Annotated in this window: 59 protein-coding genes and 1 pseudogene (2 of these 60 running past the window's edge); 14 read left to right on the top strand and 46 right to left on the bottom strand. The window is 45.9% G+C overall.

Translation table 11 applies throughout. The features are described from left to right. A protein-coding gene (locus P364_RS0127155) for an Lrp/AsnC family transcriptional regulator (RefSeq protein WP_024633178.1) crosses the window boundary here: on the top strand, positions 1-230 show its 3' portion. The gene continues 211 nt to the left of window position 1, outside the view; only the last 230 of its 441 coding nucleotides appear in the window; the start codon falls outside the window, past its left edge; its stop codon occupies positions 228-230. A gap of 136 nt (positions 231-366) precedes the next feature. On the opposite strand, the gene P364_RS0127150 is transcribed toward P364_RS0127155, so the two are convergent. The 12 genes from P364_RS0127150 to P364_RS0127090 form a co-directional block, all read right to left on the bottom strand. Continuing rightward, positions 367-1,527 (bottom strand): MFS transporter, encoded by a 1,161-nt coding sequence (locus P364_RS0127150; protein WP_052016803.1) that lies wholly within the window; start codon positions 1,525-1,527, stop codon positions 367-369. A 315-nt stretch (positions 1,528-1,842) separates the two neighbouring features. Next, a complete protein-coding gene (locus P364_RS0127145; protein ID WP_024633176.1) occupies positions 1,843-2,391 on the bottom strand; it encodes a hypothetical protein in 549 nt (182 codons plus the stop codon). 670 nt (positions 2,392-3,061) lie between these two features. Next, a complete protein-coding gene (locus P364_RS0127135) occupies positions 3,062-3,409 on the bottom strand; it encodes a hypothetical protein (RefSeq protein WP_029881333.1) in 348 nt (115 codons plus the stop codon). A gap of 56 nt (positions 3,410-3,465) precedes the next feature. Further along, complete coding sequence (locus P364_RS0127130) at positions 3,466-4,332, bottom strand: aminoglycoside phosphotransferase family protein (RefSeq protein WP_024633174.1); 867 nt, start codon at positions 4,330-4,332, stop codon at positions 3,466-3,468. A gap of 123 nt (positions 4,333-4,455) precedes the next feature. After that, the gene (locus P364_RS0127125; protein WP_024633173.1) at positions 4,456-4,938 is read right to left on the bottom strand and encodes a DinB family protein; all 483 of its coding nucleotides are present in this window, start codon (positions 4,936-4,938) and stop codon (positions 4,456-4,458) included. A 17-nt stretch (positions 4,939-4,955) separates the two neighbouring features. Beyond that, positions 4,956-5,504 carry a GNAT family N-acetyltransferase gene (locus P364_RS0127120; protein ID WP_024633172.1) on the bottom strand — a complete coding sequence of 183 codons (549 nt, stop codon included), beginning with the start codon at positions 5,502-5,504 and terminating at the stop codon, positions 4,956-4,958. An 81-nt stretch (positions 5,505-5,585) separates the two neighbouring features. Further along, entirely contained in the window at positions 5,586-5,870 is a 285-nt protein-coding gene (locus P364_RS0127115) for a hypothetical protein (protein ID WP_024633171.1), read from the bottom strand. Between the two features lie 6 nt (positions 5,871-5,876). Continuing rightward, on the bottom strand, positions 5,877-6,404 hold the full coding sequence (locus tag P364_RS0127110; RefSeq protein WP_024633170.1) for a cysteine hydrolase family protein: 528 nt from the start codon (positions 6,402-6,404) through the stop codon (positions 5,877-5,879). Between the two features lie 46 nt (positions 6,405-6,450). After that, the gene (locus P364_RS0127105) at positions 6,451-6,873 is read right to left on the bottom strand and encodes a hypothetical protein (RefSeq protein WP_024633169.1); all 423 of its coding nucleotides are present in this window, start codon (positions 6,871-6,873) and stop codon (positions 6,451-6,453) included. 41 nt (positions 6,874-6,914) lie between these two features. Continuing rightward, positions 6,915-7,460, bottom strand: coding sequence for a GrpB family protein (locus P364_RS0127100; RefSeq protein ID WP_024633168.1), 546 nt, complete (start codon positions 7,458-7,460; stop codon positions 6,915-6,917). A gap of 21 nt (positions 7,461-7,481) precedes the next feature. After that, entirely contained in the window at positions 7,482-8,372 is an 891-nt protein-coding gene (locus P364_RS0127095) for a GNAT family N-acetyltransferase (RefSeq protein ID WP_024633167.1), read from the bottom strand. 182 nt (positions 8,373-8,554) lie between these two features. Next, a complete protein-coding gene (locus P364_RS0127090; RefSeq protein ID WP_024633166.1) occupies positions 8,555-10,048 on the bottom strand; it encodes a glycoside hydrolase family 43 protein in 1,494 nt (497 codons plus the stop codon). A 177-nt stretch (positions 10,049-10,225) separates the two neighbouring features. Between P364_RS0127090 and P364_RS0127085 the strand changes: the two genes are divergently transcribed. Further along, complete coding sequence (locus P364_RS0127085; protein WP_024633165.1) at positions 10,226-11,128, top strand: ArsR/SmtB family transcription factor; 903 nt, start codon at positions 10,226-10,228, stop codon at positions 11,126-11,128. 86 nt (positions 11,129-11,214) lie between these two features. On the opposite strand, the gene P364_RS0127080 is transcribed toward P364_RS0127085, so the two are convergent. The 8 genes and pseudogenes from P364_RS0127080 to P364_RS0127045 all read right to left on the bottom strand — a co-directional run bounded on the left by P364_RS0127080 (position 11,215) and on the right by P364_RS0127045 (position 17,303). Beyond that, positions 11,215-11,676, bottom strand: coding sequence for a DUF6896 domain-containing protein (locus P364_RS0127080; RefSeq protein WP_024633164.1), 462 nt, complete (start codon positions 11,674-11,676; stop codon positions 11,215-11,217). 62 nt (positions 11,677-11,738) lie between these two features. Then, positions 11,739-12,230 (bottom strand): GNAT family N-acetyltransferase, encoded by a 492-nt coding sequence (locus P364_RS0127075; protein WP_024633163.1) that lies wholly within the window; start codon positions 12,228-12,230, stop codon positions 11,739-11,741. 65 nt (positions 12,231-12,295) lie between these two features. After that, a pseudogene (locus tag P364_RS35660) lies at positions 12,296-12,686 on the bottom strand (DUF6157 family protein). Between the two features lie 74 nt (positions 12,687-12,760). Further along, a complete protein-coding gene (locus tag P364_RS0127065) occupies positions 12,761-13,192 on the bottom strand; it encodes a GNAT family N-acetyltransferase (protein ID WP_052016795.1) in 432 nt (143 codons plus the stop codon). A 206-nt stretch (positions 13,193-13,398) separates the two neighbouring features. Next, positions 13,399-14,622 (bottom strand): amidohydrolase, encoded by a 1,224-nt coding sequence (locus P364_RS0127060; protein WP_024633161.1) that lies wholly within the window; start codon positions 14,620-14,622, stop codon positions 13,399-13,401. A 99-nt stretch (positions 14,623-14,721) separates the two neighbouring features. Beyond that, positions 14,722-15,423, bottom strand: coding sequence for a DUF1361 domain-containing protein (locus P364_RS0127055; RefSeq protein WP_024633160.1), 702 nt, complete (start codon positions 15,421-15,423; stop codon positions 14,722-14,724). Positions 15,424-15,982: 559 nt separating this feature from the next. Beyond that, a complete protein-coding gene (locus P364_RS0127050; RefSeq protein WP_024633159.1) occupies positions 15,983-16,537 on the bottom strand; it encodes a methylated-DNA--[protein]-cysteine S-methyltransferase in 555 nt (184 codons plus the stop codon). A 61-nt stretch (positions 16,538-16,598) separates the two neighbouring features. Beyond that, on the bottom strand, positions 16,599-17,303 hold the full coding sequence (locus P364_RS0127045) for a DNA alkylation repair protein (RefSeq protein WP_024633158.1): 705 nt from the start codon (positions 17,301-17,303) through the stop codon (positions 16,599-16,601). Between the two features lie 176 nt (positions 17,304-17,479). Here P364_RS0127045 and mgtE point away from each other — a divergent pair, with 176 nt between their 5' ends. Continuing rightward, entirely contained in the window at positions 17,480-18,850 is a 1,371-nt protein-coding gene (gene mgtE, locus P364_RS0127040) for a magnesium transporter (RefSeq protein WP_024633157.1), read from the top strand. Between the two features lie 159 nt (positions 18,851-19,009). On the opposite strand, the gene mmsB is transcribed toward mgtE, so the two are convergent. The 6 genes from mmsB to P364_RS0127005 all read right to left on the bottom strand — a co-directional run bounded on the left by mmsB (position 19,010) and on the right by P364_RS0127005 (position 27,378). Then, positions 19,010-20,173, bottom strand: a complete 1,164-nt coding sequence (gene mmsB, locus P364_RS0127035) for a multiple monosaccharide ABC transporter permease (protein ID WP_024633156.1) — start codon at positions 20,171-20,173, stop codon at positions 19,010-19,012. Further along, the gene (gene mmsA, locus P364_RS0127030; protein WP_024633155.1) at positions 20,157-21,707 is read right to left on the bottom strand and encodes a multiple monosaccharide ABC transporter ATP-binding protein; all 1,551 of its coding nucleotides are present in this window, start codon (positions 21,705-21,707) and stop codon (positions 20,157-20,159) included. The genes mmsB and mmsA overlap by 17 nt, the downstream gene beginning before the upstream one ends. A 22-nt stretch (positions 21,708-21,729) precedes the next feature. After that, positions 21,730-22,815, bottom strand: coding sequence for a multiple monosaccharide ABC transporter substrate-binding protein (chvE, locus tag P364_RS0127025; RefSeq protein WP_024633154.1), 1,086 nt, complete (start codon positions 22,813-22,815; stop codon positions 21,730-21,732). Between the two features lie 297 nt (positions 22,816-23,112). Then, positions 23,113-24,429: a response regulator gene (locus P364_RS0127015; protein WP_024633153.1), complete on the bottom strand. Its 1,317-nt coding sequence runs from the start codon at positions 24,427-24,429 to the stop codon at positions 23,113-23,115. Continuing rightward, the gene (locus P364_RS0127010) at positions 24,426-26,285 is read right to left on the bottom strand and encodes a cache domain-containing sensor histidine kinase (RefSeq protein ID WP_152532757.1); all 1,860 of its coding nucleotides are present in this window, start codon (positions 26,283-26,285) and stop codon (positions 24,426-24,428) included. The genes P364_RS0127015 and P364_RS0127010 overlap by 4 nt, the downstream gene beginning before the upstream one ends. 85 nt (positions 26,286-26,370) lie before the next feature. Next, entirely contained in the window at positions 26,371-27,378 is a 1,008-nt protein-coding gene (locus P364_RS0127005) for a substrate-binding domain-containing protein (protein ID WP_024633151.1), read from the bottom strand. A 206-nt stretch (positions 27,379-27,584) separates the two neighbouring features. Here P364_RS0127005 and P364_RS0127000 point away from each other — a divergent pair, with 206 nt between their 5' ends. Continuing rightward, the gene (locus P364_RS0127000) at positions 27,585-28,166 is read left to right on the top strand and encodes a LysE family translocator (protein WP_024633150.1); all 582 of its coding nucleotides are present in this window, start codon (positions 27,585-27,587) and stop codon (positions 28,164-28,166) included. Between the two features lie 21 nt (positions 28,167-28,187). Next, a complete protein-coding gene (locus P364_RS0126995) occupies positions 28,188-28,973 on the top strand; it encodes an AraC family transcriptional regulator (RefSeq protein ID WP_024633149.1) in 786 nt (261 codons plus the stop codon). A gap of 178 nt (positions 28,974-29,151) precedes the next feature. On the opposite strand, the gene P364_RS0126990 is transcribed toward P364_RS0126995, so the two are convergent. Continuing rightward, positions 29,152-30,027 carry a MotE family protein gene (locus tag P364_RS0126990; protein ID WP_024633148.1) on the bottom strand — a complete coding sequence of 292 codons (876 nt, stop codon included), beginning with the start codon at positions 30,025-30,027 and terminating at the stop codon, positions 29,152-29,154. Between the two features lie 181 nt (positions 30,028-30,208). Between P364_RS0126990 and P364_RS0126985 the strand changes: the two genes are divergently transcribed. Both P364_RS0126985 and P364_RS0126980 read left to right on the top strand, forming a co-directional pair. After that, positions 30,209-30,880: a response regulator transcription factor gene (locus tag P364_RS0126985; protein WP_024633147.1), complete on the top strand. Its 672-nt coding sequence runs from the start codon at positions 30,209-30,211 to the stop codon at positions 30,878-30,880. Further along, positions 30,877-32,292 (top strand): HAMP domain-containing sensor histidine kinase, encoded by a 1,416-nt coding sequence (locus P364_RS0126980; RefSeq protein WP_236642128.1) that lies wholly within the window; start codon positions 30,877-30,879, stop codon positions 32,290-32,292. Before P364_RS0126985 ends, P364_RS0126980 begins: the two co-directional genes overlap by 4 nt. Here the strand turns inward: P364_RS0126980 and P364_RS0126975 are convergent. Next, entirely contained in the window at positions 32,258-32,821 is a 564-nt protein-coding gene (locus tag P364_RS0126975; RefSeq protein WP_024633145.1) for an undecaprenyl-diphosphatase, read from the bottom strand. The two genes, P364_RS0126980 and P364_RS0126975, sit on opposite strands and share 35 nt — an antisense overlap. Positions 32,822-32,945: 124 nt before the next feature. Here P364_RS0126975 and P364_RS0126970 point away from each other — a divergent pair, with 124 nt between their 5' ends. Next, positions 32,946-33,611 (top strand): phosphatase PAP2 family protein, encoded by a 666-nt coding sequence (locus P364_RS0126970; RefSeq protein ID WP_024633144.1) that lies wholly within the window; start codon positions 32,946-32,948, stop codon positions 33,609-33,611. Positions 33,612-33,739: 128 nt separating this feature from the next. Here P364_RS0126970 and P364_RS0126965 read toward each other — a convergent pair whose 3' ends face one another. Beyond that, entirely contained in the window at positions 33,740-35,173 is a 1,434-nt protein-coding gene (locus P364_RS0126965) for a glycoside hydrolase family 1 protein (RefSeq protein ID WP_024633143.1), read from the bottom strand. Positions 35,174-35,261: 88 nt separating this feature from the next. On the opposite strand from P364_RS0126965, the gene P364_RS0126960 reads away from it, so the two are divergent. Both P364_RS0126960 and P364_RS0126955 read left to right on the top strand, forming a co-directional pair. Beyond that, a complete protein-coding gene (locus P364_RS0126960) occupies positions 35,262-36,203 on the top strand; it encodes a helix-turn-helix transcriptional regulator (RefSeq protein WP_024633142.1) in 942 nt (313 codons plus the stop codon). Positions 36,204-36,275: 72 nt separating this feature from the next. Beyond that, complete coding sequence (locus P364_RS0126955; RefSeq protein ID WP_029881329.1) at positions 36,276-37,091, top strand: class I SAM-dependent methyltransferase; 816 nt, start codon at positions 36,276-36,278, stop codon at positions 37,089-37,091. Positions 37,092-37,197: 106 nt separating this feature from the next. Here the strand turns inward: P364_RS0126955 and P364_RS0126950 are convergent, their stop codons facing one another. From P364_RS0126950 to P364_RS0126940, 3 genes are all read right to left on the bottom strand, one after another. Continuing rightward, positions 37,198-37,992: a hypothetical protein gene (locus P364_RS0126950; RefSeq protein ID WP_024633140.1), complete on the bottom strand. Its 795-nt coding sequence runs from the start codon at positions 37,990-37,992 to the stop codon at positions 37,198-37,200. Between the two features lie 84 nt (positions 37,993-38,076). Beyond that, the gene (locus P364_RS0126945) at positions 38,077-38,496 is read right to left on the bottom strand and encodes a hypothetical protein (RefSeq protein WP_024633139.1); all 420 of its coding nucleotides are present in this window, start codon (positions 38,494-38,496) and stop codon (positions 38,077-38,079) included. Between the two features lie 273 nt (positions 38,497-38,769). Then, positions 38,770-40,050, bottom strand: a complete 1,281-nt coding sequence (locus tag P364_RS0126940; protein WP_024633138.1) for a hypothetical protein — start codon at positions 40,048-40,050, stop codon at positions 38,770-38,772. 253 nt (positions 40,051-40,303) lie between these two features. Between P364_RS0126940 and fabV the strand changes: the two genes are divergently transcribed. Then, positions 40,304-41,497 (top strand): enoyl-ACP reductase FabV, encoded by a 1,194-nt coding sequence (fabV, locus tag P364_RS0126935; protein ID WP_024633137.1) that lies wholly within the window; start codon positions 40,304-40,306, stop codon positions 41,495-41,497. A gap of 97 nt (positions 41,498-41,594) precedes the next feature. Here fabV and P364_RS0126930 read toward each other — a convergent pair whose 3' ends face one another. The 3 genes from P364_RS0126930 to P364_RS0126920 all read right to left on the bottom strand — a co-directional run bounded on the left by P364_RS0126930 (position 41,595) and on the right by P364_RS0126920 (position 43,899). Beyond that, a complete protein-coding gene (locus tag P364_RS0126930) occupies positions 41,595-42,845 on the bottom strand; it encodes a DNA glycosylase AlkZ-like family protein (RefSeq protein ID WP_024633136.1) in 1,251 nt (416 codons plus the stop codon). Positions 42,846-42,980: 135 nt separating this feature from the next. Further along, entirely contained in the window at positions 42,981-43,205 is a 225-nt protein-coding gene (locus tag P364_RS0126925) for a hypothetical protein (protein WP_024633135.1), read from the bottom strand. 97 nt (positions 43,206-43,302) lie between these two features. Next, the gene (locus P364_RS0126920) at positions 43,303-43,899 is read right to left on the bottom strand and encodes a restriction endonuclease (protein WP_024633134.1); all 597 of its coding nucleotides are present in this window, start codon (positions 43,897-43,899) and stop codon (positions 43,303-43,305) included. Positions 43,900-44,155: 256 nt separating this feature from the next. On the opposite strand from P364_RS0126920, the gene P364_RS0126915 reads away from it, so the two are divergent. Both P364_RS0126915 and P364_RS0126910 read left to right on the top strand, forming a co-directional pair. Further along, on the top strand, positions 44,156-45,427 hold the full coding sequence (locus P364_RS0126915; RefSeq protein ID WP_024633133.1) for a hypothetical protein: 1,272 nt from the start codon (positions 44,156-44,158) through the stop codon (positions 45,425-45,427). A 297-nt stretch (positions 45,428-45,724) separates the two neighbouring features. Beyond that, positions 45,725-46,591: a putative RNA methyltransferase gene (locus tag P364_RS0126910; RefSeq protein WP_052016793.1), complete on the top strand. Its 867-nt coding sequence runs from the start codon at positions 45,725-45,727 to the stop codon at positions 46,589-46,591. A gap of 134 nt (positions 46,592-46,725) precedes the next feature. Here the strand turns inward: P364_RS0126910 and msrA are convergent, their stop codons facing one another. The 6 genes from msrA to P364_RS0126880 all read right to left on the bottom strand — a co-directional run bounded on the left by msrA (position 46,726) and on the right by P364_RS0126880 (position 52,713). Continuing rightward, positions 46,726-47,241, bottom strand: coding sequence for a peptide-methionine (S)-S-oxide reductase MsrA (gene msrA, locus P364_RS0126905; protein WP_024633131.1), 516 nt, complete (start codon positions 47,239-47,241; stop codon positions 46,726-46,728). 167 nt (positions 47,242-47,408) lie between these two features. After that, complete coding sequence (locus P364_RS0126900; RefSeq protein WP_017686880.1) at positions 47,409-47,666, bottom strand: GlsB/YeaQ/YmgE family stress response membrane protein; 258 nt, start codon at positions 47,664-47,666, stop codon at positions 47,409-47,411. 285 nt (positions 47,667-47,951) lie between these two features. Continuing rightward, positions 47,952-49,253, bottom strand: a complete 1,302-nt coding sequence (locus tag P364_RS0126895) for an ATP-binding protein (protein ID WP_442952274.1) — start codon at positions 49,251-49,253, stop codon at positions 47,952-47,954. Next, entirely contained in the window at positions 49,253-50,716 is a 1,464-nt protein-coding gene (locus P364_RS0126890; protein WP_024633129.1) for an RtcB family protein, read from the bottom strand. Before P364_RS0126890 ends, P364_RS0126895 begins: the two co-directional genes overlap by 1 nt. Before the next feature lie 584 nt (positions 50,717-51,300). After that, entirely contained in the window at positions 51,301-52,119 is an 819-nt protein-coding gene (locus P364_RS0126885; protein WP_024633128.1) for a TerC family protein, read from the bottom strand. A 279-nt stretch (positions 52,120-52,398) separates the two neighbouring features. After that, the gene (locus tag P364_RS0126880) at positions 52,399-52,713 is read right to left on the bottom strand and encodes a DUF3817 domain-containing protein (RefSeq protein ID WP_024633127.1); all 315 of its coding nucleotides are present in this window, start codon (positions 52,711-52,713) and stop codon (positions 52,399-52,401) included. Positions 52,714-52,883: 170 nt separating this feature from the next. On the opposite strand from P364_RS0126880, the gene P364_RS0126875 reads away from it, so the two are divergent. Continuing rightward, positions 52,884-53,984: a glycosyltransferase family 4 protein gene (locus P364_RS0126875; protein WP_024633126.1), complete on the top strand. Its 1,101-nt coding sequence runs from the start codon at positions 52,884-52,886 to the stop codon at positions 53,982-53,984. A gap of 24 nt (positions 53,985-54,008) precedes the next feature. On the opposite strand, the gene P364_RS0126870 is transcribed toward P364_RS0126875, so the two are convergent. The 5 genes from P364_RS0126870 to pulA all read right to left on the bottom strand — a co-directional run. After that, positions 54,009-54,371 carry an HIRAN domain-containing protein gene (locus tag P364_RS0126870; protein WP_024633125.1) on the bottom strand — a complete coding sequence of 121 codons (363 nt, stop codon included), beginning with the start codon at positions 54,369-54,371 and terminating at the stop codon, positions 54,009-54,011. Between the two features lie 48 nt (positions 54,372-54,419). Beyond that, on the bottom strand, positions 54,420-55,385 hold the full coding sequence (locus P364_RS0126865; protein ID WP_024633124.1) for a helix-turn-helix transcriptional regulator: 966 nt from the start codon (positions 55,383-55,385) through the stop codon (positions 54,420-54,422). 272 nt (positions 55,386-55,657) lie between these two features. Then, the gene (locus P364_RS0126860; protein WP_024633123.1) at positions 55,658-56,176 is read right to left on the bottom strand and encodes a hypothetical protein; all 519 of its coding nucleotides are present in this window, start codon (positions 56,174-56,176) and stop codon (positions 55,658-55,660) included. A 284-nt stretch (positions 56,177-56,460) separates the two neighbouring features. Beyond that, entirely contained in the window at positions 56,461-57,093 is a 633-nt protein-coding gene (locus tag P364_RS0126855; protein WP_024633122.1) for a 50S ribosomal protein L25, read from the bottom strand. A gap of 283 nt (positions 57,094-57,376) precedes the next feature. Then, positions 57,377-57,671, bottom strand: the 3' end of a protein-coding gene (gene pulA, locus P364_RS0126850; protein WP_024633121.1) for a type I pullulanase. 2,582 nt of this gene lie beyond the right edge of the window; only the last 295 of its 2,877 coding nucleotides appear in the window; the start codon falls outside the window, past its right edge; its stop codon occupies positions 57,377-57,379.

Genomic DNA, 57,671 nt, shown 5'->3' with positions numbered 1-57,671 from the left:
CAAGGGAATGTCATGCCTTTCTTGATTTTTGCCGCTCGTCACCCGAAGTGGTCGAATGCCACCGCGTGAGCGGAGAGCATAATTACCTGTTGAAAATTATGACGGATTCGATTGCTGGTCTTGAAGCATTTGGAGACCGATGCGATCAATACGGTACCTACACCACCCTCATCGCGATGTCCTCACCTATTGCACATAAGAATTGGATCGAGGGAACGAATATGCTGTAAACGGGTGTACTGTAGACGAACGAGCAGCTGATCCTCCAAGCTAATAAAAAAGGCTGTGCCTTACGAAGAATTATTTCTTCATGGCACAGCCTCTTTCATAATCTCCTTATTGGCGCTCACCATGTAACAGCTGGTCTTAATCAGACTTAGGAAAACCATGCTTTCTGGCGGACCAAGCCACGATCAGAGCCAGAACCAGCAAGAGGATTAAGGAAATCGGCAGAAAACGAGCTCCCATCTGATCCAAAAGGACAGCTCCGACGATCCCGCCTCCCCCAATTCCCAAATTCCACGCTGTCACCAGCATGGATTGAGCGAGATCGGCACTATTGCCCCCGGCCTGCGCCATGGCAGTCTGCAGCAACGTAGCCGCCCCTCCAAATGTAAGTCCCCAGGCGATCACTCCAAGGATGATGATGAATGGTTGATGAATGAATATCCCCATGGCCAGAGATGCCAGTGCAAATATGACTAGACTGATCAGGACCAATACCCTCATATAACGGTCAATCCACAGTCCAGTAAACCATATACCGATCATCGAAGTCACTCCAAAGATCATCAGAACGAGATCCACCCGTTTCGACAGCATCGTCTCGCCCAGATAAGGTGAAATATACGTATACAGAATGTTATGGGCCAGTACCCAGGTCAGAACGACAAACAATATGGGACGGACTCCCGGTATAACAAAAATCCGATGAAGCGCAAGCTGATGACGGGCAGGCTCCCCTTCATAGTCAGGTACTTTCCAGAGCACCCACAATACAAGCACTACCGTTAATAATGAGACAGTTCCGAAAATAAGGCGCCATCCTGCGTAATTGCCCAAAAAGGTTCCCAATGGAACGCCTAATGCAAGCGCGAGCGGTGTGCCTACCATAGCAACAGCCATCGCTTTTCCCTTTAACGAGCCTGAAACCATCCGGCGTGCGTAACCCGCTGTCATTCCCCACAATACACCAGCAGATACACCCGCCATAAAACGGGCAGCAAGGGTCAAACCATATACCGAAGATACAGCCGTAATCGTGTTGAAAATCAGAAAACCAAGAATACATAAAAGCAACAGTGGCCTGCGTCTCCATCCACGTGTAGCTGTCGTCAAGGGAATCGCTGCCAGAAGAGATCCCACCGCATATAATGTGACGAGCTGGCCAGCCAAACCTTCCCTGATCTCCAGATCTTGTGCTATTTGCGGCAGCAGCCCCGCTGGCAAGCTTTCTGTAAGAATGCATATAAATCCAGCCATGGCCAAAGCGAGCAGTGCCGACCAGGGCAGGCGTTCTTTCGCCATTGTGTTCGGGTTCACAAAAACTCTCCTTTATCCTTTATTTTGGTATAGTCCAAAAGCCTGCGGTCTACAGAATAAGCTTATAAAATCGAGTCCACATTTGGCATACTTAATCAACGGCAGATCGATCATTTTAAGAGGAGAATTCAGTTAATTTCGACGTTTCACTTTGAATTTCAATGTAAACGCTATTAAACATTCATCATGGGATGCAAAACTGGAGTTTGCAGCATAAATAAAAAAAAAGGCATGTCATTTACACAAGGAGATAACGATCCAACCTCCAAGGTAAAGACTTGCCTGTTTTATTTAATTTTTTCATTTTAATGTATAGCCCCCGAGATAGTTTTCCATCAGTTCATTGGAGAGCTGAATGGCTTCGGAACGATTCGTTGCGGGCATGGATAGCATAAGACCATCTTCGGAGCTCCAGCTTTTACTGTTCTGCTCTCCGCTTGAATCCTCCTCCGAAATGGCGATGGTGAGTTTGCTGAATGCACGATCTACGAATAGTGTTCCGAATACGAAGATATCCGTTTTCTCATTTTCAGAAATGATGTATTCCATCAATCCGTATCCCTCGTGAAAACGAATTTCGAGCCTCTTTTGATCTTCAGGTACGGGTAAAGGTTCACCTTCAATATCAATGGTTCCTCTGAATATGTAATCACCCGAGGTCGTTAGATAACGCTTGCCATCCATGTTGATATGAACCGTTTGCTCTGGTTCCTTGTTGTCTTCTCCCAACCGATATTTTACAGCCTCTCCATCAAGATGAATCGTTCTGGGCAGAAATAGCAGAACCACACTGATCACAATCATCAATACCCAGATGGCAAGTATGATCGAAATGATTTTGTTCTTCATGGTCCATCTCCTCAACTCATCGTTCTACTACTCTTGAAGATATACAGTCTCTTGCTGATCTTCATTCCATTGAATATGGACAGGGATAGGAAAGTCTTCATTCTCCAGATATTTCGGACCCGATGCTTGCTTAATATCCCGAAAAGGCGTACCCAGATTTTCTACCAATCCGCTGGCTGTTAGATCTTTACCGCCAAATTGATCGCAACAATAGCCAAGTACTTGATCTTCATTTTCTCCCCTCCTTATCAAAGATGGTACATGAATTAATTACAGATTATAACATATAAAACACTTGTATAACGGTTTAAAGCAATTCACTTACTTTCATTACGGCACTGAATCAGGCCTATGCTTACAGATGCCTTAAAACGCCCGGCTGAAATTGGCACACAATTTTGCATACAACAAAAAAACCGGCCACATCGTGACCGATTCAATCAGCTCCTCGGGGAGCGTTGGCATATATGTGCGAATGACAAAGAAAGTATGACTGCTACTCCTTAATGATACTCCAGAACGGCTCCTTCGGCTGTAGCCAGCTTTCGCTTCCACGCAAAAACAAAAACACCTCCGTATTCCGTCGATGATGGCAACAGAGCAATATGCCGTGGAAGGTGCTTTGTAATATCGATTATAGAATAGTTAATATCTAATGGCATGCGAAGGGTTACAACTTGTCCACCTGTAATAATGTTACCGGCTTCACCGTACAAGCTGGACTAATCTGCTCCTCAGTGAGTATGTTCAGTTTGATCAGGCTTTTCAGCTTATGACTGTCCACCTTGGACAGCAGTCGCCAGATGTCCGGATCGGGAAGGGATGCGTACAGCTTCTGATCATCATATTCCTTGCGGTGCTGAAGCACCGTTTTCACAGCGTATCCGCCAACTTGCGTCTCATAGACACCCTGCTCCTCACAATACCCGACAATCTCATCTCGTAACACAGATAGTCGTTGTTCAATTTCTTTTTGCTGCTGTTTCAGTTCAAAATAGGTTTGCACCTTCTGTTCCATACCTATCACGCTCCTCTATACCATAGGTATGCAGTGAAGGACAGTTTAGGACAATACTACAGCAGTTCATCATTTAAAAATGAATTACTGCCAATAATCTTTTTAATCCGCTGCAGCACACCCGGGCCCATAGGAACATTAGACACTCGCTTTAATAGAATCCAGCGCAAACAAGCCATAGCTTCAAAAATCTCCGCATCGTCTGGTATGTATTCCGTCAGACTCTTGAATAGAGTACTGTACATCTTACCGTTTCTTTCCCCCGTATAGATCGTCATCAAAAAAATGGACCACGCCATATCGTATCTGGGATCACCGTGCTGACCATTCGTCCAATCGATAATCGCATATTGATCACCTGCCTCCAGAATATTTCCCAGGTTATAATCACCGTGGATCAATGTATCCTGTCTAAGCTTAATCCGTTGAAGAAGGGTCATTAAAATCTGATGGATATCCTCATGAAGTTCAATGGAGGGAAAGAAATAGCCAATGAAGTCATATTGAGGTATGAAATTTGCCTCCGCGTTATTGATAGTATGTATATCATAACCATGGATTTGAACTAACATTTTAGCTAAATGCTCCAGCTTGTTTTTGCTTAACTTGGCTATAGGCTCTCCATCATAACTGGTTAGTAAAACTTGATTCTGATCTTTGTCAGTGCCCCAACCGTAGGGCTTGGAAACGTGTATTCCACTCTGATAAAGTTCAGATAAAAGTCTGTATTGATTGCCAATATCGGGTCTGGAGTCCTTATTCCATACCTTTAACACGTAAGAGCGGTCAGCACATTCGATCTTCACAACGTCCGCTTCAAGCCCTGGTGACAGGGGTAGCATCTTGTATGGTTTTTCTAGCAGGAAGGGAATCTCTTCATTCAACTGGACCCAATTTATACTTTCCACCATACTAACAGTCATAGTCACGGCCACCTCTCTGTGAACTAGAACAACGCTCAATAATTAAGCAATAGTATACTCATCGCCTCGTCCTACTGAAGCATAGCTTTGCTGCAATAATCATGATGTTTTTCTTTTCTCACTCTAGTTATAAGGAGCAATAAGTCCTTTACCAATGAAATTGGCAGATACAGGCTTCTTGTTCAGTTCTCTAGACCATACCGAGAATTGCCCCATATGGTGAATCTCATGAGCAATCACGTGACGCATCACTTCTCCCCACGATTCCTTGACGACGGTGCTATCCAATTCAGGATCGATGTAGAGTCTCTTTTCCATGCCAGGGTCCCAGGATAGAACAAATGTCTCCACATCGGGTCGCAGCTTGCGCTCGAACTGTCTCACAGCTTCAAGTGTTTTATAGTTATCAAAGTTCTCCATACCATCCGGTTTGCCCTGCAATACTTGGAGCCAGCTCCACTCTACATCAATGATATGAAAAAACGTTTGCAATATATTGCCTACCCCGCCTGTTCGAGGCCGAAGCAGCTCTTCAAGCGGTACATCCTCACACCACTGAAACCATTGCTCACGCACGATCCAGTTATAACGAAAGAAAGATTCCATTTAACCATTCTCCTTTACTACTCATGCGTTTTAAGAGTTTTGATCAGTTCCAAATTGGCAAAAGTCTTGTCCGAATGTTCACGGTCTCCGTAAATCCCGCTAATCTGATCAAATCCCGATTTGGTCCAAAATCGTAATGCAGGCCAATTTTTGAGTGCCACGTTGATTCTGATTTCCTTATAACCAAGCTCGGAAAATAATCCAGTTAACGCATGTATCATTTCTTGTCCATAACCTTGCTTCTGAGTCCCACTATGGATATACAAAAATTCGAGGTAAACCGAATCCTCCATGGGGTAGCCATGGTACAGGCTCAACACACCTATACTTTCGTTTTCCTGAATCGTACGAATGGTCTGAATTCGGTAGTTCTCCAGTCTTCCCCCAGGAGGAAGATTGCCTTCTTCAAAGCACGTTCTCACATAATCCGGCTCATGATCTCGTCCGTCCCATTCCTGCACGTATTTACTCGTATCAACAATGGATTGGATATCGAAAATCTCAGATTCTTTCAAATCGGAAATGAAAAGTCGTTCTGAATTCCATCCTGTTGGAATCTGTTTCATATCATCACTCCACTCTATTCGTGCCTTCTATCATAACCCATGATATGGTAAAAATAAAAGAGCCGCGATCATCGCAGCTCCCTACTCTTTTTGCTTCGTCATTCTCTTCTTTACATAGAGTAAAACATGAATTCCAGCGTATATAAACAGGACATTAAACAGATAAAGAAGAGCATTCACATATACCGTGGAAAGGAACCAAATCGTATCATCAGGTTTCTTATAGTGATAATCAGTGAAAAATCGCAAAGGAAAACCATACTCTGTTCGTAAAGTCCCCTCCGTATAGGCCGTTCCTGGAATAAAGATCACAGCTAACACGGCAATCCAAGCCGAAAGATTAAATATTCTTTTATTAAACGTCAATTCATCTCATCCATTCATTACATTTTCGCTATCAACCACATTCGCAAACATGCTCAGAACCGAATTGTGGTGTTCTATTATCTGCTCAGCTTGAAGAATGTTGGAATTCCATGTGCTGTGAGCATCACGAACTAAGGTTACTGCATAGCCAAGGCTACTTGCTCTGCGACAAGTCGTATCCACGCATATTTCCGTCTGCATGCCCGTCAGAATAAGATCCGTCACTCCATTTTCTTGTAATTTCAAATTCAGATCTGTTTCGTGAAATGAATCCGGTGTCTGCTTTTCAATGACAAGGTCACCAGTAATCGGCGCAATGGACGGATGAATCGCCCAACCTGCCGTTCCACGTTCAAGGGGACTCCCTGCTCCTTCGCTATGTTGAATGTAGATGACGGAGTGACCTTTTTGCCGAGCCTTGGCAATGACGTGTTGTATTCTCTGAAGCAATAAGTCCCCTTGATATACGGGATCTGATTCATCGAACATGGCTACCTGAACATCGATTACAAGAAGTGCACAGTGGGTTGGCATCTAATTTTCCTCCTGAAAAATAATATTAAATCAGCACTTGATATAACTAGGTCTTCCGTTTTCGCACCTTTAACAAACCTTCCATTCCCAGATCGACCAGTACAAACAGTATAGCAGCCATGACGCCAAATAAAGTCAAGATTAATGTCTCTTTGAAATTCAAAATTTCTTCACCAGCACCCATGAGCAAATAATAGATATACATCCCTAGTACTCCAGCACATCCATAGCCAAGTATCCTCGTAGTTAGATACAAGACATAATTGGCGAATTGAATTCGGCTCAACAGATAGTCCAGCAATAGGGATAAAGGTAGACCGATAAATAAGATCAGGGGAGTCGCAAATACAAAATAAGCAATAATATAAAAATCAAAGCTGTAGGATTCATTCATGGATATTATACTTGCAATTAAAGTAAAACTAATGATGGTTAGAACAGTCGTCAGCAGCTTTCTTCCAATGTTCATCTCACCACTCCCATTAGGTTGCCTGTATTCGTTTAATGTTCCTATGCATCAGATTTTGCCGGTTGCCATCCGATTTCTTGGGACCATATATGAGCCTTCTCTAATATGTTCCACACCATCGGTCCTTTGCCTTCCACGTATTTTGGACGCTGGTCCTTGTATAATGCCATAAGCCGGTGCTTCTCTTCTGCATATTTCAATCGATCCTCTGGATGTACTCTCAAATAATCTCTAAAAAGCAAGTTCATCTGCTCAGAGAAACTCCCTGCTTGTCTTATGTGTACATGTGTTCTCCTGCTTCCTGGTACTTCACGAAAATACCGCTTGGTTTTATCCGGATTTTCTTCTCTATATACGAAGCCGGCCGCTTCGATTTCTTGTTTGTAGTTAGGCAATTCTTCGTGATTGGATACGGAAATTTGTATATCTATGATCGGTTTGGCATCCATTCCGACGATGGAAGTTGATCCGACATGGTCAATTCGTACAGCCGTCTCTCCCAACGCCTCTCTTAATCTCACCCCGGTTTCGAAAAACATTTGCCTCCAAGCAGGATTATATGTTGCAATTCTCCATTGATCTTCCATGTAGTCCTCCCTTCAATTTCATTAAATATAGTTTCTATCATCGTTTCTCTGTACATCTCTATAAACCAAGTGAGATGCTTCCTCTCCAGAAAGAAAACCTAATTTTGTATATAAATAGTCAGCCTTATTTCCTATAGTAACGAACAAACGAATGGTTGGAGAGAAGCCTTCCAGTTGAGAAATCGCCTTGTATAACATATATCTTCCCAAACCCTGATTACTATAGGCCGGCTTAACCACTATATCATAAACAAGTGGCATATCCTCCCACATCGAAATCAAACAAAATCCAACGACCTGGTTCGTCTTTTTATCTATTAAGACCGATGATGCATTCAACAGCTCATCCTGACGGTTATGTTCAAAATAATAACTCACGTCATTCCGATATGTATCCAGACTTCCTTCATCCATTCCTCCACGATATGATTCGTTCATGACTTGAACCATGCTTGGCAAATGCTCCAATTTGGGTTTAATAGAATTAAAATCAGTATGGAGGTCATTTTCAATCTTCTCTGTAGTTCTAATCATACATTTCCTTGTGTTTAACACTTCGAAACCAGCCGACTTCAACACATCAATATGTTCGGCCAGAACATTGTAAGCATCTACCTTTGACTGATTCCCTGAATTTTGAATGGCATAATTCTTTAAGAAATGAACCATATCTACAGTCAATGTAGACGGAGGAATCATGAAGAAAGATCCGAGCTCACTGCTTGTCAAAGAAATCCCGCCCACTCGTTGATTGTCTTGATAGATCCAATAACAATCTCTTGCGTCTAGCATCATTTCTTGAAGTGATGCCCAGCTGGGTCTAAACCAGACATTCTTTCTATACGTCGCAAAGTACTTGGCATAGCTAGTTGGATTCGCTGCGACTAACGAATATGAAGTATTATCATTCATTGCTTTCTCCCTCTCATTACAACTTAAACATTCTCAGTGGTTTATCCAAATGCAGTGTTTTATGTATTCTATTCATAGCATACAGCTACATAATACTAAACAAGTGCTACTACACTTTTGTTTGAGAAATGACGAGAATTCACAAAAAGAGAGAAGGAACAAAAGTCCCTCCCCATACCTTTTCAAAGATAATCGCACTTAAATTTAGAAAACTCAGCCACAGAACCTTCGCCACTAGCGTATAGACCAATGAGCACCCCTGTAAATCCCCCGGCAACTTCCGAGGAAAGGTATTTCGTCTGTGCAGTACCTAAGTGGATGTCCTTGCCATTTGCATGAATCAGGAAGCTGTAGCGTTCATGGCTTGCCTGTATAACCAATGTGGCCTGGTGATCACTTCCCAATTCCACTTCATTTTCGACTGATTTGATATCCCCAATATTCAGACGCTCAATCACCTTATACCCACCCTGATCTTCTTTGCGAATGGCCAAGTCATAATGGTGCTGTTCATCCATGTAGATGGTGATGCCTGCCTCTCCATTCGTAAGACTAACATCAACAGAGATGGTCGCGTCAAAGTCTTTTTGACGTAGGCCAATGAATGTCGGGGATGCTGGAACATCCAGTGTCACTTCGGTTCCTTTTAACTTTATTTCGCCTTGCTCTAACAAATAATTTTCTGTATTGGGATGACGAAGATAACACCAGTCCAGATTCCAATCCGTGTTCTCAAACGTATAACTTTTCTTCTCTTGTTGAATGACTTTGTCAGAGATACGATCGGTTTCAAAGCTCATAAGCGTAGTACCTTGATGCCCTGCCGTAAACCAGCCTTCCTCATCAAAGGTAACTGGCGTCAGGAATACTTCCCGACCGAGATGATGATAGGTAAGCCATTGTCCAATCTGACGGAATCCCAAATGGAAGATCCACCAATTGCCTTTCTCATCCTGAATCAGGTCGCCATGACCAACCCCCTGCAGTTCGTAACCGCCCAGATTACGGTTGGTCAAAACAGGATTTTTGGCATAGGGCTCGAAAGGACCGGAAGGAGAATTTCCACGCGCATATGTGACCATATGACCGTATTCGGTTCCGCCTTCAGATGCCATGAGGTAATAGTATCCATTGATTTTATACAAATGTGGGCTTTCCAGATAACGTCCGCCTGATCCTTGCCATACTGAACGACTGGGGGTCTTTTTGTTACCCGTTTCAATGTCAATCTCACACTGAACGATCCCCCCGATCCCTTCATCGTCGGTCCCGTTGCTCATAAAGAAGGCCTTCCCGTCTTCAAAATATAAATCCGGATCGATTCCCCCTTGATCCACAATAATTGGTTCTGACCACTCCCCGTAAATATCGTCAGTCCATATATAGAAATTCTGACGCGTGGTGTCATTGGTTGTGGTCATATAGAATCGCCCGTTATTGTATCGAATTGTAGGGGCGAAAACTCCACCGGAGCTGCTTACGGTCTCCAGATGAATCTGGCTTTTTCGGGTTAAACAATGACCGATTTGCGTCCAGTTCAATAAATCTTTGCTTTCAAAAAGCGGGACACCCGGAAAATACTGAAAGGAACTGCACACCAGATAATACGTGTCATCCACCTTGCAGATGCTCGGATCTGGATAGAATCCTTTAATGACCGGATTATTGTATTTCATTTGAGCCACCCCATTTTCTATAATTCACATATTTAAGAATCCAGCATCATAAGCAGATAAAAAAATTAAACACTATCGTAAACATACTTTCAATGCGTTAGAGTTGAAGAGTCCAGTTAATTTCATTAAATGAATATATATATGATTTCAATAGATCCGGTTAGGAGATTGTTAAAGATGATCAAAGCGAACGGAGAAGCAAAATTCATACCGTTATACGAAGCACTGGCAAGCGAGGTTAGATGGAGAATCATGGATTTGATTGCAGATAGCGAAATGAATGTAAAGGACATAGCCGCTGCGTTAGAACTTAGCCCCTCCATCGTTACAATGCACATCCGCAAGCTTGAGCAAGCCGGACTGATCGATAGCCGCAGGATACGCCTGAATGGAGGCACGCACAAATTATGTTTCCTCAAACAAAATAATATCGAGATTGTACTACCATCCGCCAATCGGACAGCAAGAATTAGAGAACAGACAATTTCAGTGGGTCACTATACTGCATTTGAGGTCCATCCCACCTGCGGTCTTGGGACGCATGAGAAAGAAATCGGTGTTTGGGATGACCCACGCTACTTTCTTGATCCTGAGCGGGTGCACGCTGCCATCCTCTGGTTTGGAAGGGGGTATGTCGAATACAAAACGCCTAACTATATGCTTCCCGATCAGACTGCTAGCGCCATTGAAATTTCAGTGGAAATGGCTTCTGAAGCTCCGGGTTTACGAGATCATTGGCCATCGGACATCTTATTTACGTTTAACGGGATTTCGCTTGGAACCTGGACAAGCCCCGCTGACTTCGGACGAGCTGCTCGAGGCAAATATACACCAACATGGTGGCACCGCAATGTGAATCAATATGGATTATTAAAGACGATTCGTGTTGATGACTCGGGTACGTATATGGATGGAGAACGAATGTCGGACGTGACGATAGAGGATATCAAACAGGAGGAACCATTCTGGACGCTTCGTTTCACGGTTGACGAGGAGGGGGCTAACGTTGGGGGATTAACACTCTATGGTTCCGGGTTCGGCAATCATGACCAGGATATTGTCATACGCGTACAACGCTAATCTTTCTTTATGTAGTAAAGAATAATCCCGTTCTTCTCTTCAAAATATATACCCCATTTGAATGAACGGGATACAGCTTAACGCAGTTAAAGACGCTTTCTATACTCAACCCCATGAACATGAATTAGCACGTTCTGTACTGCCAACTTTTCAAAAAAATCCAACATATCCCCAAAGGGATTTTCAAAATACGTAATCAGGTGTTTATAGTTTGTAGTGGATTTCAAAAAGATATAAAAAAAATAAGGGTCCATGTTTCCCACATCATCCTTACTGCCGAGAGAAACCTCCAACGTTTGCCCTGTTACTGCATTCTCGAACATGCAATGCTCTCCATGAACATCGAAATGCCATTTTCCACTCAAATATTCTTCACCGTTTACAACTTCTTCGTTAGAAAGCAAGTAGTACGCTCCATCGATAATCTTTTCCTTTTCAGCCTGGCTGGTTTCCGAGATCAATTTATCGATCAGTTCTTGTGCAATTCTTTTGTACGTGTCCATCGCTTCCAATAATGTATCTGTTGTTTCTTTGGTTAACGCGTGCATTTCTTACCTCCAGCCTGTAACGGTTGTCTTGAAATCCCTTCAATATAGCCCTATGTTTATATTTATTCCTTTGTACTAAATGTCTGAATATACTTTCTGGTATCATCTCTGAATGTTTCCGTATAATGATTATTTGTAAAATCTTTTAACACCTTTCGCCAGAACGCTAATGCAGGAGTGTTACTCTCCATCTGAGCAAGTGCCCAATCTGCTTTATATAACTCAAATGTCTGCATCGCAGCAGCATATCCAACTCCACTTCTTCTAAACTTCTTCAGGATCATAAAATCATAGATTACATGTGTAGGATCTGGATCGGTATCTAAATTTTCAAGAAGTACAATAACAAAGCCTGCTATAGTACCAGAAATCATAATAAAATATGGCCTCCACCTGTTATCACCTTCCCAAATGAAGTCAATATTCACATCGTATTTGCCTTCTTGATTGATATCCTCGCTTGTAAATTCGCTGAAATCATAATGGTACAGTTGATACAGATTCGATAACATATTTTTCTCTACCGACGTTACTGGAATAAGATCTACTATCATTTAATCCCTCCCATAACTCTTTAATTTCTCACGTCTGAACATTGATTCTCCAACGGATAGAGCTATTAACGGCTCGAACGCATCGCCTTTACATGTTTTAAACTACTATCATTTAAAAAGTCTTTATATTCTTCCGATTCAACAGCGTAGATCGCCACTTTTCCTTGTGAATTATGATGAATGCCCCAACCATAACGCTTACCCAACGAAGAAGTGCGAAGACAGGGTTGTCCCTTGGAGAAAAACTTGGTTCTCTCTAATGATCTTTGTTCATCGGGAATATCATTGCGCTGTGCGAATACTTCAAACATCTTGCGTATATTGATAAGGATTGTTTGTTATCATTTCATACTGTAGAACTGGAACGGTTTTGCCGCCATTTTTGGCTTTGGGGATCTCTGCCACTTTAACAGGACAATCTTCTGCTACTGCAATAAAAGTTTCATAATAGTTCATGTCTTTCATCAATATATCCTCCCATCTTTTTATTAAAATATGGATACGAATATACAATCAAATTTGGACTCGTTTTATAAATATTTCTTAAAAGCCTTGCTGGATTCCCCATCGTACCCTAACTTCGTATAAAAGCCATGTGCCTCGTATCTGGATGAACCGCTGGTGAGAAACACCTTTATACAATTTTTCTGTATGCAAACATTCTCTATATACTTCATAAGTTCAGATCCATATCCCTGGCTCTGCACATGCTCCGTAATGATAACCCGCTCAACTACGCCAAACGGTCTATTCTCCACCAATGCATCCAGACAAATATGTAAATGCGCAGTCCCGATCACCTGATTACCAACTTCGTAAACAAATAAGAAGCTGCTGGGATTATTCCTTACTTCTTCAATCCGCTCCGCCAGTACCTTCGTATTCAGGTTGTTCGGCAATAATTCTTTGTACAACTTTTCAATAACTTCGACATCCCTGGCTTCGGCCTCTCTAATCATCATGTTCCACCCTCAACTTAAATCGTAACTTAATATGACCTCAAATCAACTCACGCTCAAATGCTGACTACGTCCATCATAACCCAAAAAGTGGTATATGCGAACAGTTCCTTCCTCCTTTTCTCACCTGCTGATTAGTGCTCTTTCCTTACAGACCCAGAACAAAAAACCACGGTTTCCCGTGGTCCATCATTCCATTATGCTCTATCCTACACCGACCCACTTACCAGTTTTCCTTCAAACCATACCGCTTGACGCGCAGACCTTCTGGCAACTGCCTCTGCCGAGCAGCTGGCTTCTACCAGTACAAAACTGGCCGTATCCCCTAACTTCGGCCATACCTGTTGCCCCTCTGAATCCAGTGGGGTGATACCACTTGTGACAAATGCAAGCGATTGAGACAAGGACCGTTCATCGTTATACCCGTACAATTCGGCGAAACGGCCCGCTTTTTCCAGTTGATCTCCATTACCAAAAGGAGACCAATGATCCGTCAAACTGTCTGTCGCCAGCTTCACGTTCACCCCATGTTGATGGAGCATCGGAAGTGGCATCATCATTTTACCGATAGGCACGGTCGAAGCCACGCTCATACCAAGGGAGGCCATTCGCTTGGCCATGTCTTCCGCTTCCTGCTGCTCCGCATGAGCAAACCAGAATGCATGACTCACGGTAACTTTGCCCTGAATCCCCGCTTCTTCAGTCAAATCAGCCAATTGCAATAATGTTTGTTTACCTGATTCTCCAGCTTCATGCAGATGAATATCGATGCCTGCCTTATACTGAACAGCCAGTTCGACCATTGCATTTAGCGATTTCTCAATATGCCCGTCCACGGCGTGAGGATCAAGTCCACCTACATGAGTGCTCCCTTCTGCCATGGCTTGACGCATCAGTTCTACCGAATTAGAGCGGAGCAGCCCATGCTGCGGGAAAGCGACGATTTCAGAGGAGATTTTGCCAGAAAATGTTTCCAATGCCTGCTTCGTCGCTTCCAGCCGTTTCAACCCGCTGACCGGCTCAATATTGCAATGAGTGCGCACATGGGTGGACCCATACCCCTGAATCAAGGTCAGAATACTTTCTGCTTGACGCTTCGCATCGGGTAACAGCTTGGGCAGCAATACTTTCTCTTCTTCGATACGTTCGAAAATGCTGGAGATGCGTCGAACCGCTTTCCATGGTGCATCGTAATACGTTTTATCCAAATGAATATGGGCTTCCTCGAACGAAGGCAGTAGCAGAAGTCCTTTACCATCAACCTGCGGCAACTCGCTTGTTAATTCCGAATCCCCATCCATAATAGCTGCAATGACTCCATCTTCAATCCGCAGATGACCAAGGTTTGTTCGGGTGCCAGTTACCTGCCCGTCTTCCATTACATAACTTTGCTCTAATGATACGTTAGTTAACCAATATTCCTGCTTCAGCATGGTCACTCCCTCTTTCCACTCGGTCTATGTGGTCAATGGTACCATAGGACTTCATTCAGCAAAAATAGTTAAAACGTTGGTAATCCATACGATTATCGTTTAGATATTGTTGGACTTCCCCATTAGCATACGAAGTGTAATATATCCAAAAATTTGAATCACAAATACAATAGCCACAAATTCAACTAGAATGCTGTTGCCTGCACTTAAATCAGTCATGATATCCTTCAAAATGAGGCCAGGCCGCTTCAGGACATCCCAGCTATTCCACCGATTAAATCGCCCAATGTATACCCCTAGACTGCTCAGGAGTAAAATAACACCTACAACGGCCATGCTGCTTAATTGGCTTAGTCGTTTATTTAACAATCCATGGATTTGATGTATCGAACAAATGGACAGCACTAAACCCAGTATAGCTACGACAAACGTCAGGGTGAGACTATACCAAAAATCAATATTAACCCAAAACTTAGTTTCCCCTTGAGGATCAAAGTATCTGAATGCATGCAAAATTTCTGTGAAAAGATATGCTGAATTCGGTAGAAAGAATAGCCAGCCTGCACACATCACTCCAACCAATGCGATACTCATTCTTGTAAGTTTTTTATGGCATACATAACGAATCGTAGATGAGATGATAAATGGAACCCATGCTAAGAAAATGTCCCACGTTAAAAATTGATACATGTTCGTGTTTGTTTTGGTACGAAAGTAGACAGCACCAAGTAGACAACCTATGGTAGCAACGATTAAAACACTACTCATTTTTAAATAAATTGTATTTTTATTATTGTTCATTTCTTCGCTTCGATTTCCCTTTCCTTGTTAGTATGCCTGAGCAGTCCCAATCACCTGATCATCGATTTCATAATATGAACCGTGAATACGCCTTCCTAGTAATCCACGTCCATCATAACCCAAAATGTGGTATATGCGAACATCTTATGATCGTTTGGGCAAGTGACCGGAACAGCTCTCAGACAATCGTTATTATTTTAACGAATCGACCACACTCTATTTGACGAAGTTCAACGTGTCAGTCATCGTAACGAAGCGTAGACACCATATTCCCTTGCTCTGTGAGCCTTTGCGCATCATTCTGCAGGTTTTTACTGGAATAAGACGGCTGAGGTTCGTTAGATTTTACATGTCACGCTATTCCTCACAATAAGGTGTAGGAGATTCGTTAGCGCCATCTTCCAGAAGGAAAAGACCAATTTCCGCGATATTTTCGTTTATCCTCCATTCTTCTATCAATAGAGAATGCAAAAACAGGCACTAGAGAGTGCCTGTACATAGTTAGAACTGAGCGAAGCCTTGGCCGTAGGAGTCTACCGCTTCGTTTTCATATAATTAATCAAAAATTAAAACGCGCATGCCCGCCATCGGTCACGCCTTCAATCTGTTCAATGTCCAGCAGTCTTCGCTTCATTTCCAGTCCTCCGCGAAAACCGGTCAGCTTGCGGTTGGCACCGATGATGCGGTGACACGGCAGCAGTACCGGAATGGGGTTGGCTCCATTGGCGGCCCCAACAGCTCGCACCGCAGAAGGTCTTCCCACCGCAGCAGCAATGTCGCCATAGGTTCTTGTCTCACCATAAGGAACACGACCCAGTTCTGTCCATACCTGCTGTTGGAATGTTGTTCCGATCAGATCAAGCGGGATTTCATCTGTGAAAGCCACTTTGTCTCCGGCAAAATAGGATTGTAGCCAATCCATCATACCTGTCTGCTTCAACGCTGCTTCATTCTCTTCGAGCTCCACTCCAGGTGCAATTCGACCAATCCAGCTGCCCCAATCCTCCAGGGTTTCATTGGGCATAATGACCCTGCATAACCCTTTTTCGGTTCCAAGCAATACCCACGGACGACCGTCCAGCTCCATTTTTGTCCACATGATGCTCTTTCTCATACGTCTATCGTCCTTTCCCTCGTAGGTTTTATCTGATTTCTTTTCACGTTATGCACACATACTACACACGAACCGGTTTCTTCGATTTTCGTTTCATACTGCGGATGATCTGTTTGGTCTCCGAATCAACACGATAGGACTCCGTTATTTTCTGAAGAGCCTTATTATACGTAAAGTCGTCCAAAGAATTGTCCTGCAAATAACGCAGCGTGGCTTCAGGCTGTTTCACATAAGCGATGGAGATGGCCCAGGCCACTGCCATTTTCACATAATAACCATCATGACGAATGCGATCTAATGAGATAAGAACTTCGCTGATATATTTTTCTTCCATATAAAAGTTCAACAGCATCACAACACCGAAGCGAATGTCATACTCCTGATTGGATACCAAATAGGGCTGCAAGAATTGCCACACCTGATCCAGATGTGCCTTCGTATATTTCAATCCACCGCAGAAGCTGTCGCATACGGACCAGTTATCTATTTTGGGGACAAACCAGGCGATATGATGCAGCAATTCTTCAATATCTGCTTGAGCATGACCGATGACCATCGCTTGCAGCATGACTTCTTCAAAATAATCATCATCAGCGGTTTTTAGATAGGCTCGCCAGTCCTCTTTGACAATTTGTTTCGCCATCTTGCGTATTTCAGGCAGTCTCACACCTAACAGATTCGTGATATTCGGAATGAGCGCAGCCGAGAATTTCTGATATTCCGGTTCGACCAGAGATAACAATTGTGTTCTTACAACCGTTTCCACATGTCTCCTCCTCATCGGGTTTTCTACATCAAGTATATCCCGGCAGCATTCATTTGTAAGCCCATATCGAATGTTTTAGCAAGATTACAATATCCATTTCATGTGGTCGCTGTTTAACTGCCATCCCATTTCGTTTAAGAATACGGAGTTGAACCCATCTAGAAAGGAGACTACATATGAACCGATCCCATCCCAAAAAAGATTTTTCGGTTGAAGAGATTACGGAGCTCCTTGTGCAATTTGTGCAAACTCAAAACCTGACCGAATTTTATAAATGGGCCAAAGAGCTGCATCCATACGACCTTTCTCTCATATATAAAAAGTTCCCTGAACAAGAGACGAAACGCTTCCTGCTCTTATTCAAGCCTGACGTTCTCGCCGATATGGCAGAAGCCCTCACGCTTCAAGAACAGGTACATCTATTCGAACAATTAGGCCCGGAACGCACCCTTGAAGTCATGCAGCAGATGGACAAAAGTGATCTGATTCGCTTCATGCATGATCTGCCTCTCAAACGCAGGGAAGAACTGTTGTCTACGATGAACCTGGATCACTCTTCGATTATCCGCGCCGTGTTGAACTATCCACCGGAGACGGCAGGGCGAATCATGACCGATCGTTACCGCACCCTGTTATCACATGAAACAGCAAAAGAAGCGCTAAGAGAATCGCAGGCATCGCTGCTCATTCCAGCAACCAGTTACCTGTATGTCACGGATGATGAAGGCAAACTGGTCGGAGTCGTGAGTTATCAATCCCTTGCTCAGGCAGATGATAAGACCAAAGTGGAAGAGCTGATGACGCGGCGTGTCATCCATGCAACCGTCGATATGGACCAGGAAGAAGCTGCACAGCTGTTGCAGCGTTATGAGTTCATGGCTCTGCCTGTCGTGGATGAGAATCGCAGATTATGCGGCGTGATCCAAATGGATGATGTCATTGATATTATTATGGACGAGGCCAGTGAAGACATCGCCAAAATGGGTGGCGGCAGCAAAGACATCGATTTTGATACCAAACCGCTGGTTGCTGTCAGACGTCGCCTTCCTTGGCTGATTTTACTGTTATTCATCGGACTGATCTCGGGAAGCATTGTGGATTTTTTCGAGGACACACTGAATCAGGTTGTGGCCCTCGCGTTCTTCATGCCCATGATAGCCGGCATGACGGGGAATACGGGGACACAATCCCTCGCTGTCGTTGTGCGTGGACTGATTGGACGCAAGCTGGACAAGGCCACAGTGCTCGCGCTGATTGGCCGGGAGATTAAGGTAGGCCTACTGATTGGACTTGTATGCGGCTTGATGATTACGGTCATCGCCTATTTCTGGCAAGGCGACTGGCTGCTTGGAGCGATTATCGGCGTATCGCTCTTCTTCACTCTCGTCATCGGAACACTGACCGGCACTTGCATTCCCCTTCTGCTCAGTCGTTTCAAAGTAGACCCTGCGGTCGCCTCCGGCCCATTAATTACAACGCTGAATGATATTTTGTCGTTGTTTATCTATTTCGGCATCGCAACCCGCTTTCTGGATGCCTTGATGTGAATATCGAAAAAAACAGAAAACAGACCTAATCCGGCGGATGATGGTCTGTTTCTGCTTTTTCATTTGTTGTTTCGAAGTATCCTTTTCATCTAGCCTTCCGATGCATCCAAAGGAATGTATTACGGAGAACTCTGCCTCCACCCACATTACAACACCGGATTATGCCGATCTTTTGTTTTTGTTATAAATGTCAAACGCTACCGCCAGCAGAAGTACCAATCCCTTGATCCCTTGCTGCCAGTCAATACCCAGACCAATGAGGGACATTCCGTTATTCAGAACCCCCATGACCAGCCCGCCGATAATGGCGCCAAATACCGTTCCGATGCCGCCAGAAGCGGAAGCTCCGCCAATAAAGCAGGCTGCAATGGCATCCAGCTCGAAGTTGGTACCGGCTCTTGGTGTCGCTGCATTCAACCGGGCCGCAAAGATCAGTCCGGAAATGGCGGCCATCACGCCCATGTTGACAAATACCCAGAAGGTCACTTTTTTCGTTTTGACCCCGGATAAGCCTGCAGCCTTCTCATTGCCTCCGAGCGCGTAAACATGACGACCCATAACAGTACGATTCATGACAAAGGAATAGACGATGATCAATACAAACAGCAGAATCAGAATATTCGGAATGCCTGCGTAGCTCGCCAGCATAAACGTAAACAGATTCGTAACCGCAGCCACCACCACCAGCTTGAGCAGGAACAGCCCCTGAGACACCACCTCAAAACCGTATTTTCGCTGGGAACGTCGTTCGCGCAATTCATTCACAATATACCAGACCGTGAGCACAAGACCGACGATGATGGAAACAAGACTGAGGCCTGAAAATTGGATATCCGGCAGGAAGCCTGAGCTAATTTTCTGGAATCCGCCCGGAAATGGTGAGATGGACTGGCCTTCCAGCACAATCATTGTCAAACCGCGGAAGAGCAGCATGCCCGCCAGGGTTACAATAAATGCCGGAATTCGCACGTATGCGATCCAGAAACCCTGCCACGCCCCAATTAATGCCCCAACCACGAGTGAGGCAATGACCGCCAGCCAGGCTGGAAGCTGCCAATCAACCATCATGATCGCGGCAACCGCCCCGACAAAGGCGGCAATCGAACCTACCGACAGATCGATATGTCCGGTAATAATGACCAGCACCATCCCAATGGCCAGTACAAGAATGTAGCTGTTTTGCAAAATCAGATTGGTAATGTTGATCGGCTTGAGCAGCAACCCGCCCGTCAACACCTCGAACAACAGCATAATTACAACCAACGCGATAATCATGCCATACTGGCGTATATTGTTTTTGAACAGTCTAGTTAACATTTCCATGCTTCCCGCCTCCTGACTTGGTCATATATCTCATCAACGTTTCCTGCGACGCTTCTTCCCGGTTGACCTCCCCCGTAATTCGCCCGGCATTCATCACGTAGATTCGGTCACACAGGCCCAGTACCTCCGGCAGTTCGGACGAAATCACCAGGACACCCTTGCCCTCTGCGGCAAGCCGATGAATAATCGTATAGATTTCGAATTTGGCGCCGACATCGATGCCGCGCGTTGGTTCATCCAGAATAAGAATATCCGGCCCGGCAAATATCCATTTGCTGAGCACTACCTTCTGCTGGTTACCGCCGCTCAGATTGCCGGTTTTCTGCAAAATGCTCGGCGCTTTGATATTCATGCTTTTTTTCATCTCTTCGGCAACAACTACTTCTTCACGCTCGTTTACAACGACGCCCCGAGTCAGCTTGTTAAGACCCGTCAGCGAAATATTGCGCTTGATATCATCCATTAAAATGAGGCCATACTCCTTGCGATCCTCTGTCACGTAGGCAAAGCCATTCTGAATGGCTTCTGTTACGCTGTTGTTCTGAATGGGTTTGCCATCTTTAATGAGCTGTCCCGTGATGTTGCGTCCATAGGATTTGCCAAAAATACTCATAGCCAGCTCTGTGCGTCCGGCCCCCATCAGACCGGCAATGCCTACGATCTCTCCTCGTCTGATGTTCATGTTGACCTGATTCAGCACCTTGCGATCAGCATGATGCTCGTGATAGACCGTCCAGTCCTTCACCTCCAGGATGACTTCACCGATGTTCGCATGGCGCTCCGGATAACGGCTGGTGAGATCACGGCCTACCATTCCACTAATAATCCGGTCTTCAGTTACGTTGTCCTTCCTCATATCCAGCGTCTCAATCGTTTTGCCGTCCCGCAAAATGGTTACTGAATCCGACACCTTCGACACCTCATTCAGCTTGTGAGAAATCAGGATACAGGCAATGCCCTGCTTCTTGAATTCCAGCATTAATTGAAGCAGATTCTCGCTGTCATCCTCGTTCAAGGAAGCGGTGGGCTCATCCAGAATGAGCAGCCGCACCTTTTTGGAGAGCGCTTTCGCTATTTCGACCAGCTGCTGCTTGCCCACACCGATATTGGATACAAGCGTATTCGGATTTTCGGTCAGCCCTACCTTGCCCAGCAATTCCCGGGTACCCACATACGTTTCCTTCCAGTCAATGATGCCCTTGCTGGCACGTTCGTTGCCCAGATAAATGTTTTCTGCAATGGAGAGGTAGGGAATAAGGGCCAGCTCCTGATGGATAATGACAATTCCCAGTTCCTCGCTCTGCTTGATGTCCCTGAATTCACATGTCTTTCCCTCAAACAAAATGTCTCCGTCGTATGTTCCATGCGGATATACTCCGCTAAGCACCTTCATCAGCGTCGATTTGCCTGCACCGTTTTCACCGCATAGCGAATGAATTTCGCCTTCTCTGACCTTGAGATTGACGTTTTCCAGCGCTTTGACGCCAGGGAAGGTTTTGGTGATTCCTTTCATCTCCAGAATAATTCCGGCCATGGGACCCGCTCCTTTCACTCGGTTATTTCAGTCCAATTTCTTCTTTGGTGTAATATTGACTGCCCACAATATCCTTCTCCACATTGGTTCGGTCCACTGAAATGGGATCAAGCAGATAAGCCGGAATGATCTTAATTCCGTTGTTATATGATTTATCATCATTCACTTCCGCCGGTTTCCCTTGCAAAATGCTGTTGGCCATCTCTACCGTCTGTTCCGCCAGCTTGCGGGTATCCTTGAATACAGTCTGGGTCTGTTCCCCCGCCACAATCGATTTGATTGATGCCAGCTCAGCATCCTGACCCGTGATCACCGGCAGCGGCTTGTTCGCTTTACCATATCCCACGCCTTTTAACGATGAGATGATCCCGATACTGATCCCATCATACGGGGATAACACCGCATCCAGATTGTCTCCCGAGTAATAGGCACTGAGCAGATTATCCATTCGTGATTGGGCCAAAGCGCCGTCCCAACGCAGCGTCGCAATCTGGGCCATCGTCATCTGCTTGCTTCGCACGACCAGCTTGCCTGAATCCATGTATGGCTTCAGGACAGACATAGCGCCGTCAAAGAAGAAATATGCGTTATTGTCATCGGGAGATCCGCCAAACAGCTCAATGTTGTAAGGTCCCTTGCCTTCTTTAAGCCCAAGTTTCTGCTCAATGTAAGAGGCTTGAAGCACACCCACCTTGAAATTGTCGAATGTGGCGTAATACGTTAAGTAAGGGGTGTTGCGAATCAGGCGATCGTACGAAATGATCTGTATGCCCTGATCATGCGCCTTCTTGATCACGTCCGTCAGTGTATTGCCGTCCACGGAAGCAACCACCATGACATCCACACCCTTGGTAATCATGTTTTCAATCTGAGAGATTTGATTTTCGACGACGTCCTCAGCGTACTGCAAATCGGTCTTGTACCCCTGTTCCTGGAACAGGCGGACCATGTTTTCCCCGTCCCCTACCCAACGTTCGGAGGATTTGGTTGGCATTGAAATGCCGACATACCCTTTGGCCTTGCTGCCTGTCTCACTCTCGGCCAGATTGCAGGCAGAGAGGACCATAGTCATCACCAGAAGCCAGATGAACAGTGCTCCTTTTTTCATATGAAGTTCCCCTTTCCTCAAATCATACAGACTTGAACGAATTATAAGATAACGCTTACAATATGTCGGGTACATCCAAGCTGTAAATCCTGTCTGAACCCATCGTAGCATTCGGGAACAGTATGGTCTTTGCTGCATTTGAACTTTTTTTATAAAATTTCAACTTTTGATTACGCTCAATTAAAGCTTCCAGGTAACCTGGTTTGTTGTAAGACATCTGTAAACAAAAAAAGGATAGCCCTCCTTCATGGAAGTAGGACATATCCTCTTGATCCAATTTTATCTCTCTGTCTTTTCCTAAGATTGATTAGCTGTATCGTTGCTACTGCCTGTTCCCCCGCTTTTGCGATATTGTACAGGCGACATGCCCATCGTTTTTTTGAATGCGGTGCTGAAATAATGCTGCGTATCGTACCCTACCTGCTCTGCAATGTCGTGGATAGACCACGCTGTAGCATCGAGCAGTTGTACCGCCTTGCGGATGCGGGCATGTGTAACCAGAGTAACAAAGGAATCGTTCAGTTCTTTCTTGAGCACCCGGCCCAAATACACCGCAGATACATTCAGACGGACAGCGAGCGATTCCAATGTCAGCTCCCGATCCGCATAATTCTCTTGAATGAGCTGACGTGCCCGTCGAACCAGCGGAGACAATCGGGCTTCTCCAAATACTTTCTCACGGCATCGTCGATATGTGTCCGGCGCCTCCTCCAATGTCCCTGCGTGTTGCTCCATATAGGCATGAACAGCGATATTCAGGCAAGAACTGATTTTCTGCTCCATTATGGACTCAATCCCTTCCGGCGCCTTCTGCCATAGACATATGCCAATCAATCCATTCACTTCCCTGAACAGGACATGTGGAAGCTGTCCCAGTAATTCGTCAACAATATTCTCTGCTGCAAAAAGAAACAATTGGCGGTCACTCTCATGCATCACCGTCTGACGTGCTTCTGCAGCAGGCCAGCGGACGATTCCAATCTGTACAGGGGGCGCAGGTGGCAGACGCAAAAACGCGAGTTGCCCCGTCAGCTCCATCCCCCTGACTGAACCTTCCAGCCAATCCAGGCAAAAACGCTGGCGCAGCAGCGGGATATTCCGTTCAATCTGGTCGGCTGCCTGTTGCACATACGTGGTTCGCATATGTTCTTCATCCATATGCTGGCGCAGTCGCGCAAGGGCAGCATATAGCTGTTCTGCCTGAACTGGCTTCAATATATAATCCTCTACCCCAAGCCGAACGGCTTCTTGGGCATAAGCAAATTCATCATGTCCGGATATGATGAGACAGCGGCAATTCGGGCAATCGTCCTGAAGACGACGAATCAGCTCGATTCCGTTCAGAAAAGGCATATTCATATCAACCAGTACGATATCCACATTCAGGCTGGCAGCCAGTTCCAGCGCTTCCTCCCCGTCCTCTGCTTCTCCGGCAACCTCCATGCCCAAGGCCACCCAGTCGATTGAATCCCGTATGCCCTCACGAATGATCGGTTCGTCATCGGCAATCAGTACCTGGTAAAGCTTCTCCGCATGCCTGTTCTCCGTCGCAGTTAACGGAGCCGACCTTTTATCCTCTGCGGTGTTTATTGTCGTTGATATGAATTTCTTCATTCGCTCTCCTGCCCCCTTTCCCTATCAAATGACTGTCCTGCCGGAAGCTCTCTCAACAGCGGAAGAATGACTTGCACACAGGTACCCACACCTTCACTGCTGTCCAGCACAATGCCATATTCGATACCATAAACCAACTGTATACGTGCCTGTACGTTCAACATGCCGTAGCTTTTGCCAGCCTTTCCGGACAAGGATGCCGTTTCAAGACTTTCCAAAGGTGCTGCCAACAGCCCTTCCATCTCTGCAAGCCGCTCACTCGACATACCCACTCCATCGTCCTGAATCCGCAGCAGCAGTCTTCCCTGCTCTGTTTTGGCCTCCACCCGAATCTTGCCTGGCCCTCGTCTTCCCTTGATGCCATGATAAATCGCATTTTCAACAAGGGGCTGAAGCAGCAGCTTGAGTACGAACAAATCACGCAGATCGTCCGGAACGATTAGCTCGTATTGCAAGCGGTCACGGTACCGGGTCTGTTGAATTTGCAGATAACTGGTTATGTGCTCAAGCTCGGAATGCAGAGGAATGAAATCATCCCCTTTGCTGAGCCCGATGCGAAACAGTCTGGAAAGAGCGCCAACCATGTTCGATACATCGTCCGCTCCTTCCTTACGGGCCATCCAATGAATTGTATCCAGTGTATTGTATAGAAAATGGGGTTTGATATGCTCCTGCAAGCTGCGCATTTCAGCCTCACGCTTCTGTCGTTCCTTTAATTCATTCAGGGAGATGAGCTGACGGATCTGTGCAAGCATCCGGTTAAAACTTCTGCCCAGCATGCCAATTTCATCCGCCCTGTCGCTCCAGCGGCCCGCCCTGAGATTTCCCGTCTCCGCCCTGCGCATATAAGACATCAGCCGAAAAATGGGCTGCGCGATGGAACGCGAGAACCAAGAGGAGGCGCTCAGACCGAACAAACATACCACGAACACAAAGCTGACCACATAAAACTGGATCTGCCGCACTTCCGTAATCGATTCCCGTGCAGGAAATACACCCACCGTTCTCCAGCCCGTAAACGTAGAGGACTGGTACATGAATAAAAGCTCCTTTCCACCCGCCACAGCATTGAACGTCCCGCTGTCGCCGGATTGGAACCATTCCGCCGGAATCTGTTCTACCAAAGGGTGTTCAGGCATATATACGCTCCTCCCTTCCTCATCGGTTACCATCACATAACCTGATTTACCCAGGGTTACATTTCTGGCAGCCTGAGAGACAGACCGAAGCTTGAGATCAATCATAACAACGCCAAGTATACGTCCCGATGCTTCATCCGTTATGGAACGCGCAACAGATACAATCTCATTATCCTTGTACCTCACATGTGTGGTTATATTCCGATCCAGCGGCTGCCCCAGCACCGTAAAAATACCTGGATTTTGAGAAGCCTTCACATACCAGTTTTCCTGGGTGAGGCTTTGCTTCGATCGGGGGTACATCTCATTGCTGATATAGTCACCGCTTCCATTGACGAGAACGATTCCGGCGATCTCCGGATAAAGCGTCGTAAAACCCTGCAAGGTTTGCTTGATCCCATACAGCTTATCTTGTTCCGCTTCCGAATTTCCTTCCTGGCTGGATGAATCTGTGCGTGTATCTTTATCCGATGCCGTTTTTCCTTGCATAAAAGCATCCACGTTCCGATCAAACGCAATCAGATACGTCATGTTTTGCAGGTTCTCCATCTTGCTGTCGAGCGCTTCATTCACTTTGCCAATGAGCTGCATCGTATGCCCCTCAACCTGCCGCTCTACAATCCGTTCCACGGTCCAGTTCACCAGTACACCCAGTCCTACGGAAGGCACGATAGCAAATAGTAAAAACAGCAGCATTAACTGATAACGCAGCGGCATATTGCGTAAACGCAAACGTTGCAGTCTCCCCATCATTCGAATGCGTCTTGCTTCCCTGCCCCGGAAATTCTCTTGTGGATCAGCGTTATTTGGCATAATAATCATCCACATTCGTTCGGGTCACCACGGAAATTCCGGTATCCACCGTGACCGGAAGCGGTGCATTCTCATCCAGAGAGGATGGAGCGGGTACCGTCAACTGGTGATGCAGATGGAACAAATATTGAAGTGACCAATATCCCATGTTCCAGGTTCCCTGTGCGATGGTTGCGGAAATCGTGCCGCCCTTGATCATATCCAGTGTGGCTTTATTGGTATCGAAGGATATAAGTGCGAGCGAACGAGCCCCCTTCAAATTCTGTACCGCTTCACCCGCACCTGCTCCTCCGGTCGCCTCGGTCACGAAAATGCCAGCCAGCTTCGGATGAGCCTTCAGCAGCCTGATCGTTTCGTCTCTTGATACCATTGCGTCTCCATGTCCATCGGCGACTTCAACAATCTTCATCAAAGGATAACGCTGCTGAATCGTATCGCGAAATCCCTTTGTTCGCTCTTCATGATTCTGCTGTTCAGGAAGGGTCAGTACTGCAACTTCCCCTTCCCGAGCCATCAGTTCAGCCATTTTGTCAGCAGCCATCACGCCTGCCTTGTAATTGTCCGTCCCGAGAAAAGAATAGGCCCGACTTCCTGGTGCATCGGCATCGAACAACACGACAGGTATGCCCGCGTCCATTGCTTTGCTAATCACCGGAATCAGCGATTGCGGGTCGATGGCCGATATGGCCATTCCTGCTGGCTTGCGAGCAATGGCCTGCTCGATAACCGTCGTCTGTTCCTTCGCATCATACCGGGTAGCTCCGCGGTATTCCACGGTTACACCAAGCGCATCCCCGGCATCTTCGAAGCCTTTCAGGGGACTCTTCCAATATTCCAGTCCGGACTGGAAAGTAATCATCATGTAAGTTTCGCCAATATCTCCACGCAGCCCCCGGTCTTCCCAGGTACCATTCACCTGACCGGCGTATTCGAACCGAAACACATACAACACAAACGCTGAGATTAACAAAATATAGACCAGCAGCAGTTTTTTCATCCGTTCACTTCCTCAAGTCGTCTGTCAGCTATAACATTCTGCTTAAATTGTAAACGCAATCATATAAAAAGGAAACCGTTTTACCTATTCCGAATTCATCATTTTTTCCTGCTCTAATGCTAACTGCTGCAATAATGTACTATAAGATCATCCATTCTCATCGTATCATTCATGGAATAAGACGAGCCAGAAAAGAGGCGTTCACCATGAATTTTACTTCATTTTTGATCTATTGCATTGTCGTTACCTTCACACCAGGCCCCAGCAATATTGTGATTCTTTCTTCTTCGCAACAGGTTGGTGCTAAGAAAACGATGAAATATGTGTGGGGAGCCACACTTGCATTCGGGCTGCTGCTTGCCGCTTCAGCTTTTCTCAATCATGTTCTTGCTGGCATTTTGCCTGGCATTCTCCGTGTGATGCAGATTGTTGGCGGTCTATATATGGTGTATCTGGCGTATCAGGTCTACAAAATGGGTTCTACCGAAACAGCAACGAAGCAAGTTACCGGATTTTGGAACGGTTTACTCATGCAATTTTTGAATCCAAAAGTGGTTCTGTTCACGTTTACGGTCATCCCCAGCTATGTACTGCCATATTACGACAGTTCGCTATCATCGTCACTATTCGTGCTGCTCATTACCCTCATCGGTTTTCTGGCATACTCTAGTTGGGCCGTCTTTGGCTCCATGTTCAGAACGCTGCTGAATCGTCATCAAAAAGTACTGAGTATCCTTATGGCCCTCTTTTTGTTATACTCAGCCATTATGGTATCGGGAATCATATAAGGTACGGGAGGTGCGTAGCGCGTGGAATGTTTCAACTATAAAAAATCACAGGATGTACTGGCTCTATCCGCCAGCTTTACGGATTTCGCCTATAAAAAGCATTGTCACGAGGAATATGCGGTTGGAGTAACTCTGCGTGGTATTCAGCAATACCATCTGGACGGTCATTATCAGGCCTCCCACAAAAACGGCGTGATGTTATTCAACCGGGAACAGTCCCACGATGGAAGCTCCTATGACAAAGATGGTATAGACTATGTGATGCTTTACCTGAAGCCGGATTTGGTCGAAGAGATTCTCGGGAAAAAGGAATTGCGGTTTACCACTCCCATCGTCTATGATCCTCAGCTCGCACGAAGCATTCTGATGCTGAACGAGGCTGTTCAGCACGGACAGGATGAAGCGAGGTGCAGTGAATTGTTCTTTGACCTAGTGCAGTTGCTCTCCAAATCGGAAATGGAAACCAAGCTATGGCGGCCTCAGGACAATCTGGTCCGAAAAGCCAAGGAAATGATGTTTTGCAGCATTGAAGATGTGCTGAAATTGGACGACCTATGTGCTGAATTCAACATGTCCAAGTTCCAGTTCATTCGCGAGTTCAAATCACATGCCGGCATATCCCCTTACCAATTTTTCCTGAACTGCAAGGTAGAACATGCACGGCAATCCATTGAGAAACATAAGGATATCTACTCTGCTGTAGCCGAATGTGGATTTGTCGATCTGACTCATCTGAACAGACACTTTAAACGGGTATTCGGTATTACGGCGTATGAATATATGCTGCAACTAAATGAATTGAATTGATTTCCAACAGGTTAATAAAGCTCCATACAAACGAAAGAGCATATTTTTAGCCCTCTTACTTCCTATTAGGAAACAAGAGGGCATTATTTGTGTTCCGGGACATTTCCGATACTAATAAAAAGGCCCGATATGGGATGCTTTTTCGAACTATTGCTTGGGTTGTGGTCCTGTTGTTTTGTTATTTCAGAAAAGACTGGGAAATCTGTTTCGCTGTATCCATCATGACTGAGTCACCGGACATCACCGTTAAAATACTCGCTCTTGTATTCACGTCCATCTTCTTCAACACCTCTATCGTTTTGGCAGAATCCGTCTGGAACAATTTTTGGATAAGACGGGCTGCACTTGGGGAAGACATCTTGGAGAAGGTATGTACCAGTTCCTTGACCGATTGATTGGCTATGTTGCTGTTTTGCTTTTTGATTTGACGCTGAATAAGGGCAAGCTCATGATCGGTAGCCGAATTGCGAGGCTTCATTTGCACCGAAAGGTCGGCAACCCGGTCCGGGTCCATTTTGCTCCAAATTAGCGCTCTCTGTTCTGTGGACATCTCGGTCATCGCATACACAATCTCCAGATCGCTCAATTGAGCCAGTGCTGCAGCAGCTTTGCTTGGAGGCATATTGGCGTAAGTCTTGGCAATATCCTTGGCTGCAGCAATATGATTTGTTGACTGTACAGCCGGAATCGCTGAAGTTGTGGGAGTTGTGGTTTGTGACTGAACGGTTTGCTGTGCTTGCGACGATACTGTAGATGATGGTGATTGCGCTTGTCTGACTGGATTGGCAGATGCAACAGGCGGTGTGGCATGAATTCCAGCCACATTCTCCACAGCATGCAATACGGTGTTTTTGACAGAAGGGACCAGAAAAAATACTGCTGCTCCTGCAGCACCAATACAGATTAGGGCAATAAACCACCTTATCCCCGAAGATTTTTTCTTCGTTGAAGTTTTGGATGAACTCTTGGCAGGCTCAGGTTTGATTTTGTTATTAGATGTGTTGGCAGATGTTGTTGTATGAATAGATTGGACCCTATTCGACTGGCTCATCATGATCACTTCCCTCTCATTCTGAAGTAATCCCCAGTCTATACCTTCTTCATTAAAATTTGATAAGAAAATCGGATTACATTTTTTAATCTTTTCCAATTTGAATGTTGTACACTGGACTTGGTAATCTTAACCTACAAGCTCAATCTGGCTTCTCCAAATTAAAGGAATGGATCGATTTCCAATGAAAAACATATTGCTGATTGAAGATGAGAAAAACCTGGCTCGCTTTATAGAACTGGAACTGCAGCATGAAACCTACACGGTCAGTGTAGCCTACGATGGAAGACAGGGATTAGAACTAGCACTCGAAAAGGATTGGGATCTGATCCTGCTTGATCTCATGCTGCCGGGAATTAACGGGGTAGAGGTGTGCCGAAGAATACGTAATATCAAACAAACGCCCATCATCATGATTACGGCACGGGATGGTGTGATAGATCGGGTCATGGGACTCGACAGCGGAGCCGATGATTATATTCCCAAGCCTTTTGCCATAGAAGAGTTGCTGGCACGGATGAGATCCTTATTCCGCCGTTCCAACGCGGAGAGCAAGCAATCCTTGCTTGAATATCAAGGATTGCAGCTGGACCTGGAGGCGCGAATTTTTCAAAAATACGGAGAAATTGTTGAATTAACCAAACGCGAATTCGATCTGCTTGTCATCCTTATGCAAAACATTGGTCGTGTCATGACTCGGGAAGTGCTGCTTGATCTTGTGTGGGGATACGATGCTGATGTGGAGACCAATGTGGTCGATGTGTATATCAGTTATTTGCGCAATAAAATCGATGATCCAGGCTCCCCCAGCTTTGTGCAGACGATACGAGGTTTGGGTTACGGGATTCAGAAATGATGCGCTGGATTCGAAAATATCTCCCCCATACCCGTGGCTCAATTCGCTGGAAACTCACGATCTGGATCTCGCTCTTGCTGGGCACGCTGTTTATTGTGTATAACATTGTCCAGTACTTTGTCATCATTGAATGGCTCACAGTTCAGGAAGAACAAAACATTGAGAAGAGCATGAATGAGATCGAAGGTTACCTCCAAGAGAAAGAAGTATCCGCAGCGCAAATTGCATCTAACCGTTCTTTCATTACCAAGTTGAATCAGGAGAATCAGATGATCCGCATTCTAGATCAGAACGGTAATGCGCTGCTTGAAGTAACCAACGGCCTTCCTAAACAGTGGGTCGAGCCGCAAAGGGTGCAAAAACGCATTTTGATCACTGCATGGCATTACGAAGATCACCTGCTAATCATGAGATCCCCCCTCATAACCACACATTTCAGCGGGACGATTGAAATCGTGAACAATCTCGAAAATACGGATCAATTAAGCGATATGCTGGTGTTGGTGATGTTTGGCGGGGGGATTGCAGCTGTGGGATTAAGCCTTCTGGGCGCATTTTTGTTATCACGCCAATTCGTCAAGCCCATTATGACTATGAATGCAACGATGATCCAGATCCAGCAAAAAGGACTTCATGAGCGGGTTGATGTGCCGGATCAACACGATGAACTGTCCAATCTTGCCCGGATGTTCAACCGCCTGATGGATGAACTAGAGCTTTCGTTTCAGCAACAAAAACAGTTTGTCGAAGATGCTTCGCATGAGCTGCGTACACCCGTGGCCATCATTGAAGGGCATATTTCCCTGTTAAACCGTTGGGGCAAGCATGACCCGACTATCTTGAATGAGTCCCTTGATGTCTCGGCCCAGGAACTTAAACGGTTAAAAAACATCCTGAATGAACTGTTAATGCTTAGCCAATCCGAGTACGGTCACATTACAGTAGAAGCTGCGGTCGATCTTTGCCAGACTGTGCAGCATGCGCTCACCAACGTGGTGCAGCTACACCCGGACGCTACCTTTGACATTGATCTGGAGCACCTATCCGGTATTGAAATGGAGATCCTTCCTCAACATCTGGAGCAGGTCCTGCGGATATTAGTGGATAACGCCGTTAAATATTCACCACTGACCAAAGAGATTCAGATCTGTGGAACGCGACGTGACAACGATGTATCTATTCAGGTATCTGATAAAGGCATGGGTATTCCTATAGAAGATTTGCCGTATGTTTTTGACCGCTTCTACCGTGTGGATAAAGCCCGTACCCGTGAGCAAGGCGGTACGGGCTTGGGACTCTCCATCGCGGAACGTCTCATCAAACGATACAACGGAAAGATATTCATCTATAGCCGGGAAGATGAAGGAACCACCGTGACTATTCTGCTTCCCGTATACGTGCATCCTGAATAAATTTGAATCGAAACGGGATATGGATAAAGATCCGTCCAATTCCCCAAGCGCTTGCCACACCAACGAGTGCGCCTGCGATTACATCCGAAGGGTAGTGTACTCCAGACCATACTCGGGCAAATGCAATACAAGCGGCAACGAGAACCCACCCCCATCGGTACCTGACGTGACCCAGCCAAAAGGCAGTGGCACATGCAAAGGCAACCGTCGCATGATCACTTGGAAAGGAAGCATCTGCGGTATGGCTGATTAATTGGATGACCGAGTGGGATACAAATGGCCGATCTCTGTATAGCAAGTGACCTGTAATAAAACTGACGGCGGTACCGGAACATGCTGCCAGAATGGCTTGGAGCACCATCATGCGGTTTCTTTGACTCTTCGATATCCAATACAAAATTATTCCCACCGGGAACATAAAAAGTGAAAACTTCGCTAAAAATATCATGATGCCATTCAAGTATGTGAGCTGACCCGCTTGCTGGTTAATCCAGTGAAAAAGTTCGTAATCGAATAATATGAAAGACATAAGCATCCCCTTTTCCCAATTTAAAAAACCTGTTTTTGATCATAGCCCTCTTTTCTGGGAGCAGCTTAAAAGGGAAATTAGAAAACGATAAGAAAACAGACACCCTGGAGGAACATAACTATTGATGCAAAATTTGAAAAAGAACATTTCCATCCCACTACTCTCTGCAGCACTGAGCCTTGCTGTATTTTCAATCATTGCCCTGTCTATTAGTGATAATCAAATACACCGATTTGACGATTCCCTGATAACGTGGATACAGGGTATGGAATCACAAGGCATGACCCGCTGGATGGAGCTATTCACCTGGATTGGCAGCGGTATACCTGTTGTTATCATTGCGATCCTTTCAATGGTCGTATTGTATGTCTTTTTGAGACACCGACGTGAACTTCTGTTTCTGGGCTGCGTCATTGCAGGCTCAGCGATATTGAATACCCTGCTGAAGCTTATGTTTCACCGCGCCCGACCAACCATTCACCGGATTATTGAAGTGAGTGGTTACAGCTTTCCGAGCGGACATTCCATGGCAGCATTCAGCCTGTATGGTGGACTGGCCTTCTTGATTTGGAAGCATATCCCCACCGCAGTTGGCCGTGTACTGATGATTATCGTAAGTGCAATGTTTATATTAATGATTGGAATGAGCCGAATTTATCTGGGGGTCCACTATCCCAGTGACGTGGTGGGAGGATACTTTATGAGTGGATGCTGGCTTGCCGTATGCATATGGTTTTATCAGCGATACCTGGAGCGAGTCTCCCTATTGCAGTCTAAGCCCCTGGCTTAGACTCTCTTTGTTTTCATGCATATGATCTGCCCCATATACCAGAAGCGGATCAAGCAAAAAGAACCTCACGGGTGCACCCAGCACCCGTGAGGTTCTTTCAAGTCATAAATCCATTTTACAGTGAAAACTTAGAGCTCCTCGCCGTTGGATTCAATGACTTTTTTGTACCAGTGGAAGCTCTTCTTCGGTGTTCTGCTCAGATCACCATTACCGTCATTGTCCTTGTTCACATGAATGAAGCCATAACGCTTCTTCATCTCGCCCGTGGATGCGCTAACCAGATCGATACATCCCCACATCGTGTAAGCGATAAGATCTACTCCATCGGCAACGGCTTCTTTCATTTGTTCAATGTGACCCTTCAAATAATCAATACGATAGTCATCCTGAATGGAGCCATCTTCCTCGACCACGTCCACTGCACCCAGCCCGTTCTCCACGACCATCAATGGAATCTGGTAACGGTCATACAGGTGGTTCAGGGTGTAACGTAATCCTTTCGGATCGATCTGCCAGCCCCAATCAGAAGCCTCCAGATACGGATTTTTGATACCGCCAAGAAGGTTTCCTTCTGTTTTCTCTAACGAATCATCAGCACTTTCAACCATCGACATGTAATAGCTGAACGAGTAGAAGTCCACGCATCCTTCACGCAGTGTTTGCTCGTCTTCCGGCTGCATCTCGATCTGGATGCCCTGTTCCGCAAAGAAGCGTTTGGCGAAGCCGGGATACGCTCCTCTAACTTGTACATCGCCGCAGATCATGTTAGAAATTTGATCCTTCTTCTGTGCCAGCAAAATATCGTCTGGATTACATGTGTTCGGATAGGTTGTCATGAAAGCGACCATACAACCGATTTGGAAATCAGGGTTGATCTCATGTCCCAGCTTCACCGCTTTTGCACTAGCTACAAATTGGTGATGCAGTGCCTGGAAGCGGGTCTGTGGATCATCAACGCCGTCGATCAATGTCTCTTTGCCTTCAAAAAGGATACCTGCAGCCATATATGACCCCATTGGCATCGTCAAACAGTTGATCTCGTTGAAGGTCAGCCAGTATTTCACCTGATCCTTGTATCGGTTGAAGAGGGTTGTACAATATCGGATATAACAATCAATGACTTCGCGGGAAGCCCAGCCGTTATATTTCTCGGTCAGACCGAACGGCGTCTCGTAGTGGGAAATCGTCACAAGCGGCTCAATATTGTACTTTTTCAGCTCGGCAAAGACGTTGTCATAGAACTGTAATCCCTCTTCGTTTGGCTCCAGATCATAACCGTTCGGGTAGATACGGGACCAGTTGATCGACATGCGGAACATTTTGAAGCCCATTTCGGCCATCAGGGCAATATCTTCTTGGTAATGACCATAAAAATCAACCGCTTCGTGGCTTGGATAATAGGTTCCCTCTTCCAGTACCGGTGTAATCCGGCGCGGTGTCGTGTGCGTTCCACCTGTCATCATATCGGAAGTACTTGGGCCTTTACCCCCCTTGTCCCATCCACCTTCAAACTGATTGGCAGCCGTTGCGCCACCCCAGAAAAATCCGTCTTTCATCGACATCATCCATTCCTCCTTATCATCTTCGTAACACTGTACATTCAGTGTACCACCCATACCCTGACACCTATTGTCATGGTATAATATCGGCATGGAAAATAACCGATTATTCAGAATGCTATTGCTGTTATTGGAGAAAAAGAAAGCTACCGCCCCCGAGCTCGCGCGTTTGTTCGAGATATCCGTGCGCACGGTGTACCGTGATATCGACAGACTGAGTGCAGCAGGTATCCCCGTATACACAACCACGGGAAAACATGGCGGTATTCATCTGATGGACAACTTTGTCATGGACAAATCCCTCTTGTCGGAAGACGATCAGAATGAAATATTGCTTGGATTATATAGCGTCAGCGCCATCCCTCACCTCAACACTGCCCATATGCTCAAACGTTTAACCACCCTGTTTGATCATAAGCTGGATTGGATCGAGTTTGATTTCTCCCCATGGGGCAGCATTCCGTTGCAGGAAAGGGAACTGTTCAATCAGGTGAAGCAGGCGATATTTACGAATCAATGGATTACGTTTCACTATGTGGACTCCAACGGGGAACCCAGCGATGAGACGATTGCCCCTATCAAATTAATATTTAAAAACAATACCTGGTATTTCAAAGGAAAGGATCAGAACAGGCCAGGTCAGACGGAAGCCCTGACCTTTAAGATGAAGCGCGTTTCCGAGCTTACACTGCTGCAACGGCCACTCGATCAGCATACAACCACCGGACCTACAGATAGCGAGCAGCCTGTGCCCAACACGCAGGTTCCCATGGAAATGCTGTTTTCCAATGCCATTTCGTACAGGGTATATGATGTTTTTGAGCCGTCGCGTGTTGAAAAAGAGCCTGACGGCAGGCTTCGCGTCGCTCTTGAACTGAATGAAGGCGAATGGCTGTATTCCTTCCTGATGTCGTTCGGTTCAGACCTGACCGTAGTTAAACCTCCTCACATCGGACAGGAATTGCTCAGACGACATATCAAAGCGGTAGAACATTTGCAACAGGTCGTTAACAACGAGTTGAAAAATGAATGATATAATGGAATTCTGATCATCTTTTGAATCTTTTGCTTTCCTATCCGTTCATATCCTGAAGGAGGCTTGTCCATGCAAGACATTAGACGTAATAATGTGGAACGATTCAAAGGTTTTGGTACGTTATATGACCAGAACCGACCTGCTGCGCCCACTGAAGTCGTGGATATTCTGACGAATTATTTGGGCAGCAAACCTCGCATGGTCGCGGATGTTGGCTGTGGTACCGGATTATCTTCGTGGATTTGGTTAAATGAAGCAGAACGTGTTATTGGCGTGGAACCAAGCGACGACATGAGAGCTGTGGCGCAGTCCAAGTGGGAAGCTGCGGGCAAGCCGGACCATCTCCGCTTTGTATCCGGTCTGTCCCACGAACTGGGACTACCGGATGGCAGTGTCGATATCGTGACTTGTTCACAGTCGTTCCACTGGATGGAGCCCCAATCCACACTGCATGAATTTGCACGTGTACTGCGTCCAGGAGGCATATTTGCAGCCTACGACTGTGACTGGCCGCCAGTGATCGATTGGCAACTGGAACAAGCCTATCTGCATTTGAATACGGAGGCAGATCATCGGGCAGCAAGTCTGGCGCCTCAGGAAAATCAGGCACATAAATGGAGTAAAGACGGGCATTTGCAGCAGATAGAGCAGTCCGACTTGTTCCGTTATTCGCGTGAAATTGTGTTTCATCACCATGAAACGTTCGATGCAGATCGTTATGTCAATTTGGCCCTGAGCCAAGGCGGCTTGCAAACGGCAGTGAAACTCGGAGCCACTGATTTGCTCACAATCGCAGACGAGTTCAGACAGCTGGCTGCCCGCATATTTGCCGGTGAATCAAGAGAAGTTTTGTTCTCTTATCGGATGCGCCTTGGGATCGTTTGATCTTAAGCAAAGCTCATCCAGATTCTCACCAAAACAAAATACACAAAAGAACCCTAGACCGTCACTTGAATCGTGATGGTCTAAAGTTCTTTATTTCAGATAGCCATCAGGATGAGAACAGGTCACTTAATTGCCCCTCTTGTATATTTAGTGCCAGCACCAATTTTGACGGGTCTTGTTTTGAGTAGATCACGTTAATGATATGACCTTGCTGAACCTGATGCAGAGCAAATGGAGAAATCTCCTTTTGAGTGGTGACCTTAAACGTCTCTCCATTTGACTTTGTTACACTAAGCGTAAGCTGAAGTTTGATTTTGCCATTACCTGCGCTTCCAAGCGGAGTAACATCCAAAATTTTGGCCATCGCTTTCTCGCCCGTTCTTGCAATATCCATCATCTCAGGTGCTACACCTTGCTGCACCATCTTCTCATTCAGCAATTGCTGCATATCTTCCTGCGACAGATGGCCTTTCAGATCAAGCCCTACCTTGCGCTCATCCTTCATGGAGACCACTAACGGGACGAAGCTGCCTGGCTGGAACTGGGCCATGGATGTCAACGGGATAATGGTTCTCAGTTCGGTATCGTATTTCTCACGGCCTTTGCGCGAAACGGTCAGACCCAATCGGACTTCCGGCTGTTCATTAATATACGTTCCCGTCTGCTTGACGCTCTGAATGACACCAACCGCCGGTAATCCTGACTTCACCCGCCCCACGCCGAAGATATTACCCAAAATGGCGGGAATAAAGATCAGCCCGAATCCGGCAAAAATGGCCGGTTTATACCACCATGCCTGCATGATAATAAAAGGATCATTCCACAACTGTTGTGCCAGAAATGGGGAGAACCCTACCCCGAATACAGTCAGCACACCAACCAATCTCAGAAATCCCACCATCTGCCCCACCCTCTCTATATCTCTATTTTCCGTTGTTAACTGTATTCTCTAAATGATAGAACTCTCTCTTCCCTCAAGAACCTTCTAGTCAGATAACAATCCCATGTAGATCAGCTCGGATGGATTCGCCGGATTTTGGCCCAAACCCACCCGATCTCCCACGCGTGGAATCTGCATCTTGGACACCAATGTTTCCAGTGTTCGCTGATACTGATTGCCGTTCGTCTCTGTCACATCCAGAACAAGCACAACAATTGGATCAAAATTGATCAACTTGCCTGTATCGGTTATCGTGATTACCGTGGCTGTTGCAGTTAACGGAAGGGAGCCGCTTCCTGCCAGTTGTGCCTGCTTCGCCGAATCGAGGCTCTGATTGATCAACTCCCGATGCTCCTTAGATACGAAACCTTTCATCATCATGCCGCTAAGACCTTTGTTCATCATTTTATCCGCCTTGGCAATCGCATCTTCCTGTTTGTTCTTTTTACCAAACCATCCCATAATAAGCACCTCGTTTTTTTGTTTTTGGTTATAGTTAAAGTATAAACAGCACGGCTTGTCCTTGAATACCCTTTTGACTGCATACAAAAGAAACGAAACTTCCGGCGTTTAAACCACTGAATTTTCGTTTCTTTAGCATGCTTTTTGGTTGATTCCGCAAAAAAAGAGCCGTAAAACGACTCTTAAATGAAAGGTTGGGAGGCATATTTTGTGCCTAATGCACGGGTATTGAACAAAATCAGGCAAAAAAACGGCTGTTTCAAGCCATTTTTTGATCTATTTTTTGCGTAACAGGTAGACCAGCTTCCGATAATACATGGCGGCTTCCTTATATTTTCGCTGATCCTCAGACACCACAGCTATTCCCTCATATAAAGGTTCAAGTCGCATGACATGCTGTACGGACTCAAAATAAGGCAGACACGCGAGCGCACGCTCCATGAACACTTCACGATCTCCATGTGCAAGAGCCAGCTGGCTCTGGTAGAATGTTGCACTCATCTGCTGATCCGAAGTCGATGCACATTGGAGCAGTTGATCTATACTCTGCGCAAGTACACCCCAGTTCTTTCGTGCCAGAGCCACTTCACACCGATACACACTCACTAACGGCTTCATGGCCTGCTGGGTTTCTTCGGGTTCCTGCTGCAACAGGGATTCGAATCGCTCGATCTCCGACTGGGCCTGATCCAGCTCCCCCGTCATCGTTAACATAACAATCCGATTATTCGCAATGGCGGTGACCAGATCGCCCTGATTCCCGGCATACACCAGATTCGCCTCTGCCATGGTCAATGCCGAGAGTGCCTCCTGTACCAGTCCCATCGCAAAGCAATATCCGCTGTACGCCACATATAATCCGGACAAGCGATGAAACAGCCGCTGATCATAGACATGTCTCATGGTGAGATCAAACACCTGCTTGGCCTCTTCGTACTGTTTGACCTGAATGTAGGCTTCCATCTTGATATTTTGCACAGATAGCCAGAATTCACTTCCAGGAAGGGCCAGCTCACTCAGTCTGGTTGCATGTGTTAACACATCCACATAGGCGAGCTTGGAACGATAGTATTGCACTTTGTAATATAATAACGCCTTCGCCAGCGGATGCGGCAAATCTACATCATCAGGACGACCGTATTTCTCCAGATAAAAATTCAGATAGGACATATGTATATATTCATGAGCTGCTGCATCATTTAGTTGCTGATAGTAGACCGCCTTCATCAAGGCCGTGGTCAGCTCTACTGTCAGCGCATCATCCCGATCCTCCAGCGCGTGCACAATATCTTCTGCTATCACTGAAGCTGGCACTGACATTTGTTCAAAAATAGCCTCTGCCCGCGCCAGTGTTTCCTCATCCTGTGCAGAAGCATTTAACAGATAGGAAGACGTAACGCCAAGACGTAACGCAACAGCCTCTGCCAGATCTTCAGGGAGTGGATAACGATCAGCCAGAATATTGGCAAAGTGAGCCTGCGTGACCAGACCTTCCACGAGGTCTTTGCGGGAGATTTGCTTTCTTTTGCTCAGAAATTCAATCCGTTCCTTCAGCATGGCTAGTCTTCCTTTCAGGATAAAGGCGAACCCTTCGCTTCTCCAGTTTTGTTCTTCCCTCACCGTTATCGTGTAAATGTTTAATTCAAATTAATATAATAGCATCCCGGATGCGAAGTCGAAATACCGCCTTATAGCCAAATCCATCGAAACGGTTCCGTTTCGGAGGCAATTGTTTTACAATAAGAAGGTATGTACAAGAGCATGATCCATTAATGATGAACAAGAGTTGAATATGAAAGGATGCAAATGAATGATTATCAAACCAAGAACACGTGGTTTTATTTGTACAACTTCCCATCCTGTAGGCTGTGCTGCACAAGTGCAGGAACAAATTGATTATGTAAAATCCAAACCGCAATTGAACGGACCACGTAACGTCCTCGTCATTGGAGCCTCCACTGGATATGGACTCGCTTCGCGTGTCGTATCCGCATTTGGTGCCGGAGCCAATACCATTGGCATTTACCGCCCGAGCAGCTCCACTGAAAAACGTACGGCTTCAGCAGGCTGGTACAACTCCGCTGCATTTGAGAAAGCTGCGGAAGAAGCAGGACTGAAATCGTACAGCATCACAGGTGATGCCTTTGCCAACGAAACAAGAGAAAAAACCGTTGAACTGATTCGCAGTGAACTCGGTCAAGTTGACTTGGTCGTTTATAGCGTAGCCTCGGCACGCCGTACCGATCCGAACACCGGTGAAGTATTCAACTCCGTGCTTAAACCGATTGGACAATCGTACACCAACAAAACAGTCAATTTCCATACGGGAGAAGTAACGTCCGTTACGATCGATCCAGCTTCCGATGAAGAAATCCGCCAGACCGTGGCCGTGATGGGCGGAGATGATTGGGAACTGTGGATGGATGCCTTGCAACAAGGTGGTGTACTCGCCGACAATGCAACAACCATTGCCTTTTCTTATATCGGTCCTGAACTTACGCATGCGATCTATCGTGATGGTTCCATCGGTCAGGCCAAGAATCATCTGGAAGCGACAGCACACAAGCTGAATGATCGTTTGAGTGCAAAAGGTGGTCGTGCTTACCTCACGGTAGCCAAAGCGCTGGTAACCCAATCAAGCTCCGCAATTCCAGTGGTGCCGCTGTATATCTCTGCACTGTACAAAGTCATGAAAGAAAAAGGCTTGCACGAAGGCTGCATCGAGCAATTACAACGCTTGTTTGCTGACCGTCTGTATACGGGTGGGGAGGTTCCGACCGACGCAAAAGGCCGCATCCGTATCGATGATTGGGAGATGAGAGCGGACGTTCAGGAAGAAGTAGCGAAGCTCTGGAACGAGCTGAACACCGAAAACATCTATGATCTGTCCGATCTGGAAGGGTACCGTAAGGAGTTCTTCCAACTGTTTGGTTTCGAAACCGACGGCGTGGATTATGAAGCAGATGTTGATCCGAACGTTGAAGTACTGCATCAGCGTTATTGAAAACCAATCTTGCTGAGGGACTGTAGTAACCAGGTTTAGTACAAGTCCAGATCATCCTTTGGGGAGCTATTGCTCCCCTTTTTGTTGTCTACTGATTCTATAAAATTGACTTAAGTTGCTTTTTTAACCCCTTCGGCACCGTCTTCTCTACCGTAATGGATCGTGCTCCATGTATGGTTGCAAATAATTGGAGTCCCTCTCGAAAATCGGAAATCCATTCCTCCACAGGCGGAGCAGTCTCTTCCATCGATAATAACCGAACCGTTAGTACGCCCGTTTTGCGATCCAGTCGTGGGTCCATGCGTCCAATCAGCCGATCTCCGTGAAGAATGGGCATCGCGTAATATCCGTAGGTTCGTTTCACCTCTGGGGTGTAAATCTCCCACTTATAATGAAAATCAAATAAATCCACAACCCGTTCCCGTCTCCACAGCAGGTTGTCCAGCGGGGGCAGGAATCGTACCGGGCCTGATGGATCATAATGCGTTTCTTCCCTTTCCATCTCACGCAACATCTCTTCATCTTCTGCGCGAATGTAATAAGGCGTCGCAACGTCCTCCACCTCCAGCGGGATCATTCGCCCATCTGCGACACGTGCAGCTATATCATTCCGACGTTCCGCAGCGGTGGATTTCATCCAGCCCAACCGTGGATCTCTCGCGTCCACGACCCGATATGCGTGAATGTACTTGTCCATCAGAGCCTGCTTTTGAGTCAATATATCGATATCCGATGTCATGGATTGGCCCTGCTCCCGCAGCCCGGATTCCGTAATATGAAAATAACGTTCATTCCCCTGCCTTGCCACGACACGAATGGCGGCGGAATCCAGCAGCAAGTTTAACGCTAACGTGGTGTCCTTTGTTTTCGGTACATCCGCACTGTCCCAATATCCGCTTACTCGTTCGATGGCACGAAATGCTCTTGAGGGTAACGGCCCCTCTTCCTCCAAACGCTTCAGCACATGCTGCACTGTATTTTCCAGCCCTTGTAAGGAAGGTTCCAAACGATCCCGTAATCGGGCACGAACGGGTTCAAACAGAGCATAGTCTTCCATCGGAATAACACATGCGGCGTTAGCAAAATATTCAAACACTCTGTGATCACTCAGCAAGGTATGTAAATCATCGGAGGTATATCCAGAATCACGAGCACTCAGCACCAAATGCTGGTTTCCGGTTACGGCAGCGACAGGATCAATCTGAACACAGCCAAGGGATCGAATCAGGCGCATGACCTGTTCAGGACCCGAAGGCAAGGAAGCGGCGGGCCAACGTCCCAATAAAGATTGCGTTTGCAGCAAAAATCGCCGAACGATTTTCTTATTCATGCGCAGCGCTGTTGTCATATGTAGAATTCTTCCCTTCTTCGAAGATAGGAGGATATGTAGCGATAGCAATCCAATTCAAAAGCGATATATTGATTTTAACAGTCCATGGTATACCATTCCAACCGGAGGAGGAGCTTTTTTTCTATTGGATGCTTATGCAGCACTCCCCACATTATAGACAAAATAAAAAGAAGCACCACCATCCTGGGTCCGCTTCTTGTGTTTGACCTTTTGCAATTTTTCCTGCTTCGTGGGCATGAGTCGAACATGCTGGGATAATGCTCCATAATCTCCGTTTACTCTCCGACTTTGCTCTGGACACCATTGTCCTGACCGCTCTGCTTTGCGCAATGTTTTTTGCGTTTGTGTACGTGCCATAGAATGAACACACTCCCTTGGTTGGTATGCATCCAATATATCATGTGCAGGCAGACAAGTGAAGGTGATCTACGCGGATTCAACCCCAGTTTATCCACTAACGCGAAACTCTTTTTCGTCGCGACTGCCAAGTCTCCACAGGCTCCTGATCGTCTTCCTCAATCAATTCCAGTGCTTCTTCCATTCTTCTGGACTTAAACAACGTGATCAAGTCCATCAGATCTTCCCGATCCAGCAGCTTCACCCCGTTGACTGCTGCCAGCGTCCGACATGCTTCCGTATATCTGGCTGAGGTGAGCACGATGGATCGATCTGCCTCATAATAACGCATGGACGTGTAAATCTCCTGTACTGCGCTTAGCCCAACCGGATGATTCGCTCCGTAACGCTTGGCCTGAATAACATTCCGTCTGCCTGCTCTATCCACAAATACAAGGTCCGCTCCGAAATCACGACTGCTTGTCGTCTTATGTACCTCGGCGTAACCGAGTTGTTGGAATAAATGATACAGGTACAGTTCAAATTCCGATCCATCCTGCATTTTATCAATATCCTTCATCGTTATCTTACGCGGATTGGCCTCACTTCGTATGCGCTGCCCTCGACGAATGACTCGACGAATGATCCAGGCGATGAGCAGTAAAAGGACAATAACGCCTATACCCACAGTGGTTATATTTTCATTCCAGTTCATAGCTGTTCTCCTTGTCGTTCCTCTAATCTGGCAGACTCGTACCCTTATCAGCCCTCGTCACCCGACTAAATATAGCAGACTTCACTCTTAACAGAAAGAAGATGAATTCCCTGTAACCCTCGAACTTCCCCAAACAACAATAATATTATATATCAATCATAAAAGGTTACAGACACTCAGGTTGAATTTCACATGTATGAAATGGTAGAATTCAACAATCGGTTCTATCTTGAATCGAAGAAAGGTGGTTTATAACTTGCATACATCCAACAAACGAAAGTCCAAAACATGGGCTGCACTCATTCTCAGTGGCATGCTCCTCTTCAGCCTGCATACTCCAAGCTACGCAGCAGAGTCCAATGCCCCGCTGCCCAAGCCTGCGTGGACCTCATCATCCCTGGCACTCACTGAGGTGAATACGGAGAAGGACGTCATCATTAAGGAATTGAATGCTGTGCCTTCCAAAAACTTGGTGTACGTTCATTCTTCACAACCCGTGATCAAAACAAGCAGCAATACCAAGCTGGATTGGCAGCTGGATTCGCTCCAGGCACTGGATGCCACAACCGGACAATTGAAGTGGAACGTGATCTTCCATGAGAAAAGCGGCCCTTATACGACTTATTCCAACTCCCTCTATTCCAGCTACGGCACAGCCTATGTCTATATGGAATATTCCGATGGAACCAAGAAAGTATATTCGTATAATACATCCGGCAAAACCAACTGGGTCAAAACCGTAAATAATTCATCGTCCATCTACCTTCTGGATAACGATACATTACTGGTTGCCTCAAGCGCTGGTGTCCAATCGAACGGTTCCGTACGTTCGGCCATCTCGCTATATGACAAAAAGGGCAAACTGATTACAGAAAAGACCATTAACGGTGCTGTACTCAAGGCAGGCAGTAATCGAATCGTTGTAGACGCCAGCAAACAAACCAAAGTCGGCAACTACTGGCAAGCAGCGGCTAATCCAAAAGTGGAGATTTATGATCGCACACTGAATCGTCTTTCCTTCTATCAGTTCCCTAGCAATGCCAACACCCTGGGAGACGGTGGCGGTGAATCGCTGGCCATTCTGGACGATGGCTCTGTGATCATGCGTGCCAATTTCGAGAACACAGGCAACAAACTGATGGGCTTTGGCACCGATGGCAAGATGGCCTGGGGTCGTGCCATTGCCGGTAATGCCTATGTTCAAACTGCAGGCAGCGGATATACCGTATTTACAGGTCAGAAGCTGGAGCTGTACACCATGAAAGGCAAAGTCACTGAGCGTACGTTCAAAGATCAACAGGAACCGTTAATGGCCGTTGAGCGTACACAGGATGAAAATTACAAATTGAATTTTGCCAAATCTGGCTACATTCTTGATCCGCAAACATTGGAAACGGTCCATGAATATGCATTCGCAACAACTCCTGGAGTGCTCGATGGTTACTCAACATACAGCGATCATATCATCTATCAGATCAATGACGATGCATTATCCAAGTATGTGTTAAAAACAGCCTCAGCAAAATAATAAATCGAGCGCTCTGGTTAATCGACTAACGGTTAACAGGGCGCTCTGTTATTTCACAACGGTGTAAGTCTCCTTTCGTTTATCCTCTCTGCTCAAACTGTTATAATAGTATCGTCAACTTTTTCACCCTACTCTTGATTGGCAAAGGAGCGCAACCTTCCCATGATTATTCAATTCATTCGATACAGATAACTTGGGGCATAACATAACCTCTTTTTTTTAAGATGTACGATAGAGGTTTATTTGTTATGCCCTTTTCTTCAGTTATCCAGATCTGAATGAATGGGGTGTTATTCCATGTCAATCCAACGTAGAGAACGAAGTGCTGCGCTTATTTATAGATACATCCATATGCTTACATGTCCCATCTGTCATCAAACCATGACAACGGTTAATCCGCATAGTATTCAATGTAGTTCCAAGCATACCTTTGATTTGGCAAGACAAGGCTATGTCAATTTCATGACACGTTTTTTCAAAGGCAACTATGACAAACGTTTATTTACGGCCAAAAGGAATATTTTATCTCAAACTGCGATCTATACGCCCCTGACCGAAATCATTCGCCATTGGATCGAAGGTTACTCCAATAGCAAGAGTCAGCCCTTGCATATTCTGGACGCAGGTGCAGGAGAAGGATCTCTTTTGCAGCAGATTACACAGAATACTTCATCCGTGGGATGGGGGATCGACATCGCCAAAGAAGGTATTGCCACGGCTTCTTCTACTTACGACCAGCAAGTCTGGTTTGTTGGTGATCTTGCTCATAGTCCGTTTGCAGAGGGGCAATTGGACGTGATTCTGAATATCCTCTCCCCTTCGAATTATGAAGAGTTCGGACGAGTGATGAAGAAGGATGGCTGGATCATCAAAGTGATCCCCCGTAAGCAATATCTAATGGAAATGAGAGAGTTTTTGTTTCGGGGCCGATCTCATCAACTAGACGGCAGGGAGCACGTACTGGACCGATTTACCGAGCATCATTATCTCATAGACAGTATTCCGCTAACATACACTATGCCTGTAACGAAAGTCATGATGGATTCGCTGATTCATATGACGCCACTCGCCTGGCATGGAAAAGAATCAGCCATAGCCAGCATTCAAGAGACCTTGACGCAGATTACAATTGATTTAGAAATACTGGTGGGAAAACGCAGATAAGCTCTGTAGCCATTAAGGCATCATTTTCATCATCATTGTACAATCAAAAAAAGCCGGGGAAGTTCCTGTTGGAACGTTTCCCGGCTTTTTCAATGTGATCTGAGGGCAACTCTATCTGATGTATTGAAATTCAATTATTTCCAGTTGTCTTCAATAAATTCATCCCGTCCGGAAATCGCACGGTCTTCCTTGTAATGCTTCTCATTTTTCTTGTGGTAATCCTGATGGTAGTCTTCTGCCGGATAGAACACAACTGCATCCCGAATCTCCGTTACAATCGGTTGGTTGAATCGTCCGCTTGCTGACAGCTCTTGCTTGGACTGCTCTGCGAGCTCACGTTGACGTTCATTATGGACGAAGATCGCTGTCCGGTACTGAGTACCACGATCCTGGAATTGCCCTCCATCATCGGTTGGGTCAATCTGAGGCCAGTAGAGCTCCAACAGTCGTTCGTACGGGAATATCTCTGGATCAAAGGTAATTTCAACGACTTCGACATGACCGGTCTCCCCGGTTTTGACCTGCTCATATGTTGGATTATCGACGTGACCGCCGGTATAGCCGGATACAATACCATGAATGCCTGGCTGTTCTTCAAATGGTGTAACCATACACCAGAAGCATCCGCCGGCAAATGTAGCTTTTTCCATTCAGATTCATCCCTTTCTTTTGTACATCTATATCTTAAAACAAAAAGAGGTTGATGGAAAGCCACCTCGTGGACTTCCATCAACCTCTTAAGATCATTTGTTTGTATTAACCGTCATTCAAATTGCTCGTTGCCGACTTGATATATATTCAAGAGATCTTGAATGCGTTACCCGCGGCTGCGACCCATGGAACGGAAGATCAAGCTTACGATCGCTACAAGTACGATAGCACCGATTAATGCCGGCACAATGTAGAATCCGCCCATTTCAGGACCCATATCTCCCAGAATCACTCCGCCTAACCATCCGCCGATAAAACCGGCAATGATGTTACCAATAACGCCGCCGGGAATGTCACGACCAACAATCAGACCTGCCAACCAACCAATGATACCACCGATAATTAATGACCATAACCAACCCATATCAATCACCTCTAATTAAAGTTTTTGTTGTTGTCTGTCTACTATTAACCGCTACAGAAGCATTTAAACAGTTGGCATAAAAATTGTTGTATATTACCTTTTGTTCATATGCCCTCTTCTCTGCCGAACAGCCCTTAACACAGGATTGAAAACAGATCGCGTCACTTCCCGGCATCTTACACAGTTCGAGACTGCGTTATGTACCTCCCGAAAGTCATTGTATGTTAGATCAGACCGCCTTAGTATAACCAATTGAGGTGAGAATATTTTAATGACTATATACGATTAATAAAACCCTGCACGCCCCTTGCCTGGCTGGGCAAGCCAGTTGTGTTTATGGCTCTTGTCCAGTTCTCCTCGCATCGATTGAATGATCTGCACAATGTCTGTCTGTCCATTCTGATGCCATTCCAGCGCTGCGCTGACATACAGCTCTCCCAGCTGTGCAAGTGAAAAGGTATCCGTCAGTCGCGCAGCTTCCAGCGTGCCTTCTTCCCCTGCGAAGACCCCAAAGCCTCGCTGGTTCAAATATTGCAGGCGGAGCCCTTCATCCGGCAGCGGTATTTCATAAGCCCGATCGAACCGTCCGGCACGGTTCATGAGCCCCGGGTCTATTTTCTCCGGATAATTGGTTGTGCCAATGAGGAAAATGCCCTCTTTGGATGTTGCCCCATCCAGTGTATTTAGGAAAAAGGAACGGACTTCATCCGGCATAGAATCGATATCCTCAATAATCAGCACCATCGGCGCCAGACGTTTGGCTGCTTCAAATACTTCACGTACCGATTCGCTATTGGTGTATTCGGTAATTTGCCAATATGCAGCAGGACCCGGAATGCTCCCGGCAATGGATTTCACAAGGGTCGTCTTACCGTTCCCCGGGTGTCCATAGAGCAGAATCCCCCGTTTATATGGGATATCGTAATCTCGATAAAAGGAGCGATCCGCCTCGAAAAACTGGTCCAGGGAACGAAAAATATCCTGTTTAATTTGCAGAGATAGCACGACCTCGTCTCTCCCCACAGAGCGGGTAATGGATTCGACATGACGGTCACTACCATTGCGGGCATCCGTGTATACTGTAACCTTTTTCATATTTTGCTGCCGTTCCCGTTCTCTTACACTGCCCAGAAACTGCTTCAATTCCTCTTCTCCTGTAGCAAAAACAAAATCCTCATTGTAGATCCCGTTCTCCCGGAAAAACGGAATGCGGACAAGTGCTACGCCCCAGTGGGGATAGGCAAATACATTGTTGCGAATCGAATAATGTATACCATAGGTTGGCGCATCTCCATCGTCTTCATAATGCAGTGTGCGCAGCTCCAGATCTTCGAAAATCCGGGCAACCAGCTCCACCTCGGTACTGTTGCTTTGCAGATCTTCTTTAAGCAGATCCCAGTATTCACTGTTTGGATCATCGCTGGCATAGAGTTCATAACGAACACCATATCGATTGCCAAGCGCTTCAATGATGCCGCGAATCAAGCGGGCATATATGGCATAACCTTCGTTTCGAATTTGACTGTCTTGTTGCTCATAGGAATAAATAACTCCATTAGGATTCATTTGTTCTTTCTCTACGGTCATTACTTAGCTCCCTTCACAGCGGCAAGTGGTTTACATTTGGCTACAACTTGAGCCAGACCTGCGCCGGTCACACTATCCATAATTTCATCGACATTTTTATACGCTTGCGGCGATTCATCTATAATGGATTCAAGTGAACGCTGGTTCACCACAATCTCATCTTCAGTTCCCACGCCCAGCGCTGAGGCAAAATCCTCCACGGTAACCAGGCGCTTTGTTGCTGTACGCGAACGAATGCGTCCTGCCCCATGACAGATTGAATAATAATTATCTTTCCCCTCGGGTTGGCCTACCATGATATAAGAAGCCGTCCCCATTGAACCGGGTATGAGCGCGGGATGACCTGTTGCCAGGTATGGCTTTGGATTATCCGGATGACCTGCAGGCAATGCACGTGTTGCCCCTTTGCGGTGTACAAAGACGGAGCCCTGATCCGCGTGAGATTCCTCCCATGCATAGTTGTGCATCAGGTCATAGAGGGTGCGGAATTCGCACTTCGGACCAAACACATCCCGAAAAGCCTCGCGAATCGCAAACGCAATCAGATGGCGATTCACTACGGCATAATTTAATGCAGAGTACATCAAATTGACGTAATGGCGACCTTCCGCATGATCAAGCGGAGCAAAAACGAGTCTTGGATCGGCTGTTCCCAGACCATTTCGCTGCATCACTTTGGCAATCGCCGATGAACTGGTTTGGCTTACATACCCGCCCCATGCCCGGGAACCGGAATGAATCATAACAACAATTTGGCCATCGTACAGGCCCCAGGCTTCCGCAATCTCCCGGTTTTCCTCGGCAATCTCAATGGCTTGAATCTCGGCAAAATGATTACCTCCACCCAAAGTCCCTAACTGGCGATGAGCCCGATGCCATGTCATATCTTGTACCATATTCAACACTTCCTCGTCAAAGGCAAACTTGCTGCTCTCGACATGAGTAATGGAAGTAGATTTTTTCGGTGTGTAGCTGTCCGGAATATATTTCTTGGGTAAGCCATGCAAGCCTTTGCGCACGATATGCTCCAGGCGTATATCCGAGTAATGACCGCGCTGATTTGCCTCCATCGGCAGCACCTTCTCAATAGCTTTCACAAGTTTACGGCGCAGCTTCACGTCTTTCAGGTCGTCCTTATGCAAATTGGTCATATGCACCCGCATGCCACAGCCAATGTCGCTGCCTACGATGGATGGAGATACAAATCCACTCTTGGCATCCCATACCGCTGTTGTGCCGATGCAGGTACCTACACCGACATGCACATCAGGCGTGTAACTCATGTAGGAAATACCCGGGATTTGAAGATTATTGTTCGCCATTTCGAACACCTTATAATCCAATGAGGAGAACAGCTGTTGTGCCGCATATACCGTTAAGTCCCCAGCAGGCAATTTGACTTTATGTCGGTATCCACCTGTGGGTTCGTTTTGGCTTGTAAATAAATTGGGTTGAGTATTCATAAATGTTTTTTTCCTTTCCGTACGTTCAGCTAATTCAGTTCAATTCAAAAATCGAACGCTAACTCTTTGTTAATTCATATCCATATTCAGTTAAACAAAAAAAGAAGCCACGGACAGTTCGCCCGTGACTCCTTCATGACAATAACAGAAAACAAAAGCAGCATGAACATGCCGCGTCTGTTCTCCATTGCTATATACGCTGAGAGTAGCATATCGATTAATAACGTTCCAATGATAAACGATATGCATCTTCCCCTATGTCGCCCGTATGAGGCCAAAGAGACGATGAACTGGGTATACAATTATGTCTGTGCTTCGTAGTGTCATTGTGAGTTTCAAATCATAACCAACCATCATGTCTCTCGGCCTCCCTTCGTAAATATTATGTTTATATTAAGCGGACCCGTTTCAATGTGTCAACCCTTTTCTTGGAAAATCCCCATTGTGCATATGCGTTAGATTGAACTTCGTACTAATAAATTTTATAAAAAAAGGCAGGGTCTGAAGGAACAGACCCTGCTTACTCAAGCATATCATGATATTAGATATTGATTATTATTTTGACAGGGTTGACCATGTTTTCGTCATTTCCCTGCTTGTTGTTCCAGTTCTTCCACCGGATTCTCATCTTCTTTTGCAGGAACCTTAGAGGACAAGAACCAACCGCATACCGCAATCGTAATCAGTACAATGTAGAACCCGAATTTCCAAATTTTATTTTCCGGGAAATGCTCATCCAGAACGCCCAATGAAGGGTGCGCCAGCGTAATAACAGCCAATTTAACCCCAACCCATCCCACGATAACGAAGGCTGCAACTTCAAGCCCTGGACGTGAATGGAGCAGCTTAACGAAGAAGGAAGCCGCAAATCTCATAATTACCAGACCGATGAATCCGCCGAGGAAGATAACGATAAACTGTCCACCATCAAGTCCGCCGATCGGAGGCAATCCACTTGGTGGCAAAGCAACAGCCAACGCCACAGCTGCGAGAATCGAATCGACCGCGAACGCGATATCTGCCACTTCCACTTTAAATACAGTCATCCAGAAACCAGATTGTCTTTTTGGTTTTTTGGGTGTGGAATCCGCTGCTTCATCTGTTTTATTTCGGCTGCCCATAACCTTTTTGACAATGTGATTAATGGAGATGTACAAGAGGTACAGGGCTCCAATCGCTTGAACCTGCCATACGTCCACCAGGAACGAGATTAGGAACAACGAACCCAATCGGAAAATGAATGCACCCAACAAACCATAAAATAACGCTTTTTTGCGTTTTTCGTCAGGCAGGTGCTTAACCATAATAGCAAGAACCAATGCATTATCAGCTGCAAGCAATCCCTCAAGGACTACTAATACGGCGAGAACCCACCCATACTCCAATAATAATGACAACTCCAAAATTGACTCCTCCTTAGTATCCTTATGATGTACAAAAAAAAGGACCTTTACCATTACTGGTAAGGTCCTTTTTATTCACAAAAAGAGACCTTTACCCAGTATGAAAACTTGGTAAAGGTCTCGCTAACAACAAAATTGCTGCCAATAAAGCCGGGGATAGAATCCCGAACTGACGACTTTACTGTGAAAGCTACTCCCCTTTAACATAAGGAATATGCGGTTTTTAGTTGGAACGGGTTCAATAACCTGTTCTCATCATATTCATAACGATAAGCAAAGTCAAGCTTTATTTGACAGTCTGCGATCCAGCTTGCGAAAGACCAGCAGATCATAGATGAAATTGCCCAAAGGGATAAACGATACAAAAAATAAAGCGATCGGACGACGTAAGCGCCATTTTTGCGTGGTATACATACTCACCAAAAATAATAAATACATCAGAAATAAAAAACCATAAATGTTGCCAAACCATGTGACCGCCTGCGGCATGATCCCCGCATTTCGCAATGGAAAAGCAACAAATAACAACAGCACATATGAAAGCCCCTGCAACCACAGCAGCAGTCGAAAGCGACCAAGTGTAGAATGTAACATTTTTTTCCTCCTGCTTCTAAATACGCGCAATGAATTCACTGCAACCCGTACAGTATATCACAAAAACGAAATTTACCCTCACGCGCAGTTCCACAGGAGCCAAACCCAGCCAAAGCACATAGGATATATGACCAAGATTGTTACGAATATGGACAAGGAGGATCCTGTTGATGAAAATAGCCCTAATAGCACCTGAAAAATTGCCAGTCCCAGGTAACGGATCAGTCGAAATCTGCATTCTGGGCATTGCTCGTGAACTTGCGCTTCGTCACCAGGTGACGATCATAAGCCGTCAGATGCCCGCACTTTCCATCACAGAGCAAATCGATGGCATTACGATCCGGCGTGTGCCAGCAACCAGTCCCAACGAGTACACAAGGGCCGTTATTCGTTTTCTGAAAATTCAACCCTTCGATCTTATTCAGGTAGATAACAGACCCCATAGTATGGCTGCAATTAAACGTGCTTTCCATTCCATCCCCGTGGTGCTCTATCTTCACTCGTTAACCTTTGCACAACCTGGGCCAGCAAGATTAGCACTGCTAAAAAAAGCGAATTGGATTGCCGTCAACAGTCAATCCCTCAGACAGAGGCTGGGTCGAAGATTCCCATCCTTGAAACGACGCATGGGCGTAGTGCCGCTTGGCGTGGACCTAAGCCGCTTTTTGCCAGCAATAAAAGGAGAGCAGCAGCTTCTGCGCAGGCAGTTCGGTATTTCAGGGCCTTTCTCCATTCTGTATGTAGGCCGACTTATTCCTGGCAAAGGTGTGGATGTACTGATTCGTGCCGTAGCTATTCTTCAGCAACAGGTACCCGTGCAACTGATCATTGCGGGGAAAGGACCTCAGGTCTACGTCCGCAAACTGCGACAGCTTGCCCGAAAATTAAAGGTTGAGGCCGCCTTCCGAGGTCAGATCGCCCATGAACACATTGACCGTTTGTACCGGGCTGTGGACTGCCTGGTGTGCCCTTCCCAAGAACATGAAGCCTTCGGACTGGTGAATGTTGAAGCTATGGCTTCTGGACTACCCGTCATTGCTTCAGACAATGGGGGCATTCGTGAAATCATTGTCTCCGGGAATAATGGATACCTTGTGAGACAGTATCACAACCCCCGAAGTTTCGCTGCATACCTGTATAAACTGGCAGACAATCCTTCTCTCGCCCGTTCTCTCGGAGAAGCCGGACGTGCAAGTGCAGTTGAACAGTTCAGTTGGGCTAGGACAGCCATGCATCTCGAAGCAGCTTACACAAGACTCATCCGGGGATAGATCTGGTTGAGGCCGCGCTTTCCGTCAGGCTTTTTCACGTGACTGCCAGTCTGCAATAAAGCTATCCATATGCGGAACAGGGACATACATCATTTCAATTAATTCCACAATTATCATCTCTTTCATGGTAAACCTCACTTTAGCACAGGTCTGTTGGTGGAAAGCATCATAGATTCCTGAGCCTGTCCAGCAGCCGTGAGGAGCGAGCAGAGGGTTATTAACAATATATCCAACCGTCCCAATGGGAGGAACGACAACCCTAATGGCTTGAGAATCTGCCCGATTATCGGGATCTTTGACCAGAAATAGGGTATCCCCCACATTTAAAGCTTCTACGCCATGATAATGTTCCATTCCATACATGGCGGCAAATATTTTGGTTCTCATCACAAAAGCTCCTTTTACACATTTTTTTAAAATTTAGAAGGGTCGAAATTATTGATCTTCCTCATAATGCTTCATCCACTCTATGAGTTGTTCACGAATTTCTTTACGATATTCACGGGGTTCAATTACCTCCGCTTCGGGGCCAAATTGATATAACCATTTCAGGAATTCACGACTACTGTTCAGCGTTACTTCAAATAACAATCCGCCATCAGGCATATCCGTCATTCGTGGACGAACAAACATCTCTTCTTCTTTTATGTAGGGGGCCACCTCTTTACTAAACCTTACTTTAAAATGAATCAGTTTATCCCCACGATCAATGGACCACGTGTTTTTCATGAACTGCGTTATGTTGAAATCCCCCATAACAAAATGGGTATTAGTTTGTATAACGTCCAGAAAGCGACTGATCCGAAACAAACAAACTTTCTTCAGCAAGTGACAATAACCAATTAAATAAAAACGCTGGTCGCGCGGAATGAGGTAATAGGGATCAATCTCGCGGACCGTGATTTCATTTTTCGTAAGTGTGTGATATTGAGTTCGAATCGTTTGTTGATCCAGAATGGCTTCAATGACTGGAATAAGCAAATTGGGATACTTCCCTTCTTCCCGGTATGCAGGTGTGCCCATACGAATAATACCTGCAATATTTTCTACAATGTCACTGTTTCTCGATTTCATTTTGGTATGGGCCGTCATCACCTTATCAAAAGCTGAATCAAATTCAGCCGGGAGTTGCGAAGTATCCACCACGGATGGAAGCATGGAGAACACCATGGCTTCCTGTTCGGTAAAATCCAGAGGATACATGGCAAATTCACCAATGAACCGATACCCTTTGCCATAACCTTCATTCATGATAGGGGCAACCCTGTCCAAAATTCGGAGATCGCGATAAATCGTGCGCACAGTTGTACCGCATTTCATCGCCAATTCTTTGGCGGAAATTCCGGGATTCGCTTGTATAGCCTGAAGTATACGCAGAAGACGAATTAATTTCTCTGTCATGTAGTTTCTCCCCTTCGATATTTTATCGGCAAGGAAAACTAGTTCCTTTAGTCCGGTACTAAATCTTTAGTCCCAAACCTGTTTTCGCAATTTCACCTTATATGTATAGTTCAATCGCACTTATTCGGCTTATTAAATATACATTCTCTTACTTGCTTGCGTAAAATCTTAACCTCAAGTCCATATACCTACGCCTGATAGCCTACTTAGCATTCAAAAAAAACGAAAAAAAATCTTGCCTCTTTGACCAGAGACAAGACTCTTTTACTTGTTTATTTGTGCAATTGCAATAATTTAGTCAGCACATTGACCATATGGTCGCACAGTTCAGGGATGTCTCCCATCTGATCTTCATTTACACTGCGGTCAAAATGTACTTCAGCTGTGACAGCATACGTTGCTGGCTTATCTTCAAAAATATAATGAATATGCTGCTGCTTTCGTTGTTCCGGCCAGCTCTGCTGTATTATGGAGCTAATCGCCGGACATTGAGTCTCAGGCTCCTTAATAACCATCCTGAACCGAAGTCGCAAACGGCAACCTAAGTGACCACCCGGTGTTTCCAGAATTTCAGCTGCGAGCTCCTCAAGCGATGTGCTCAGGACCACTTCACCTGTTATGTGAGGGTAATCTCTCAGGCAGAATTGCAACACGAACTCTCTGGACATACGCGCCATCTCCAGCTGATCCTTCCGGTCCGTTATGGAAATAAGTTCATCCAAATTATCAAGATCATACAGGTGGTTTTCAAAGCCTACTTTCAAATTGTCATAAATCGTCGGATCAAACATGATGCGAAACCTGCCTTCTTGTGCAATTTATTCCGATTAGTTGCTTTTCCGTGGTAAATAGCTTGCCAATTTGCCTAACTGCGCAACTTGAACGATAGGCTCATTCTGCCTTACTATCATAACGAATAACGCCACTATGCGGCAATCTCTCATGAGTAAAACAGCATACGATACCGCCCCTTTTCCCCGTGACCCAACTTAGGACAGAGCCTTCCCAATATAAAAAAAGCCCGGTCATTACGACCGGGCTTGGTTGAGGTCAGAATATTGAATATTCTGATCCCTTATTCTTCTTTAGCTGGTTCTTCTGATGCAGCCGGTTCCGCTTCATCCGCAGAAGCCGTAGGCTCTGCCTCAGCCGCTTGTGGCGGCATCACGGAAGCGATGATGGAATCAGCTGCCGTCACCAGAGTCAGTCCTTTATCCAGCTTGATATCCGCAGCCGTCAAACGATCACCAATTTCCAGTCCGCTGACATCCACCTCAATGGAGGTTGGCAGATCAGCTGGCAGTCCTTCGACCTCCAGTTGAGTTTCCTGTGTCTGGAACACACCGCCTGCCTTGGAACCGGCTGCGGTGCCTTGGAAGTCGATCGATACACTAACGCTGATCGGCTTGTTCTTCGAAATCTGCAGGAAGTCCACATGCAGCAGACGTCCGTTACGTTCCTGCTGATCCTTGATCAGCACTGGAACCGTTTTGCCGCCCTCCAGATTGAGGTTGAACATCTCGGAGCGACCTGTACGTGCTACTTTCAGCATTTCTTTTTCATCTACATGTATCGCGGCACCTTCCAATCCCGGGCCATAAACGACTGCCGGAACACGTCCGCCTTGTCTTAACAGGCGCAATGCTGCACCTTTCTTTTCAGTTCTTGGTGTTGCCGTAAGTTGAGCCATTTTTCCGTTGGATTTCATGATTGAACATCCTCCTTCAAGGGATCCTTACTTCATATTTGTTAGGAAGCCATAAGCTTCTCTCTTAGACCAGAATGGCCTTGTTCATGCGTGGCCGAATCTGGGGCCATATCTATATTTACCCCAATGAAAGGCCATCTCAAACACTGACTTGTAGAGTTTTTTTATTTTTCAGGTGAAATGTATCTTTCTGATGAACAAAAAAGCAGCCGGAATACCTTCCGACCACTTATTAAGCATACATTTCACAACTAGTTGTACAAACGTTATAACTTAAGCAAAATTATGCACTGTTACGATCATCCTCTGCATCACTTTCACGGATAACTTGCATCTGATCCGACCCACTGTGAACGATAATCTGCACATCTCCGTCTTCAGGACCGATATCAACATAACGATCTCCGCAGGTATCTTTGGCTTCCCATTCATTCAGCCGAATGATTAAGCCCAGATGATGCAGTCCTGGAGCGACCCGAAAACGGGCTTCTGCTGTATTGCCCACTCGCTCAAACGGGATAGCCCCATCCTCCATACCTGTGCCCCATACCCAGACATCCCATCCCTCATAACACTGA

Source organism: Paenibacillus sp. MAEPY2 (genome assembly GCF_000499205.1).
Lineage (GTDB): Bacteria > Bacillota > Bacilli > Paenibacillales > Paenibacillaceae > Paenibacillus > Paenibacillus vandeheii.
Note: the sequence above shows the minus strand (reverse complement) of the source record. Positions and strands in the feature narration are given on the sequence as shown.

Coding starts and splice junctions, on each gene's coding strand:
- P364_RS0127150 (WP_052016803.1), bottom strand. CDS start 1,527: ATGGCGAAAGAACGCCTGCCCTGGTCGGCACTGCTCGCTTTGGCCATG.
- P364_RS0127145 (WP_024633176.1), bottom strand. CDS start 2,391: ATGAAGAACAAAATCATTTCGATCATACTTGCCATCTGGGTATTGATG.
- P364_RS0127135 (WP_029881333.1), bottom strand. CDS start 3,409: ATGGAACAGAAGGTGCAAACCTATTTTGAACTGAAACAGCAGCAAAAA.
- P364_RS0127130 (WP_024633174.1), bottom strand. CDS start 4,332: ATGACTGTTAGTATGGTGGAAAGTATAAATTGGGTCCAGTTGAATGAA.
- P364_RS0127125 (WP_024633173.1), bottom strand. CDS start 4,938: ATGGAATCTTTCTTTCGTTATAACTGGATCGTGCGTGAGCAATGGTTT.
- P364_RS0127120 (WP_024633172.1), bottom strand. CDS start 5,504: ATGAAACAGATTCCAACAGGATGGAATTCAGAACGACTTTTCATTTCC.
- P364_RS0127110 (WP_024633170.1), bottom strand. CDS start 6,404: ATGCCAACCCACTGTGCACTTCTTGTAATCGATGTTCAGGTAGCCATG.
- P364_RS0127105 (WP_024633169.1), bottom strand. CDS start 6,873: ATGAACATTGGAAGAAAGCTGCTGACGACTGTTCTAACCATCATTAGT.
- P364_RS0127100 (WP_024633168.1), bottom strand. CDS start 7,460: ATGGAAGATCAATGGAGAATTGCAACATATAATCCTGCTTGGAGGCAA.
- P364_RS0127095 (WP_024633167.1), bottom strand. CDS start 8,372: ATGAATGATAATACTTCATATTCGTTAGTCGCAGCGAATCCAACTAGC.
- P364_RS0127090 (WP_024633166.1), bottom strand. CDS start 10,048: ATGAAATACAATAATCCGGTCATTAAAGGATTCTATCCAGATCCGAGC.
- P364_RS0127085 (WP_024633165.1), top strand. CDS start 10,226: ATGATCAAAGCGAACGGAGAAGCAAAATTCATACCGTTATACGAAGCA.
- P364_RS0127080 (WP_024633164.1), bottom strand. CDS start 11,676: ATGCACGCGTTAACCAAAGAAACAACAGATACATTATTGGAAGCGATG.
- P364_RS0127075 (WP_024633163.1), bottom strand. CDS start 12,230: ATGATAGTAGATCTTATTCCAGTAACGTCGGTAGAGAAAAATATGTTA.
- P364_RS0127065 (WP_052016795.1), bottom strand. CDS start 13,192: ATGATGATTAGAGAGGCCGAAGCCAGGGATGTCGAAGTTATTGAAAAG.
- P364_RS0127060 (WP_024633161.1), bottom strand. CDS start 14,622: ATGCTGAAGCAGGAATATTGGTTAACTAACGTATCATTAGAGCAAAGT.
- P364_RS0127055 (WP_024633160.1), bottom strand. CDS start 15,423: ATGAACAATAATAAAAATACAATTTATTTAAAAATGAGTAGTGTTTTA.
- P364_RS0127050 (WP_024633159.1), bottom strand. CDS start 16,537: ATGAGAAAGAGCATCATGTGGACAAAAATGGAGCTGGACGGTCGTCCG.
- mgtE (WP_024633157.1), top strand. CDS start 17,480: ATGAACCGATCCCATCCCAAAAAAGATTTTTCGGTTGAAGAGATTACG.
- mmsB (WP_024633156.1), bottom strand. CDS start 20,173: ATGGAAATGTTAACTAGACTGTTCAAAAACAATATACGCCAGTATGGC.
- mmsA (WP_024633155.1), bottom strand. CDS start 21,707: ATGGCCGGAATTATTCTGGAGATGAAAGGAATCACCAAAACCTTCCCT.
- chvE (WP_024633154.1), bottom strand. CDS start 22,815: ATGAAAAAAGGAGCACTGTTCATCTGGCTTCTGGTGATGACTATGGTC.
- P364_RS0127015 (WP_024633153.1), bottom strand. CDS start 24,429: ATGAAGAAATTCATATCAACGACAATAAACACCGCAGAGGATAAAAGG.
- P364_RS0127010 (WP_152532757.1), bottom strand. CDS start 26,285: ATGCCGCTGCGTTATCAGTTAATGCTGCTGTTTTTACTATTTGCTATC.
- P364_RS0127005 (WP_024633151.1), bottom strand. CDS start 27,378: ATGAAAAAACTGCTGCTGGTCTATATTTTGTTAATCTCAGCGTTTGTG.
- P364_RS0127000 (WP_024633150.1), top strand. CDS start 27,585: ATGAATTTTACTTCATTTTTGATCTATTGCATTGTCGTTACCTTCACA.
- P364_RS0126990 (WP_024633148.1), bottom strand. CDS start 30,027: ATGATGAGCCAGTCGAATAGGGTCCAATCTATTCATACAACAACATCT.
- P364_RS0126985 (WP_024633147.1), top strand. CDS start 30,209: ATGAAAAACATATTGCTGATTGAAGATGAGAAAAACCTGGCTCGCTTT.
- P364_RS0126980 (WP_236642128.1), top strand. CDS start 30,877: ATGATGCGCTGGATTCGAAAATATCTCCCCCATACCCGTGGCTCAATT.
- P364_RS0126975 (WP_024633145.1), bottom strand. CDS start 32,821: ATGTCTTTCATATTATTCGATTACGAACTTTTTCACTGGATTAACCAG.
- P364_RS0126970 (WP_024633144.1), top strand. CDS start 32,946: ATGCAAAATTTGAAAAAGAACATTTCCATCCCACTACTCTCTGCAGCA.
- P364_RS0126965 (WP_024633143.1), bottom strand. CDS start 35,173: ATGTCGATGAAAGACGGATTTTTCTGGGGTGGCGCAACGGCTGCCAAT.
- P364_RS0126960 (WP_024633142.1), top strand. CDS start 35,262: ATGGAAAATAACCGATTATTCAGAATGCTATTGCTGTTATTGGAGAAA.
- P364_RS0126955 (WP_029881329.1), top strand. CDS start 36,276: ATGCAAGACATTAGACGTAATAATGTGGAACGATTCAAAGGTTTTGGT.
- P364_RS0126950 (WP_024633140.1), bottom strand. CDS start 37,992: ATGGTGGGATTTCTGAGATTGGTTGGTGTGCTGACTGTATTCGGGGTA.
- P364_RS0126940 (WP_024633138.1), bottom strand. CDS start 40,050: ATGCTGAAGGAACGGATTGAATTTCTGAGCAAAAGAAAGCAAATCTCC.
- fabV (WP_024633137.1), top strand. CDS start 40,304: ATGATTATCAAACCAAGAACACGTGGTTTTATTTGTACAACTTCCCAT.
- P364_RS0126930 (WP_024633136.1), bottom strand. CDS start 42,845: ATGACAACAGCGCTGCGCATGAATAAGAAAATCGTTCGGCGATTTTTG.
- P364_RS0126925 (WP_024633135.1), bottom strand. CDS start 43,205: ATGGCACGTACACAAACGCAAAAAACATTGCGCAAAGCAGAGCGGTCA.
- P364_RS0126920 (WP_024633134.1), bottom strand. CDS start 43,899: ATGAACTGGAATGAAAATATAACCACTGTGGGTATAGGCGTTATTGTC.
- P364_RS0126910 (WP_052016793.1), top strand. CDS start 45,725: ATGTCAATCCAACGTAGAGAACGAAGTGCTGCGCTTATTTATAGATAC.
- msrA (WP_024633131.1), bottom strand. CDS start 47,241: ATGGAAAAAGCTACATTTGCCGGCGGATGCTTCTGGTGTATGGTTACA.
- P364_RS0126900 (WP_017686880.1), bottom strand. CDS start 47,666: ATGGGTTGGTTATGGTCATTAATTATCGGTGGTATCATTGGTTGGTTG.
- P364_RS0126895 (WP_442952274.1), bottom strand. CDS start 49,253: ATGACCGTAGAGAAAGAACAAATGAATCCTAATGGAGTTATTTATTCC.
- P364_RS0126890 (WP_024633129.1), bottom strand. CDS start 50,716: ATGAATACTCAACCCAATTTATTTACAAGCCAAAACGAACCCACAGGT.
- P364_RS0126880 (WP_024633127.1), bottom strand. CDS start 52,713: ATGTTACATTCTACACTTGGTCGCTTTCGACTGCTGCTGTGGTTGCAG.
- P364_RS0126875 (WP_024633126.1), top strand. CDS start 52,884: ATGAAAATAGCCCTAATAGCACCTGAAAAATTGCCAGTCCCAGGTAAC.
- P364_RS0126870 (WP_024633125.1), bottom strand. CDS start 54,371: ATGAGAACCAAAATATTTGCCGCCATGTATGGAATGGAACATTATCAT.
- P364_RS0126865 (WP_024633124.1), bottom strand. CDS start 55,385: ATGACAGAGAAATTAATTCGTCTTCTGCGTATACTTCAGGCTATACAA.
- P364_RS0126860 (WP_024633123.1), bottom strand. CDS start 56,176: ATGTTTGATCCGACGATTTATGACAATTTGAAAGTAGGCTTTGAAAAC.
- P364_RS0126855 (WP_024633122.1), bottom strand. CDS start 57,093: ATGAAATCCAACGGAAAAATGGCTCAACTTACGGCAACACCAAGAACT.